Consider the following 57,671-nt stretch of genomic DNA (forward strand, 5'->3'; position numbering starts at 1 on the left):
GGTAACTATCCGTAAGCTTTTTTTCGCGAGCGGCGAGCAAGCGCTGCTCTTCCTGTATCAGCTCGTCGATCGCTTTGCGCAGAACCTGATTGATTTGCAAGCCGTGCCCCTCGGCCATGCGCGCTTCCGCTTTCCCGGAATTTTGCGCATAGAGCTCGTAATGAAGCCGGCTCTCCCGAAGGCGCCGCTCCAGAACGGGCTTCAGCTCGGCCAGCTTCTTTTGCTGAGCCGGATTATCGGCGGTCAATTGCAGAAGGCGGTCGTGCTGGGGCCACAGCGTATCGAGCATTGTCTGAAAAGGCGGCAGATAATCGGCCTTTCCCGAAAGAAGATAGCCCCTCATGCCGTTGGAGCCGTCGATGGCCGTCTGCAGGAGTTTATTCAATCCGTCCTGCACGGAAAAAGTATGTTCCACCCAATACTGGTTTTCCAAAAGATGCTTATGCTGATTCTGTAGCGCGAAAAACAGGGCCGACACCGACAATAAAGCGACCATCGCGAATCCGCCGACTTTGTACGAAAATTTTCTGCGTTGCCTGTTTCCTATCCGCATGGGGTGTTCGACAAAAAGAGTTCTATGAAGATCATACTAAAACCTTGGATCAGTTGCTGTTATTCAAACAGCTTTTAAAACATTGTCAATATTTAAAATCCGAATAATGCTGTCTACTGTCCATGTTCCGGCGCCGATGCTTGAGTATTCCGGCAGCCGGTCGACATGAGTTGCATAGACCGCGGGGATTACAGTCGCCGCATTCCGTTTGGCGTTCTATTAAAAAGACCTGTGAGGTTTTTGTTCTTTCGTTTCAATGCGCCTGCCTATCAGCAAGTAATCCGGATGAAACGCCGTGGAATTCGGGATAATCGAAGCCCGTTTGCCCCGGATTCCGCAAAGCTCCATCCGGGCTACTTACTTAGCAATAAGGGCCTTATGATGCAGTAAGGCACATGAACCGCACCCGTTCGCGATGGATGCGCTTCGTACCTCAGCGGCATCCTACGCACAACGCCTTATTCACCATCTCGGTTTCGAAGAGCAAGCCAAACGTTTCCCTTTATGGCTACTTGCCGGTAAAATCTTCGTTTTTTGTTTTCAAGGGAGCAGCAGCCCGATGGGTAGAGCTTATCAGAACCGCAAGGTTTCCATGGCCAAAACGGCCGCAGCCAAGACCAAGGTCTACAGTAAATACGGCCGTGAAATTTATGTGTGCGCCAAAGCCGGGGGCATCGACCCGGCCGCAAATCTGACATTACGAGGATTAATCGAAAGGGCAAAGAAAGATCAGGTCCCAAGCCACGTGATCGACAAAGCGCTCGACAAGGCCAAAGGCGGCGGCGGCGAGGATTTCGCGCCGGCGCGCTACGAAGGCTTCGGCCCCGGCGGCTGCATGGTGATCGTCGACTGCCTGACCGACAACCCCACCCGTACGTTTAACGACGTGCGCCTGTGTTTCACCAAAACCAAATCCAAAATCGGCACACCCGGCACGGTCAGCCACATGTTCGACCATTTGGCGATTCTGGCGTTCAAGCACAACGACGAGGACGCCGTTCTCGAAGCCTTGCTGGGGGCCGACGTCGACGTCGGCGACATCGAAAACGAGGACGGAAAAATCACCGTGTTCACGCCTCAAGGCGACTATTTCAAGGCCAAGCAAGCGTTACTGGATTCCCTGGGCGAGATCGATTTCGAAGCCGATGAAATCCAGTTCGTGCCGAAAGGCAGCACGCCGATCGGCGGAGACGACATTGCGATGCTCGAAAAGTTTCTGGATCTGTTGAATGATCTGGACGACGTGCAAAACGTTTATCACGATGCCGAGTTTTAGAGCATTTTGGGTTCGGGTGTACGGCCCATCGGGTAGGAGCCGCCCGGTCCGGAATCACCGTCCGGACCTCGGCAAGACCCGCTTTAATTGAGGACGAAACTGTTTTCGATCAACCGTCCGTTGAGCTTCCCAGGTCTGGAAAGCGGGTCTTGCCGAAAACCGCCCCGGCCTGCAAACCGGCGCCCGCCCGCTCCGTTTTGTAAGTTATTTGTAACTTATCTTCATTCTCCCCTGTCTTACGTAATATCCATTAAGTTTCTTAATCATTAATCGAAACCCTACGTTAATGGAGATACAAGCGACCAGCCCGGCTGGACGGACTGCAAGCTTGCAGACTGCGCGACAGGTGCGCTAAAAAGGAGAGAAATCATGGCTAAGACTAAAAGTTTTTTGTTCGTGTTTATGATCGTGGCGATCACTTTCATAAACATGGTTATGATGCCGAAAACAGCCTCGGCAAGCCCATTATCTACCGGAGAGTCTCTGGACGTGATCATGGGACGCGCTTCCGCTTCGGCATTTTACCCGGAACTAGCCCGCTTGCGTCGTGACATATCGGCGGCCGATACGCTCGCCGAGGCTCGCAGCCTGGCCCTGGCACCTACCGACGAAGCCCTCGACGCGCTGCGCAACGCCCGCGCAATGCTGCCTTTTAACGAAGACCTGCGGCTGGCCGAATCCCGGCTCGGCGATGCCCGCTCGCGCATGGAGCAGGCCGGAACGCCGGACCAGGTGGCCGACGAATTGTCCGGACTCATGGTCGCCTGGCTCGACGACGACAAAGCCGCGGAAGTGAACGTGGGAGATGCCGGATGCAATTATTCCACCGGAGAAATCATCGCCATCGTCATCGGCCTGATTCTGGGCATTATCCCCGGATTGATCCTGCTCGTCGTGCTCTGTTGACGGGCTGCCGCCCACCGAAAGGAATATCAATCCAGCCGATCCTTTAACCGCTCGTACTGCTCCAGCGCTTCGGGATTGGCCAGAGCGTGCCGGTTTTTTACCGGGTGCCCATGCAGAATGCAGCGCACCGCCAGCTCGGCGATTTTGCCGTTCCGGGTCCTGGGAATGTCGGTCACCTGAAGGATTTTTGCCGGCACGTGATGAGGCGAAGCATTCTGCCGGATCCGTTGCCTGATCTTCATCGCCAACGATTCGGTCAACTCCGCTCCGGGACGCAGGATCACGAATAAGATGATCCGGCAGTCGCCGTCGATTTCCCGTCCGACCACCAGGCTTTCCAGAACCTCGTCGATCTGCTCCACCTGCCGGTAGATCTCGGCGGTGCCGATGCGTATGCCGCCGGGGTTCAGCACCGCATCGGAGCGGCCGTAGATGATCATGCCGCCGCTTTCGGTCAACTCGACATAATCGCCGTGCCGCCAGACACCCGGATAGTTGTCGAAATAGGCCGCGCGGTACAGCTTCTGATCGGGATCGTTCCAGAAACCGACCGGCATCGACGGAAACGGCGACTTGCAGACCAGCTCGCCTTTCTCTCCACGCAAGCACCGGCCGTTCTCGTCGTAAACATCAACGTCCATGCCGAGCCCGCGGCACTGGATTTCTCCCCGCCGCACCGGCAGGATCGGGCAGCCGAGCACGAAACAGGAAATGATGTCGGTGCCTCCGGAAATCGACGACAGGCAGACGTCGTCTTTGATCGAGCCGTAGACGAAATCGAACGATTCCGGAGCCAAAGGGGATCCCGTGGATAAAATCGTCTTGAGCGACGACAGATCGTGGGTTTGTTTGGGATGAATCCCGGATTTTTTGACCGCGTCGAGGTATTTGGCGGATACGCCGAAGACGCCGATCCCGAACTCGTCGATCAGATCGAACAGCGCGCCGGCTTCGGGATAAAGCGGCGAGCCGTCGTACAGCACCAGTTCCGCGCCGGACGCAAGTCCCGAAGCGAGCCAGTTCCACATCATCCAGCCGCAGGTGGTGTAATAAAACAGGCGGTCGCCGGGCTGTACGTCGACGTGTAGCAAATGCTCTTTCAGGTGCTGGATCAGCGTGCCGCCGACGCCGTGGACGATGCCTTTCGGCGGCCCCGTGGTGCCGGAAGAATACAGGATGAACAAGGGATCGTCGAACGCCCTCGGCACGAACTCGATCGGCCGGTCCGCCGGAAAACCGGCCAGATAGTCCTGCCAAAGCACGGCGGGCCGCTCTATTCTGCCCGGCTCGCGGTTAAGATAAGGAACCCATACGGTTTTTTGCACCGACGGCAGCGCGTCCAGCAGCGGTTCAATCCGGTCGGTTCGATCGAAAGTCTTGCCGTTGAAAAAATAGCCGTCGGAGACGAACAAGATTTTGGGTCCGATCTGGCCGAAACGGTCAATAATACTCGGCACCCCGAAATCCGGCGAACAACCGCTCCACACCGCGCCGAGGCTGGCGGCCGCCAGCATCGCGATCAGGGTTTCGGGCAGATTGGGCAGGACGCCGGTCACGCGGTCGCCGGGCCTGACGCCGTCTTTTTGCAGCGCCTGAGCGAGCCGGGCAACCTCGCGGTAAAGTTCATTGTCGTCAAACCGGCGGGTTTCGCCGTTTTCGCCGCGAAAAACGAGGGAAAACCGGCGCCGGCTGCAGGGAATCAGCAGATTTTCCGCGTAATTGAGCCGGGCTTCCGGAAACCATCGGGCGCCGGGCATTCGCTTTGGATGCTCCAGGACGACCGATCCTTTCACTGAAGATCGGATGCCGGCAAAGTCCCACAGCAAATCCCAAAAATCGGCAGAATGTTCGATGGACCAGCGGTAAAGCTCGGGATAGCCGTTGACGTTGACCCCGTACCTGTCCCGCACCGAAGTCATGAAACGGGTGATGTTGGCGTTGTCCCGCCGCCCGGCCGAAGGCCGCCAAAGAACCGGATTCACGTTGTTCCCCAGAAGCTGAACACATGGCTGAGAGTAAAAGGGACGGGTTAAGTTCAGGCCGGCTTTATTCGTATTGGCTCAAACTTGATCGTACAATTTTCAAAATCGATCGCAACCAAGCCGTACAATTCGCTGAACAGCCGGCTTCGGCCAATTGCAGCCGTTCAGGTACGTTGTGCCGGGTGGCCGGTAATTGGCCAAACCGCGCCGCGCATCAGTGTTATTTTTGACGGCATCAAATAATAATCCATTCTGGTGTGGTCAACCTTAGGATTTGAATTAACGGCCACATTTCTCATCGTAATTCATTAAAGAAAGTGTCTAGTTGACCTTGCGACTTCTCGAGTGCATCTCCAATTTCTGACATCGGTTTGATCAGTTTGAATCGCCGTTTTACACCTTGTCCTCGCCACGGCTCCTCTTCCAAAACTTTCTCCGAGAGCAATAAAGGCAGAAGTTCATCGAAAAACAATGTTGAATATCTATTTCCGAGTCTGAGGCGAATGAAGTCTTCATCAACATAGGTATGCCGAAGAAATACTCGAAGAAAACGCTCTAGTAGTCAGTCAATTTAAATCAAAAGGATATATTGGGCTTGTAAGTCACTCTATAGTGGCATTGATGGTTACTGATTGAGGTCAAGCAATGCCAGCTCTTAAATACAAAGTCAATCTGACTGAAGACGAAAAGCGTGGCTTGGAAGCCATGATCAACAAAGGAAAAGCCGCGGCACGCCATCTGACACGCGCGCGAATTTTATTAAAAGCGGCAGCGGGTATTCAGGATAAAGACATTATCCAAGCTTTGGGTGTCTCGGAATCAATGGTGTTGACGACGCGCCAACGGTGTGTGGAAGAAGGCCCGGAAGCCGCCCTGAAAGAACGCCCCCGTCCAGGACGTGCCCCAAAACTGACGGAGAAGCAGGCCGCCCATATTATCGCCTTGGCTTGTAGTGAGGCGCCGACAGGGCATGATCACTGGACCTTGCGGTTGTTGGCGGACAAAGTGGTGGAATTAGCGTATGCCGACCGTTGCAGCTATGAAACCATCCGTCAGCTTTTAAAAAAACACTCTCAAACCCTGGCAGAAGCAAGAGTGGTGCATTCCCGAGGTGAGTGCTGAATTTGTCGCGGCGATGGAAGACGTGCTGGACCTTTATGAAGAACCCTACGATCCGTTGCGCCCGGTTGTGTGTTTCGACGAAAGTCCGAAGCAACTCATTGCGGAAGTCCGCCAACCTCTCCCGCCTGAGCCCGGTCAACCGGCCCGCTATGACACCGGCTATGAACGGAAAGGCGTCTGCGATTTGATGATGATCTGCGAACCTAAACGCGGTTTTCGGCAGGTGGACATCACCGCGCGGCGGACCAAAATCGAATTCGCGCACAGCATGAAGCATATCGCTGAACTTTATCCGGACGCGGCGGTGATCCGGGTGGTGCTGGACAATCTGAATACCCATAAAATGGCGTCTTTGTATGAAGCCTTTCCAGCAGAGCAAGCCCGTGAATTGGCGCGACGGCTGGAGTTCCACTACACGCCCAAGCATGGCAGTTGGCTAAACATCGCTGAGATCGAACTGGCCGTCTTGTCGAACATGTGTTTATCACAGCGGATACCGGACACAGAGAGCCTCCGGCGTGAGGTCGAAGCCAATATCCTACCGCGCAACACCAAGGCGACGCCCGTCAATTGGCGATTTACGACGCAACAGGCACGACGTAAACTGGCTCGCCTGTATCCTTGTGTTTCTTCGTGACTGACTACTAGTAACTTAACACGGTTATCCGGTGCCTCTAAAGGTTCAACTTTTTCGTCATTCTCACCAAGAGATGCGCCGACTTTTCGCAAGGTCTCTAAAATAAGTTTTGGATCGAATATTTGCTCTTCATCGGGTCTCGTTATTAGTGAATTAATCTTGCATTCAACGAAGGTACACCCTGTTAAAGACTCTGAAGTGTCTAGTTCAAGGCGCTCAAACTCACAATTCGTGAACTCAACCTTTAATTGGGTATTTCTTGATAGTAGCGTTGGCTGAAAATGGCAGCTATCAAAGTGAATGTGCCGAAGTGCACGTTCGGTAAGCGCCCCAACAGAAAATATCATTCCTTTAAGGTTTACTTCGTTTTCCTTTGTCTGTGTGCACTCTGCAAGACGAATTGCCAAAGAACCACAGTTCTCTTTACAAAACGAAAAGCTGATTTCCGACTGGTTGATACTTACTATCATTTGCAACGCTTCTTCTAAATTGGCATTATGCCTAACCATGTATTGAATCGACTGCTCAAGAGTTGCCGTCGGAACAAGATTTACGGAAAGGAAAGTATGAAGTTCTGTACGAGAACTACCACTCAGAATATGTCCGAGAGCTTCCCCTAGATAAAAACTCAGGAAATCTTCATGATCGAAGCCAACGCCTTGGCCACGAGATGTTTCGGTTGACAAAAGGGAATGCTGCTTGATTCTCTCTTTTATTTGTCGTGTTACAGACCCTCCCTTTTTCAGAGCTTCGCAATAGATATCGACGACAATATCCAGGACATCATAGCGTAATGAGTTCGTAGACGAATGCCACATTTCGAGTGCAATCTGGGACAAAAGTTGATGATGTTCACTTGGCTTAAGCAAGGGCTCCATCACGTCGCCGGATACTCTGGCAAGCCATTTTTCAGAAGCCTCACGTTTTACAATGGCATCTACGAAAGTGAAGAAATAGTCATGCGGATTCGTTCCCAGTAAGTCAACTAATTCTGCTCGGCCATTTCCCTCAACGACATCGAACAGACGCCGCACAAGCACCGCCCTCGTAAGTAAGGGATGATCAGGACTCAAGCGGGCCGAAACGATTTCATATATGGCATCGGGCGAGTCAACTTTCCGAAGCTTTCCATACTCACAAAACTGGTCTTCGCTCCATCGCGAAATTGCGAGGCGCGAGAAAGCGACGGAGCGATCACCTATAGCGTCGAAGAGCCTTGCCTGCGTGCGAAAGCTTAAGTACTCGAAAAATGCTTTACGTGCGGCAACGAAAACGGAACCAGAAGAGTCTAATTTCTGAAGAAGATTCCCGAGAGCCGAGATTGCTTCCCCCTTAGATCCTTCGACAAGCATCTCCTCGTATCCGTCGAAGGCGGGCACAACAGCCCCAATTCGCACGAGTTCGATGAAGGCGTCAAAATATAGGTAATTGAAACGTAATTTATTGACCAGTGCAGCAATCACGGAGTCATCAAAAGTTAGGAAGGACCTACCGCTTAAAGGAATCGGAACCAAAAGGGATTGTACTTTCTTCTCTTTGTACCGTTGAGCTTGTATCTGCGCCGCACGATTGATTACTGTCGTTTTTCCTTCCCCTGCATCTGATGTTAAGTAGTCGTCCCTGATTAATTCATAAGAAATTGATTAATATCATATAAATGGATATTTATGAGGTCAAAAATTGCAAGAAAATGTTAAAATGGGTTTTATTTTCTTGCAAATTTTCACCGAAAAATGAAGCCCAAACGTCCTCAGGAAGTTGTGCAAAATGACCTTTTCAAAACTCGCCTGGACGAGTTTTTGAACCCGAAACATGAACTTTATCGATTGGCCAGCAAAATAGACTGGGCTCGGCTGGACGAAGAATTCGGCCCGTTTTTTGAAGCAGAACAAGGCGCCCCGGCGTTGTCGACCCGTTTGATCGCCGGATTGCATTATCTGAAACATGCGGAAGGTTTATCGGATGAAGCGGTCGTTAAACGCTGGGTTGAAAACGGTTATTGGCAGTACTTTTGTGGCGAAACCTTTTTTCAGCATGAGGTTCCCTGTCATCCGACCTCGCTGACGAAATGGCGGCAACGGATCGGTGAAGCCGGCTGTGAGTGGCTGTTGTTATTGACGATCGAGGCGGGCGTCGCTACCCGGACCGTGAAGAAACGAGATTTTCAATCGGTCACCGTCGATACCACCGTTCAGGAAAAAGCGGTTGGCTTTCCGACGGACGGCAAGTTGTACGAAAAATGCCGTCGGGAGCTGGTCAAGCTGGCTGGACAACACGGGCTGCCCCTGCGACAGAACTACAATAAAAAGGCACCGCTGCTGTTAGTGCAATCGCATCGTTATTCATCATGCCAAGCAAATGAAGCGTAAGCAAAAAGCCCTGAAGCAACTGAAAACCCCTGGTCGGTCGTGTTTATCGGGATATCCTGCGGCAACCTGCCGCAACAGGAGCTGGCCGCGCAAAGGGGGCTTCAGGACCGCCCTGGCCAAAACCCAGCGGATTATGAATCAGAAACGCACCCGACAAAAACAAACTCTACAGCTTTCATGCACCGGAAGTGGAATGCATCAGTAAAGGGGAAAGCACACAAAAAATACGAGTTCGGCGTCAAAGTCGGCCATCACGGTGACCATAAAAGTAATTTCGTGCTGGGCGCCAGGAGCTTTCCCGGCAATCCTTATGACGGCGATACCTTGTACTCCTGCCTGGAACAAGCTGAAATCCTGAGCGGTACCCGAGCCAAAGAAGCTTTTGTGGATTTGGGCTATCGGGAGCGAGAAATACCCGGTGTCACCCTGTACAAGTCAAGGCAAAAACGGGGAGTCCATACCCGACGGTTGAAAACCGCGTTAAAACGGCGCAATGCCATCGAGCCGGTGATTGGACACATGAAGAACGATGGGCTTGCTGAGCAGAAATTACCTGAAAGGCCAACTCGGTGATGCCATGAATGCCGTTCTCTGCGCCGCTGGACACAACATGCGTTTAATCCTCAGGCGGTTGAGGATTTTTTGGCCGGAAATCGGGGAAGCCATCTGCCGGTTTTTACAAAATAAAACGGTTCAGGAATCTGTTTATGTTTCCTAATGAGCTGTTTTTTTCAAAAAAATGACTTTTTCAGGGACGACTAAGTACAGGACAGACGTTGCACCCGGAACAGCATTTGTTACTTGTTTTAGAAGCGTCTCAACTACATCGTTCACCTTTTCATCTGCTTCATCCCCTTCAGATAAATCAGGAGAAATCAATCCTGAGGGTGTAACAAAAGGCGACTTTGCAGCTACTTCGGTATTGGTAATAATTCGGTCCGCTAGTTGTGGAAGGCGCGCCACACGTTTAATGATCCAGGATCTGGCCGAGTATTCTTGACCATTTTCAACAATCGAAAGTTGCCTATCTTCTCCCATTGAATATCGGACGGTCGCATCGATTACATCGTCACGAATTTGAGCCACGACCCTTCCCGCTCTGATGTCGACGTCTGATGGTTCATCAGCAAACGCAGTTAAAATTCTTCTGAACTCGTTGATATCCATGTTATTACCTTAAACACTAACCTGTTGATAAAAGCGCTTACTGTCTGTACTAAGCGTACTCATGAGGTGCCGTTGAGTCTTCCAACCTGGTCTAGGATGCAGATGGATAATGTTGCACCTAGTAGTCAGTCACGAAGAAACACAAGGATACAGGCGAGCCAGTTTACGTCGTGCCTGTTGCGTCGTAAATCGCCAATTGACGGGCGTCGCCTTGGTGTTGCGCGGTAGGATATTGGCTTCGACCTCACGCCGGAGGCTCTCTGTGTCCGGTATCCGCTGTGATAAACACATGTTCGACAAGACGGCCAGTTCGATCTCAGCGATGTTTAGCGCAACTGCCATGCTTGGGCGGTGTAGTGAACTCCCAGCCGTCGCGCCAATTCACGGGCTTGCTCTGCCTGGAAAGGCTTCTACAAAGAAGGCGCCATTTTATGGGTATTTCAGATTGTCCAGCACCACCCGGATCACCGCGCGCGTCCGGATAAAGTTCAGCGATATGCTTCATGCTGTGCGCGAATTCGATTTTTGGTCCGCCGCGCGGTGATGTCCACCTGCCGAAAACCGCGTTTAGGTTCGCAGATCATCATCCAAATCGCAGACGCCTTTTCCGTTCATAGCCGGTGTCATAGCGCGGCCGGGTTGACCGGCTCCAGGCGGGAGAGGTTGGCGGACTCTCCGCAATGAGTTGCTTCGGACTTTCGTCGAAACACACAACCGGGCGCAACGGATCCGTAGGGTTCTTCATAAAGGTCCAGCACGTCTTCCATCGCCGCGACAAATTCAGCCACTCACCTCGGGAATGCACCACTCTTGCTTCTGCCAGGGTTTGAGAGTGTTTTTTTAAAAGCTGACGGATGGTTTCATAGCTGCAACGGTCGGCATACGCCTAATTCCACCACTTTGTCCGCCAACACAACCCGCAAGGTCCAGTGATCATGCCCTGTCGGCGCCTCACTACAAGCCAAGGCGATAATATGGGGCGGCCTGCTTCTCCGTCAGTTTTGGGGCACCGTCCTGGACGGGGGCGTTCTTTCAGGGCGGCTTCCGGGCCTTCTTCCACACACCGTTGGCGCGTCGTCAACACCATTGATTCCGAGACACCCAAAGCTTGGATAATGTCTTTATCCTGAATACCCGCTGCCGCTTTTAATAAAATTCGCGCGCGTGTCAGATGGCGTGCCGCGGCTTTTCCTTTGTTGATCATGGCTTCCAAGCCACGCTTTTCGTCTTCAGTCAGATTGACTTTGTATTTAAGAGCTGGCATTGGCTTGACCTCAATCAGTAACCATCAATGCCACTATAGAGTGACTTACAAGCCCAATATATCCTTTTGATTTAAATTGACTGACTACTACCACTATGTCAGACGCTCGTTGCACTAATGCTTGGTGAGCAATATCAGCCACGATCAGGGTATCCACCATCTTTTGTTCATCGCGAACTAGTATGTCGTCCACGCGACAAGAACAACCCATCGTGGAGCAACTGGTGACGTGCGACAACGAATAATATTGAGACAGACCGCAATTTGCACTGGGATCAACGCAGTTTGACCAGGGTAGTGAACGGGTCCGAAACTTACGTAGTCCCCGATCACGAACAAGAGTCTCTTGCAAGGGAGTAACGCAGCCCATTGGGCCGTCAGCCAATTCCACTTTCAGGCGTAAAGGATTATTCTGACCAGGGTTCGGATTACCGACCACCGTTGGTGAGCCTACTCTAATATCAGGAACTAGCCTTTGGGCGGATGTTGTCAGAGTGCCTTGATTACGCCAACCCCCATAAAGGCGAGCCTGAATCGAATTATGGCGATCTAGAACAGACGAGGGTATAACAGGTATTAGCGTTTTTGCTAAACCCACAGCACCTGCACTTTTAAGGTTAGGCTCTACATTATCAAAATCAATTAACATCACTAGCGTAGACACATATGCTCCTTTTTATCTATGCCTCCGAGAGTTAAGGCATAATTGTCAAGACCCACCTGATTATTTACAGTTCTGATAAAAATAGCAGGATGGGATGCCTTGTTTACTAATGATGGACCACTCTACTACATGCGAACTTCTTAAGAGGCGCTTAGTAAATTGAAGTTCCTTACAGAAAACAAGAATAGTTGCTACCGTCCGCTTTTGGCCGACAAGGAGACATTCTAACATATCTAGGCGACTGACTGATGTGGGTCGATGACGGCCTTTCGGAATATGAACTGATTGTGACTAAAAGTGCCAGGTCGAGTTTGAGCTATTACACTTCATTCGACCGCTTTCAGCCCAAAAGGCTCTTTCCGAAAAGCTTGTCCTTGTTATCGTTCGTAAGACCGATAATCGATCTCGTCAATAAACCGCTTTACCTTGGGTATCCGCCGCTTTTTCGCGCTCACGGCGACCAGGCGATCCCGCTTTGGATCGTAGCGAAGCGTTTCGGTCAGTTGGACGCCGGTCAGACAATTGCGGCTTTCGCGCCGCCCGGCTCCGGTTGCGCGGTCGAATGTCTCGATGTCCTCGCCGATCAGGACGATGCGGCCCGAGGCGGCGTCGTAGCGGAAGCGGAGCCGGGTCGTCACAGTTTCTCTCGATCCCCACGTTTCCTCGACGACGATCACGCCTTTGACCACTTTGATTTCGGCTCCGCCGCCTTCGGGTCCGGCCAGCGCGCCGAAGCAGGCGGTGCATCGGAGCAGTCGCCCGGCCAGGGCGATTCGCCGGTAGCCGCCCACCGGCGTTTGCAGCAATACGGCCAATGCGCGCGTCCGCTCCGGAGGCGTTTCTTCTTCGGTCCCGTGCGGCAACGTTTCGATCAGTTCCAGCACGGCGTCGGTTTTGCCGTCGCCGTTGAGATCCTGTTGAAGAGACTCCTCGATCGACCATCCGGCCGGCACAAAATCGGCCGGCCGCGCGCTCTCGATCGGAATCCAGGATTCGTCGATCGCAGGACCGGACGATGCCGCGGCGGCCGTATTGCCGTAAAGCAATACGGCCGACAGCAGGAATCCATAGAAGAAGTCGCGGTTCATAACGACAGGGACGGGGTTCGGGTAACCACCGGTGGCTCAGGGAGGCGTTCAAACCGCTTTGGATCCGATAATATTACGAGGCGCATAAGGATCGAGCTCTCTTGTAAAATTGGCGGCGCTCCTCGATGCCGGTCAGGCCGCCGTTAATCCGCCTTGTAATCCTTTCGAACTCCTGCCGGTCGGCCAGCTCATTCAGTCCGCGCGACTTCCAAAAAGCGCCGGCGATCCGAAAAGCCACCTCGGGATCCGCCGCCCGGTCGGGCTCGTTGACCAGGTCCAGGTTGAGCATTTGGCCGAATAATTGGTAATTTCCCCGCCCGGTAATCTGGATCGGCCCGCGCCCCTTGTACCGTTTGCCGTCTCCCGGCGCTACGTTACCCAGTTCACGGGCTTTCCGGGAGGGCGGTTCGTAATTTCTTTGCGCCGGGGTCGGACCCCAGATTTCTTCCAGGAACCGGAATTCGCCCGATTCGTGCGCGATTTGCGCCAGAAAGGCGGCTTCCCGCAAGGGATTAATGATTTCGAACTCCACCATGGCCTGCGCCAGAAACGGAAAATAATTCTCGCCTACCGATCTTTTCAAGTTGGGCATGATCTGCAGCAAAATATCGACAGTTACCACGAAGGCATCTCCTTGTACGTCCACGTAATGTCTTTTTGATCTATTTCGGACTCGCCGGTTCGGCCGTTCTTCTCAGCCCTTATCAAAGGTCAAGTTTAGCACCGGCTTGCCGATTGGAGAGCAAAAGAAAAAGCCAGCGAGGTTTTAGTAAGCCTCGCAGGCCTTTTCAAGAAGATGCCCAACGGAACGAGGTCATCCTCGCCGTCAATATCGATGACGTTGGCCTGCTATTGAGCCTTGATCGCCTTGAAGCCGATGTCGGTGCGGTAATAGACCTTGTCCCAGCGAATGGCATTCACCCGCCGGTAAGCTTGGGCCTGGGCCTCCCGAATATCGTTGCCGAGGGCGCACACACACAGGACGCGGCCGCCGGAGGTGACGATATCGCCGCTCGGAGAAAGCGAGGTGCCGGCGTGGAATACTTTGTTGTCAGTCGATTCTTCTGTAGATGTAGGCAAGCCGGTTATGACCGCGCCTTTCTCGTAGGCGTCGGGATAGCCGCCCGCGGCCATGACCACGCCCAGCGCCGGCCGCTCGTCCCACTCGCTGACCGCTTCGTCGAGCCGCCCGTCCAGGGCCGCTTCGCACAGTTCGACCAGATCGCTTTTCAGCCGCAACATGATCGGCTGGGTTTCAGGATCGCCGAAACGGCAGTTGTATTCGAGTACTTTGACCGAGTTGTCGCGGCCGATCATCAGGCCTGCGTACAGGAATCCGACGTAAGGCAGACCGTCTTCGGCCATGCCCTTCAGAGTCGGCTCGATAACTTCCCGCAGCACGCGCCGATGAATGTCCGGGGAGACCACCGGCGCCGGCGAATACGCGCCCATGCCGCCGGTATTGGGACCCCGGTCGCCGTCGTCGCGGGCCTTGTGGTCCTGGGACGTGGCCATCGCCAGCGCGTGCTTGCCGTCCGCCATGACGATGAAGCTGGCTTCTTCGCCGGCCAAGAATTCTTCGATGACGACCCGGCTGCCGGCCTCGCCGAAACGGTTGCCCGACAACATGTCCTCCACCGCGGCAATTGCTTCCTCAATGCTTTGCGCCACGATCACGCCTTTGCCGGCCGCCAGGCCGTCGGCTTTGACGACGATCGGAGCGCCTTGTTGCCGAATGTAGTCGATGGCCGGCTCCGTATCGGCAAAGGTCCGGTATTCGGCCGTCGGAATGCGGTGCCGCATCATGAAATCCTTGCAGAAGCTTTTCGAGCCTTCCAGTTGCGCGGCCTTGGCGACGGGGCCGAAGCAGCGCAATCCCGCCTGTTGAAAACGGTCGACGATGCCCAGCACCAGAGGCACTTCGGGACCGACGATGGTCAGACCGATGTTTTCCCGCTCGGCAAATTCCAGCAGCCCGGCAATATCGTCGGCCGCGATGGCGACGTTTTCGATTCCTTTTTCCAGTGCCGTGCCGGCATTGCCCGGCGCGACAAAGACTTTTTCGGCTCTGGGGGATTGTCTGACTTTCCAGGCCAGGGCATGCTCGCGGCCGCCGCTGCCAACGATAAGAATATTCATGATGAAATCTCGAATCAGGTTGAAGGCGCGAGGCGGGAGACAGCCATAGGATCGGCCGTCTTCCCGAACCGCGCGGAAAGATCAATGACGAAAATGCCGCATGCCGGTAAAGACCATGGCGATGTCATGCTCATCGGCGGCGGCAATCACTTCGTTGTCGCGCATCGAGCCGCCCGGCTGAATGATCGCCGAGATGCCGGCTTCCGCGGCGGCATCAACGCCGTCCCGGAACGGAAAGAAAGCATCGGAGGCCATCACCGATCCCGGCACGGCCAGACCTTCGTCGGCGGCCTTGATGCCGGCGATTTTAGCGGAATAAACCCGGCTCATCTGGCCGGCGCCGATGCCGACGGTCCGGCTGTTTTTACAATAAACGATCGCATTGGATTTGACGAATTTGGCGATTTTCCAGGCAAAGAACAAATCCACCAGCTCCTGCGGCGTCGGGGCTCGCCGGGTAACGACCTTGATGTCGTTGATGCCGACGTCCTCGCAGTCGCTGTCCTGAACCAGAAATCCGCCGGCGACGCGTTTGTAATCGAAAGCCCCTTCCTTGTCGTATTGCCAGGCGCCGCAAGCCAGCACGCGAATGTTCTGTTTGGCGGCCAGCGCGGCCTGCGCCCCGGCGCTGACGGCGGGGGCGATGATGACTTCCACGAATTGCCGCTGGATGATCGCCGCGGCTGTAGCTTCGTCCAGTTCGCGGTTAAAGGCGATGATGCCGCCGAAAGCCGACGTCGGATCGGTCGCGTATGCCTTGTCGTAGGCGTCGAGCAGGTTGTCGGACTCGGCCGCGCCGCAGGGGTTGGCGTGTTTGACGATGACGCAGGCGGGCTTGCCGCGAAGGGATTTGACGCATTCCAGTGCGGCATCGGCATCGACCAAGTTATTGTAAGACAACTCTTTGCCCTGCAACTGGGCGGCCGCCGCGATCGTGCCGGATTTCGGGTTCTTTTCCAGATAAAAAGCGGCGCTTTGATGGGGATTTTCGCCGTAACGCATGAGCTGTTTACGGTAGAATTGCAGATTGAGCGTCTCCGGAAACCGGTCTTGCCGCAGATTGGCCAGATACGTGGCGATGGCCGTATCGTAACGGGCGGTATGTTCGAAGCCGGTCAGGGCCAGTTTGAAGCGGGTTTCCCGGCTGAGCATGTTCTGGTTGTTTTTCAATTCGTCCAGAATGCCCGCGTAATCGCCGGCATTGACGACGACCGCCACGTCCTGGTAATTTTTCGCGGCGGCACGGATCATCGTGGGACCGCCGATATCGATGTTTTCAATGGCAGTGGCCAGGTCGCAATCGGCTTTGCCGACGGTCTGTTCGAACGGGTAAAGATTGACCACGACCATGTCGATCGGCTGGATGCCGTTGGCCGCCATGACTTCGTCGTCCACGCCGCGCCGGCCTAAAATGCCGCCATGAATTTTCGGATGCAGCGTTTTGACCCGCCCGTCCATCATCTCCGGAAAGCCGGTATAGTCGGCCACCTCGGTCACCGGAATGCCCTGTTGAATCAGCGTTACGGCGGTACCGCCGGTGGACAGGATAGCGATGCCGAGCCGATCGAGTTCGCGGCAAAAATCGACAATACCGGTTTTATCTGAAACGCTGACCAGAGCGCGAGCAACTTTTTTATTCATGTAATCTTGAGTGAATGAAAGAGGAACACAGGAAGAAACCGCGGCGGCATCGTCACCGCGCCTTAAGAGAGGCCGTACTGCTCCAGTTTTTTACGCAAGGTGCTGCGGCTTAGCCCGAGCGCCTTGGCGGCCTTGGTCTGGTTATGGCCGGAGTAAGTCAAGGTGGCCTCCAGCAAGGGTTTTTCCACCGCACTGATGACCATGGCATGAAGCCCCTCGGCTTCGCTGTCCTTCAACTGCGCAAAATAAAGATCGATCGCCTGCCGAACATAGGCCGATAACGGAACGGCTGTGGCACTTTTATGGTCCGGATCGGCATCCGCCAGCTCGGCCGATTCCATTTCCCTACGTTCCAGATTGATGATTACAGCGCTTTTATTAGATGTTTCCATATTAAATTCCAGCACTTTCATGTTAAAAGATCCAATGCCGAATGCACCAGCATTATTTGTTGGGATGGAATGGAAGCTTGATTGATGCGGTTTCGAATATCCTGGCCGATCGAGGCGTAAGGTCCGAAGTACCAGCCTATGTGTTTTCTGGCCATTTTAACACCAATTGCATTACCGTAAAAAATATATAGCTTTTCCAGATGATTCGCGATCGTATCGCGGAAAACCGCAAGAGACGGCTTTTCGGCTTTTATTCCATGGTTGAGAAAACGATCGATCTGGCCGAACAACCAGGGATTGCCGCAGGCGGCCCGCCCGATCATGACGGCGTCGGCTCCGGTTTCGGCCAGCACGTACCGGGCTTTTTCCGGGGAATCGATATCGCCGTTGGCGATCACCGGAATTCGGACCGACTCTTTCACTTTCTTAATGGTTTCATACTCGGCCTGGCCGTTGAATTTGCAGGCCCGGGTACGCCCATGAACGGTCAGCGCGGCAATGCCGGCGTTTTCGGCGATGTGCGCTATGGCCACCGCATTACGATTCTCTAGATTCCAGCCGGTGCGTATTTTCAGCGTGACCGGGACGTCGACGGCGGCGACCACCGCCTCCAGGATGTCGCCGACCAGTTTCTCGTTCCTTAACAGAGCCGAGCCGGCGGCCACCGAACAGACTTTTTTGGCCGGGCAGCCCATATTGATGTCGATCAGATGAGCCCCCCGCCCGGCATTAAACCGGGCGGCCTCGGCCATGTGTCGGGGATCGGTCCCGACGATCTGCACCGAGCGCAGGCCGACCTCGCCGCTATGATCGGCTTTCAGTAACGTTCTGCCGTGCCCCCGCAAAGCCGGGTTGGACGCCACCATTTCCGAAACGGCCAGCTCCGCGCCGAACTGTTTGCACAGTTCCCGGAACGGGCGGTCGGTGATTCCCGCCATCGGCGCCAGAATCAGATTGTTAGCCAATGTATAAGGGCCGATTTGCATGAACTTTATGCAAAAATTCCTGAAAACGTCGACTATCCGTTTGTTTTAGTCATCCCGAGGTTCACGGAAACGTCAGGATTCGGCCGGCTCGACCGCCTTGGCGGGCTCAACCGGCGCCACCGGCTCGGCCGGTTTAACCGAATCGTTCCAGATCGGATTGTTCAGATCTTCCGGAGCGAGCTTGACTCTGTCTTCCGGATAAATATGCCAGAAAGATTGATCGATGGGCGCATTGCTGTAGCCCGGTTTCTTCTCGTGAGCAAAAGGACACCACCAGTTTTCGATGATTTTGACCATGTACGCGTGCCACTCGAACACGGCCACGCTGACCGGGCAATACCAGGTGCAGTTCAATATCCAATACAATTTGGATTGGGACAGGCTCAACTTGAAAGAGCCGTCCATGGTGATCTGGTTTTTCAGATTGTAACGGTGGCTGGCACGGTCCGGAAGAAAATCGGACAGGGTCTTGATGTTTTTTCCGCCGATCAGCCGTAAATGATAATAGCTCAAATAGGCGCTGATGAAGACGAAAGGCAGCGTCAGGATCGGCAGATAAACGAAAACCAGACCGATCGCTCTCCGCCAGACCGGAACCTGTTTGTGATGTTTGCCGATTTCAGCCCGGACGGAACACGATTCGCATGCTTTCATTTTTTTCTTTCCTCCTCTTTTTGTGATGGGTGGTTGGTTGTTGGCGTGGTTTCGCTTTCGTACAGGAGCTGATAAATGCTCTGGCAACCGGCGCAGCAAAACTTCAGTTCGCCTTGTGGCCCTTGTAACGTAAATCCTTCAATCTCGACAAGTTGGCCGCAAAGAGCGCAAGGGGATTGGTATTCTACATTGGCCATCAAGATGCCTCAATGACTTTATAAACTCGATGAAACCGCACAAAAAAACGTCTTCAAATACTCGGTCTCCGGGATGGCCGGATCGACCGGATGGTCCCCCCCCTGGCCGCCGCTGGCAAAAAAGACCAGATGGCGGTCGATGTGCCGTCCCGAAGAACGCAGCAATTCGTGAAGGTGGTCCCGGCCCAGATGAAAGGAACACGATGCCGAGACCAGTACGCCGTTTTTCGCCAGCACCTGCAAAGCCAGATGGTTCAGCCGCCGATAGGCTTCGTAACCCTGTTTGAAATCTTTCTTGCGCTTGATCAGCGCGGGAGGGTCCAGTACGACAAGATCGAACAGTTGGTTTTCCCGGCGCGCCCGTTTCAGAAATTCAAACACGTCCTCATGAACGAAACGCATGCTCGGCCCAACGCCGTTGAGTCCGGCATTCTCCTCCGCCAGTCCGAGGGCCGCTTCCGACCCGTCGACGCAGGTGACTTCGAGCGCTCCCGCCATCGCCGCCGGAACGCCCCAGGCGCCGGTATACGAGAACAGGTCCAGCACGCGCCGCCCTTGCGCAAGCCGGGCCACCCGCTTGCGGCTGTCGCGATGGTCGTAAAACCAGCCGGTTTTCTGGCCGCCCAGGACGTCGATTTTGAAGCGGGCGCCGTTTTCTTCGATGATCAGAGGCTCGGGCAGTCTGCCGTAAACGATTTCGGATTCCATGCCCAAACCCTCCAGTTGCCGATGTCCGGTATCGTTTTTCAGCACGACGGCCTCGGGATCGAACAATTCGGTCAGGGCGGAGACCAGGACGTCCTTGCGTTGTTCGATGCCGGCGGTGGTAATCTGCACCGAAAACACCGTCCCGAACCGGTCGATGACCACGCCCGGCAAGCCGTCGCTTTCACCGAAAACCAGACGGTAAAACGGTCGATCGAAGAGCTTTTCCCGCAGCGTCAAGGCCGTAGCCAGCCGTTCCTTGAAGAAATGAGTGCCGACCTTGAGATTGGCTTTTCTTGACAGCAATCTCGCGCAGATCAGGGCGTTGGGGTTGACGTAGGCGGTGCCGAGCGCTTTGCCGTCATGCCCGGTCAATTGGACGAGTTCGCCCGCGCGGAAACGGTCGAGCGGGGAACGCTGCGTGTCGACTTCGTTGCTGAACACCCACAAATGCCCAAGGCGCAAACGCTTGTCTTCGTTCTTTTTTAAAAAAATTTCGGGATAGGACATGGGTCAATAGGTCAATTCGAAATCGTAACCGCCGACTTTCGTTTGCGGAGCGGCGATGTTGAGGCTGATTTCCGCCGTCTTGTTCGCCGCCATCCATTTTTCCTCCGACGAACCGGCCAGATAATCCGGCGGAAGAAACACCCGGCGAGCCACGGGGTTTCCGGCAAAATCGAGCAAGGTCAGCTTCAGATTCGGATAATTCTGCCGGAACGCCGCCTGATTGCTGAACACGATCTTGAAAATATAATGGCCGTCGGGCAACGACTCGAACGACCGGTGCAATATCTCGAAATCGTCCAGATTGCGGTAGACCGGCAGCTTGCAGCTCAAGTGCCCGCACAGGGTTTCGGCCCAACCGCGAACAGACGGTTTTTGCAGCAGCGACGCCCCTTCGAAATAAAAAAACTGCCCCGTCAGCAGCAGCATCCCGAAAATCGCTCCGATCGTCCAGTAGCGGGAAACGGGCCGTTTGCCGGTCTCCCAAGGCAACGGCTCGTTAGGAATGTGCAAGTCCGCGCCGGCGGCCTTCTCATCGCCTTCGCTGATGAACGGCAAGGCATCGAACAGGCAGGCGCACTGTTCGCAGCGCACCATGCCCCGATTATCGCGCAGTTGCGCTACGGTCACCGCGAGCGGTTGCCGGCATTCGGGGCAGCGCGTGATCATCGGGCTCGGCTTCGGGTGCCCGCCAGTAAGATCCAGTCTTCCTGCTGCACCGGCGCCTGGAAGCGCACGGCGTTCCGGTAGGCGTCAACGACCGACGCGGACTGCTCCTTGAGGATGCCGGACAGAATCAACTGCCCTCCCGGCGCGAGCAAGGCGCAAATCCTGTCGCTCAACTCGCACAACGGCTTGGCCAGAATATTGGCCAGGACGACGTCGGCCTGAAGCGCCGGCAATTGTTCCGGCAAAAAACAGTGGATCTTATCCTGCACGTTGTTCTTGACGGCATTGCTTTCGGTGGCGGTCAGGGCCTGGGGATCGATGTCCACCGCGTAAGCCGACCGGGCGCCCAGGAGGATGCCGGCGACCGCCAGAATGCCCGAACCGCAGCCGTAATCGATCAGGGTTTTACCGGTCAGGTCGTGGCCGGCCAGCCATTCGAGGCACAAAGCCGTGGTCGGATGGGTGCCGGTGCCGAAAGCAAGGCCGGGGTCGAGAGTCAGGCACACGGTGCCGGGCTCGGCCTGCTCCTGGCCGGTAGGGCAGACCCAGAGCCTTTCGGCAAATTTCATCGGATGGTAATGCTCCATCCAGGCCCGCTCCCATGGCTGATCCTCAATCCGCTCATGGCGCCATTCGCGCAGGAGCTCCGGCCGGTATTTCGCGCGTGCCGCGGCAGCGATCAGATCGGGCTCGGCATCGATTTCGAACAGCGCAATCACTTCCGTATGGCTCCAGATGACCGTTTCTCCGATGCCGGGCTCGTACACCGGCTCGTCCTCGGCATCCATGTAGGTAACCGACACCGCACCCAGATCGCTGAGCAGGTCGGCCAGCGCGGGCGCGGTGTCTTTATCGGTAATGACGGAAATTTGATGCCAGGTCATAAGATGAATTTTCAGAGGGTGCCAGTACAGGGTGAGGACGTCACCCTGTTTGCAAAAAGCCTCAGCTCAGGCCGAGTTTCTTTTCCAGGTAATGGATGTTCTGGCCTCCGGCCGCGAACGCGCTGTCGTTCATGATGTCATGCTGCAGCGGAATATTGGTTTTGATGCCGTCGATGATGATTTCGCTTAACGCCGTGTTCATTCGGGCAATCGCACTGGCGCGATTCTCGCCGTGCGCGATCAGCTTGCCGATCATCGAGTCGTAATAAGGCGGCACCTTGTACCCATTGTAAATATGCGTTTCGCAGCGGATGCCCGGCCCGCCCGGCATATGGAACTGCTCGATCGTGCCGGGACACGGCATGAACGTCTTCGGATCTTCGGCGTTCAGGCGGCATTCGATCGCATGGCCGCGCATGACGACCTGGTCCTGGGTGATCGACAAAGGCTCGCCGGCGGCAATCCTAAGTTGTTCCTTGACGATGTCGAAACCGGTGACCATCTCGGTGACCGGATGTTCGACCTGGACGCGGGTGTTCATTTCGATAAAGTAGAATTCCCCGTTTTCATAAAGAAATTCGAAGGTACCCGCGCCCAGATAGCCGATGTCGAGACAGGCTTTCGCGCAACGCTCGCCCATGAGCTTGCGCTGCTCTTCGGTGATACCCGGAGCCGGCGCTTCTTCCACCACTTTCTGATGGCGGCGCTGCATCGAGCAGTCGCGCTCGCCCAGATGGATGGCGTTGCCGTGCGCATCGGCCATCACCTGAAATTCGATATGGCGCGGATTTTCCAGAAACTTTTCCATATAGACCGTGGCGTTGCCGAAAGCGCTACCGGCTTCGGCCTTGGTCATCTCGATCGCGCTCAGCAAAGCCGCTTCGGTATGGACCGTGCGCATGCCCCGGCCGCCGCCGCCGCCAGCCGCCTTGATGATCACCGGATAACCGATTTCCGCGGCCAGCTTCAGGTTTTTTTCCGGATTGTCGCTCAATGGGTCGCCATTGCCCGGCACGCAGGGAATACCTGCCGCCTGCATGGCTTTTTTGGCGGAAATTTTATCGCCCATCATACGGATGGTGTCGGCATTCGGACCGATGAAAACGAAACCGCTCTGTTTCACTTTTTCGGAAAAATCGGCATTTTCCGACAAAAAGCCGTAGCCCGGATGGATGGCCTCGGCGTCGGTGACTTCCGCCGCGCTAATGATGGCAGGAATGTTCAGATAGCTGTCGGCCGACGGCGCCGGTCCGATGCAGACCGATTCATCGGCCAGGCGCACATGTTTCAGATTGCGGTCCGCCTCCGAATGCACGGCCACGACCTTGACGCCCAACTCGCGGCAGGCCCGTAAAATACGTAAAGCAATTTCGCCCCGATTGGCGATCACGATCTTGTCAAACATGAATCCCTCGCCCGGTTAGTTTATTCAATGATGAACAAGGGTTGGCCGTATTCGACCGGCTGGCCGTTTTCGACCATAATTTTGGTCACGATGCCGCTTTTGTCCGCCTCGATCTGATTGAGGATCTTCATCGCTTCGATGATGCACAAGGTATCGCCGACCTGAACTTTTTGACCGACGTCGGTGAACACTTTGGCGCCGGGTGAGGCGGACCGGTAAAACGTTCCCACCATCGGCGACTTGACCACGTGACCGCTAATCTTCTCCTCGGCCGGGGTCGCGGCAGACGGCGCGGCCATCGGCGCGGCCGACGGGGCGGGCGCCGGCGCCGAAGCATAGACGACGGGCGCCGCGGCGCTTGAATAACGGCTGATACGGATGGCTTCTTCTCCTTCCTTAATCTCCAACTCGGCAATGTCCGATTCTTCGATGATCTCTATGAGTTTTTTTATTTTTCTAATATCCATGGGTTATGGTCTCTCGGCTAATATCTGATGAGCGGCCTGTAAGGCCAGTTCGTATCCCGTTGCACCTAATCCGCAAATAACGCCTTTGGCGATATCCGAAAAATAGGAATGTTTTCTAAAAGGTTCGCGCGCATGCACGTTCGATAAATGAACCTCGATAAAAGGAATTTTTGTCGCCAGCAAGGCGTCGCGAACGGCGACGCTGGTATGGGTGAAAGCCGCCGGATTGATGATGATGAAGTCGGCCCGGTCGTGATAAGCCTGATGGATCAACTCGACGATTTCGTGCTCTGCGTTGTTTTGATGGAAATGAAGGCAGTGATTCAGCTCCCCGGCCATTTTTTCCAGGGATTGCCTGATGTCTGTCAGCGTCTTGTTACCGTAGTGGCCAGGTTCGCGGATACCCAATAAATTCAAATTCGGTCCATTCAATACGATAATCGTCGCCATTCGCTTTTTTAAAAACCCTTCTAATGATGCAATTTTAGGGCGGTAATTTTGCCTAAATTGAAAAGTATTGTCCAGATATTCTATTTTTCTTGCCAGATCGCGGAAGAAGTCCGGCGTTTAGGAGCAGTTTCTGCCCGATAGGCCGCCCGTGGGGAGTACCGAAGCTCCCCTTCCGCACGGCCGGGCGCGCGCGTTTTCTGCGCCGATCAAGACAATCCGGACAAAAAAGAAGCATCGATCCGGCAGCCGCCCACTTCGGGACGATCCAGAACGTCCTGCGCGAAATCCCGGTAAGTGGGAAGCTGGAAGGCAATACGGGTAATTTTGCCGCCGACAAACTCGAACTCCATCGCGCCGCCTTTGTCCCTGGGGCTCCCGGCTTGGGTGGTAAACAACAGAATGCCGACATTGCCGGCCGGGTTGTCGCTCGACTGTCTCGGGACGGGGCGGGCGCAACTCAGTTCGTCGATCATCAAGCCCGATAACGCCTGAGCCAACTGGCGCGCGTTTACGATCAGCCCTTCTCCCGGAATTTCGGTCACCGCCGCCGGGACTGCCGGGGGTTTGGCCGCTTCGGGCACGTCTTTGACCGCCTCAGAAACCGCCGTTTTTTCCTCGGAAGCGGCCCCGTTCGCAGCGCCTTCCTGTGCCGGAGCCGGAATTGGAGTCGGCGGATTCAACAGTTTTTCCAGGCCGAAGTTCCCCAGATGATTCTGCAGCAATACGGTGCCGTCGCCCTTTTGGGCCGTCGTCAGGAGAGGATACAACTGCCGCTCCATTTCGGTGACGTTGGTGTTTTTCAACACGGCCAGCCATTGCCTTTCAATCGACTTGAGCGGCGTCAGCCATTGTTCCCTTTTCTCGCTCGATTGGCCGAGCTGATCCCAATCCGCCGCCGTATTGATCGGCAAGGCCATCGCCTTCATCACGACATAATCGTCTTCCGTCAGGCAATTGCCGAAATCCCTGCTGCGAAAGGACTTGATGATTTTCTGGGAAAGCTCTTCGTTCAGGGCTTTCTGGCGGCCGATATTGAAGTTTTTCCAGTCGGGGCTCTTCGCAAGAAAATAATAAAGCAGCGCGTTGCGGTCGAACTTGTTGAAACCCAAATCCTTCATGACCCTCTTTAAGTTCCGGCACTGGCTTTCGACTTCGGCGTATTGGCTCCAGTCCGGTTTTAAATTGGGCCTCGACGTCTGCTTCGATTGCTCGATCAACTGTTGCAGGGAAATGTCGCCCGTTGCCGATTTGATCGGCGCATCGAGCAGCTCTTCCAGCGACAGATCGCGCGCGTCGGGCGTGCCGTCGCTCGACGTTTTCAGCAGCAGCGTGGCGGTCGTCTCCGGGTAAATCTTTAATTCGCCGATCTGTTGGGTCTCGGGACCTGAAATGCCGAGGCCTCCTTCGACGACTTCATACACGTTGAAGACGGCCTGTTTCAGTGTTCCGGCCGATCCGGCATAGGACGCCAGCGCCGACAGGGAATGGGACTCCGAACTGCGTCTGGCGGCCGGCGGCTCGGCCGGCACGGGCTGTGCCTTTTGGCTGCTTTCGACCCAATGGCCGGCCATCTGGCCCATCATCGCCACGCCCATGCCGGCGCCGGTCAGCGCCAGCAAACCGCCGGCGGCATTGACGTCACCCACCAGAGCCGAGACGTCCAGATCGCTGTGGGCATTGGTATAAAAACTGTAATCGACCTGGGTCTGTCTTCCCGTATCCAGACGAATCCACGGAGTCAGATACAGTTTTTTGGCATCGAAGGTGAAGTTGCATTTTCCTGCCGCGGCCTGATACAGAAAACCGGCCGCCTCCCCCTGGAACTTCAGGCTGTCGTTCCGGACGTTATAGATTAAGGCTGCCGAGGAGTCCTTTTTTTCATAGGAAGGCGCTCTTTCGTTACAGCCGCTTTTTAATATGTCGTCGCCCCGATAATCGAATTCGGAAATGAGACGGACATAATAATCATCGCCATCGATGCTTTTGAAGCCGGGCAGGGGTTGAAACGGCTGCGGCTTGTATTCGGGGTGATCGATGGCAAGCTGCCGGCTGCCCGCGCAACCGCTGAGCAAAAGGCCCGACAATAAAAAGAAAGGAAAAGCGGAAATAGAACGAAACAACATGATTAACCTGAAGGGTACTTGAAGCAAACGGCGCTAAAGCCGGAAAAACCGTCATCGAGCGCTGCCGAGAAATGTAATCCGCCTATTTTAACGGTTATTTGCCAAAGGGTGCGACTAAGTTTTGACAAGCTTTTTCTCACGGCGAGCAAAAATCGATCCGGCCGAGACCTCGCTAAAACAGCGCCAGGGCCTCCAGGCATTTTTGCCGGTGCCGCTCGCCGCAATCGGGCCCCAGATGCAGTCCGGGCAACGACAAGCCATAGGCGATACCGGCCTCGTCGGCATCGATGACCCAGCGGCACAACCGGCTCAAGCGCTGTTCGACGTCCTGCCCCGGCGCTTCTTCATATTTCAGCCAGATTTGCGCCGGGCTTTCGACGCCGTACTGTTTGCTCAGCAGCCCCTGACCTTTGGCGAATGCTTTCCAGTGAATGCGCCGTCCGGAATCCCCGGCCTGATATTCCCGGAAGCCGTAGAAATCTTCGTCGCCTTTTGGTCCCGCTCCTTGCTGATCAGGGCCGTCCGATGCCGCTTCGGGAAATGGCAGCCGCAGCGCCGAAGGCTTCGGATACACCAGCGCCTTCATGTCAAACCGGATATGCGCCCACGAGCGGAAAAGTCCCAGGGGGTACGTGCTGGAAATCGTGATCGTACCGGCTTCATGCCAGCCCCGGGTGTGCGTCGGCAAAGGAACGGCGACGCGCGTTTTACTGTTCGGTTGAATCATCAGCGGTTCGGGCCTCTGCTTGCCGACCACCAGATTCGGACGCTCCGTCGAGGCCGGGTTGGTGACATAGAGGCTAAAATTGAGCGGCTCTCCGGCGAAAACAGGCCGGGCGGAGCCTTTCTCCAGGATCAGGCCGGCCAGCGAATGGTAGCAATGCAAGATGCTGATAAAAAAAATACTGGCCAGCCAAAAGGTCAACAAATAGACCAGATTGTTGTTATAAACGAACGCCACCAAAAGCAGTATGAACAATAAAAACGCAAATCCCGCCCCCCGGACAGTCGGAAAAATAAAGATGACCCGGTGATCCAGCGTGACGGGGGCCTCGCCGGCAGGCTCGACCAGAAAAAACCGGCTCTTCCGGAAAAAGCTCTTGAACGAAGAAAGAGTCAAAGGACCGGCACTTTAGCGAGAATGGGAGCGACCGCCGCTTCGGCGTTGCCGCCGCCCGAACGGATCCGGTGGCCCGCGACGGCCGCCAGAACGGCTTGCAGGTCTTCCGGAATCACGGCATTGCGCCCGTCCATGAAGGCCCAGGCTCTGGCCGCCCTCAGCAGAGCCAGTCCGCCCCGCGGCGAAAGGCCGGCCGGGCAGTCGGGGGATTCGCGGGTATAACGGATGATCGCCTGGCAATAATCCAGCAAAGCCTCGGAAGCATGGACCTGGGTCACCGCTTCCTGCATCCGTCCCAGCAGCTCCGGCGCCAGCGCCACCGTCAGGGAATCGATCAAATGCTGCCGGTTTTGACCGGTCAGCAACCGCCTTTCCGCTTCGGGATCGGGATAGCCCAATTCGATCCGCATCAGGAAGCGGTCCAATTGCGATTCGGGCAAAGGAAACGTACCGATCTGATGTGACGGATTCTGGGTGGCGATCACGAAAAAAGGCCGCGGCAGCGGATAGGTCTTGCCTTCGATGGTCACCTGGCGCTCTTCCATCGCTTCCAGCAGCGCGCTTTGCGCTTTGGGCGTCGACCGGTTGATCTCGTCGGCCAGAATCATCTGATTAAAAATAGGCCCCGGATGGAAAGTAAATTGATGCTGCTTGGGGTCGAATACGGAAGAGCCCAGAATATCGGCCGGCAACAAATCGCTGGTAAACTGGATTCGTTGGTAATCCAGCCCCAGAAGCCGCGCCAGCGTGTGCGCCAGCGTGGTTTTGCCGACGCCCGGAATGTCTTCGATCAGCAGATGGCCCCGCGCCAGAAGACAGCACAAGGCAAGGCGGATTTGACGCTGTTTGCCGAGTATGACCCGGTTGGCCGAGTCCAATAGACGGTTTATTGCATTTTGCATAGGGAATGATAGGATGCCTAACTTACAGGGAGCACGATTAAGGGAATGTTCGCTCCAATTATAGAGCAAGCTTAGGGAACCGGTGCACCTCAAACCATGACCGGAGCAGGTACGATTGTGAAAGAATATGAAGAGATACGCGGCAACTTGATTGAAATGCTGGAAGACCTGAATGACCGCCTGGCCCGCATCACCGACGACGTGAAGCATGCCGACGAGCCGCTGGCGAAAGATTCCGAAGAAAAGGCGACGCAAACGGAAAACGACGAAGTTCTGGACTACTTAGGAAACGCCACCCGCACCGAAATCGAAAAGATCAAGCTGGCGATCGCCCGGATCGATCGCGGCGATTACGGAATCTGCCTGAGCTGCGGCGAACCGATCGCGAAAGAACGCCTGAAAGCCCTGCCCTACTCCAATCTGTGCATCAAATGCGCCACTCAATCCGGATGCTGACAGGCGGCGCATCCGGCCGCTGTTGCCTGAAGACAAGTCATCGGCGAGATGACCATCGGTAAAAACCTGGACTTTATCCGACGACTTCGAAAATTCGTTCGGGTAAATCCGGCATCGACAGGCCGTGTCGATCCTGACCGGATCGGCTGACAAGGGCGCCTGGGAAGCGTTACCCTATCCTTATTATCATGCATTCATGTAAGTCACCCAGCTTGGTCAATTCAGTTCTCTCTTACTTTGATTTTTCGCTTGCGGTCGAATCAAGTTAAGCGTATATAAAGCCCTGGATACTATTTGTTAGTTGTTTAGGCTGTCATTCTGGCAGCGGGATCCTTCACATCCTTGTGCAAGGTTTGATCAACCCACGGGAGGCAACTGAAAATGAAAACTAAAAATCCATTCACGCTCAATCTGTCGGTTTACGCAATCACTGTCATTATAAGTTTTTTTGTCATGATGAAGCCGTTGACCGCGAATGCCGAAAAGCTCGATTTTAACGGCGACGGCAAATCGGACGTATTCTGGCGAAATTCCTTGACCGGAGAGACCTCGGCGTGGCTAATCGATGGGAAGAACGTCCAATACACGCAGTACGGTACCGTGCCAGACTCATCCGGCTGGGAAATCTGGGGTGCTGGCGACTTCAACGGCGATGGCAACACAGACGTATTCTGGTATAACTACAATACCGGAGCGACTTCGGCGTGGCTAATCGATGGAGGACAGGTCATCCAATACACGCAATACGGTACCGTGCCAGACTCATCCGGCTGGTATATCGTAGGTTTCGGCGACTTCAACGGCGATGGCAACACAGACGTATTCTGGTATAATCTCTATACCGGAGCGACCTCGGCATGGCTAATCGATGGGGGACAAGTCATCCAATACACGGAGTACGAAGCTGTGTCCGATGACTGGTCGATCAAAGGTTTTGGCGACTTCAACGGCGATGGCAACACCGACGTATTCTGGTATAACTACAAAACCGGAGCGACTTCGGCGTGGCTAATCGATGGAGGACAGGTCATCCAATACACGCAATACGGTACCGTGCCAGACTCATCCTTCTGGGAAATCTGGGGTGTGGGCGACTTCAACGGCGATGGCAACACCGACGTATTCTGGTATAACTACAATACCGGAGCGACTTCGGCGTGGCTAATCGATGGAGGACAGGTCATCCAATATACGGAGTACGGTACCGTGCCAGACTCATCCGGCTGGCGTATCGCAGGTTTCGGCGATTTCAACGGCGATGGCAACACAGACGTATTCTGGTATAATCTCAATACCGGAAAGACCTCGGCGTGGCTGATCGATGGGGAGAATGTCCAATACAAGGAGTACGGCCCCACATCACAGGGATCCGACTGGCCTGACTGGATAATCGCAGATTTTGGCGACTTCAACGGCGATGGCACCACAGACGTATTCTGGTTTAATACCTATAATGGGCAGACCTTAGCGTGGCAATTCAGAAAGGGGCTGATCAGCCGATACTCCTTGGTAAAATACAGCACCGCGCTTCCCTCGTCTGGATGGTATCCTGTATCGTTCTTCGTTTATTATTATTTATTATGAAGAATAACGGGGGCTAGCCTGTCCATGCCAATAGGCCAAAAAATTCTCACCCGTCACCTATCAGGCTTAGAGGACGGGCTGACGGCGAAAGCCCATCGCATCGATAGGATGGGCTTCGCTCCTCGGCCCATCCTATCGTGTTGACATTCAGAGTTTTGCGTATTTAATCGCCCTGTCCGCCCATCGCTTCCGCCAGCCTCCGCACCTTGTTTTGGATGATACGGGTATTCTCCGGCCCCAGACGCAGCATCTGTTTATGCACCGGATTCAGGGCTTCGAGGGCTGGATCGGCAAATTTATACAGTACCGACGGCCGGACCACGGCGATGCGTTCGGTAATGATCGGTGCCGAGATCATCTCCGCTGCCGCTTTTCTGAAAAGATCCTCCAACTGGTAACCTTCGGGATAGCCGAATTCGGCATAAATCTCCAGCAACAGCGGCCGGACCTTTTTGTAAAGCGCCAGGGCGGCCTGCTCGTCCACGGCCGCGATCGCCGCCGCCAGCGCATCGTAGCGATGATAGCCGGCCGGCGCGATAAACAGGCCGTCCGCATCCTGGGCAACGGCGAACGGCTGGGCCGGTTTGAGAAAGCGCATGTGTTTTTCCAGCCGGGATCCCTGAGAAAAATCGTTGACAATCCGCAGGAATTTTCTCAGCATCTGCGGAGTATCAAACCAGGGAAGCAGCGAGGGGGACAATTTGAGCAGTTCCTCGCGAACGAAGCCGTCGCTGTCGTCGAGCGCCGGCAGGGCGGCTTCTTCCTGTTCCGAATCGGCCGGAACGTTTTCGGGAACGGGTTCCGGCCCTCCTTCGGCCATGTCCGGAACATCGGACTCAGGCGGCAGCGGCAGGCTTTGGGTTTCATGTTCCATCGGACGAACGGTCTGCTTTCCATTAAAATTCAGACTAAAATAAATCCATCCGGCGACCAGCAGGATCAAGAATACGATGATCATGAGCGCCGGCAGTCCGCGCGACTTCTTTTTTCCAACCGGATGATAGCGGCCGGAATTGAATTGAGTCTGACGATAACGCCTCATGTTTAAAGACCTTCTCCGGAGGTTGGGTTACAATAACCGAAATTGTTTTCGAGCCACCTGATTTTTAGCCTTGTACAATCAATATTTCCATTTTACAGAACTGCCGTTTTCCATAGCGCCCGATCCGCACTTCATGTACATGAGCGCCCGCCATCAGGAAGGACTGGCGCACCTGCTCTACGGGATCACGGTCGGCGGCGGCTTTGTCGCGTTAACGGGCGAAGTCGGTACCGGTAAGACCACCCTGTGCCACTGTTTGTTGCAGGAGTTGCCTCAAAATATCGATATCGCCTTGATATTGAATCCCAAGATGAACGCCATCGAATTGCTGGCGACCATTTGCGACGAACTGGCCATCGCTTACGACCAAAGCCGGACCTCGCTAAAAACGCTGGTCGACGCTCTGAACCAGCATCTTCTGGCCGCGCACGCCGGCGGCAGACGCACCGTTTTGCTGATCGACGAAGCGCAGAATTTGAGCATGGAAGTATTGGAACAGATTCGCTTGCTGACCAACCTCGAAACCACGAAAGCCAAATTGCTGCAAATCATCCTGGTGGGCCAGCCCGAACTGAAAACGCTGCTGAAACGCAAGGAATTGCGCCAGTTGAACCAGAGAATTACGGCCCGCTATCATTTGCTGCCGCTCACCCTGACGGAAACCCGGGCCTACATTCGCCATCGGCTTCAGGTTTGCAACGGCAGCCCCGATCTCTTCAAGGACAGCGCCATCCGCAAAATCTATCGGTTGTCTTCGGGCATTCCCAGAATCATCAACATTCTGTGCGATCGCGCCTTGCTCGGCGCTTACGCCAACGATACCCCGGTCATTACCCCCGGCATCGTGGAAGTGGCCGCTCGCGAAACCCTGCCGCAGGACAACCGTACCAGAACACGGACGGTTGCATTGCTCGCATCGTTATTGCTGGGCGGACTGGTCTTCGGAGTCTACCACTACAAAGACGCCCTGAAGCATCTGGCGACGTCGAAATCGAGCCTCGTCGCCATCGCAAAATCGCCGCAAAAAGCGATGCCATCGTCTCCGGCCGTGCCTGTGAAAGCGGCCGTCAAGGCGGTTCCCGTAGTTCCCAAACCTGCGCCGCCTCCGGTCAAATTCGACGCCTGGCTGACCAACCCGGAACTGACGCTGAATGCGGCCATGAAAAACGCGCTTAAACTGCTGGGGCAGACGTCTCCGGCGCCGGTTCCGCTCGATTGCGAATCGCTCGCGGCCATCGGTTTCAACTGCCTGATCGGCCGAGCCAACTGGAAGGACTTGCTGACGATCAACCGTCCCGTCATTCTGGAGTTTCCCATCGATGCCGAGACGAAGCGCCACGCCTTGCTCGCCGGCATTCGCGACGGCCAACCGGTCATCCATCACGACAAGGATCTGAATTTTCCGCTGGCGGATCTGCTCAGCTACTGGAACGGTTATTATCTGATCCTCTGGCAGTCGCCGATTCCGGACATGAAGATGATCTATCTGGGACAAACCTCCGACAACGTGCTCTGGCTTCGCCAGCAACTGGCCGCTTTCGACGGTCTCAACCCGCCGGTCAAACAACCCCGCTTTTTCGACAGGGGGTTGATCAGCCGGATAAGAAACTTTCAGCGCGCCCATCATTTGTACGAAGATGGCAAAGTGGGACTGCAAACCATCTTCTATCTGGATAACCAATCGGACTCCAAATCCATACCCCGTTTAATTACCAGCCATTAACGCCATGTCCTATATTCTTAACGCCTTACGCAAATCGGAGCAGGAACGCCAGGCCAGGCAGCCTGAAACGGCTACCGAACGGATCCTTCTGCCGCAGCGCAAGCCAAAGCGCAAAACCGCGCTCTGGATTGCCGCCATTCTGTTAAGTAATTTGCTGATAATCAGCGGTTTTGTCTGGCTTAGCTCCCGCAAAACCGCGTCCACGCCGGCCGCTCCCAAGGCACCGGCCACCGCTCGAGAGGAAACGACCGCCCGCACGCCGCCTCAGCCTTCGGCAGCTCATCCGGGCAAACCTTCCGCGCCGCCGGCCCCGGCGAAAGAGCCGGCCTCGGCTTCCATCGCGGAACAGGCGGCGGTCAATCTGCCGCCGAAGAATCCGTTGCCTTCGAAAGCGGGCAATGCCAGAAAAACCATTGCCGCCCGCTCGCCGGAAGCGGCTAAAGCCGGAAATAACGGCTTCATGACCCGGCCGGACCCGATCAAGCCGGCGGCAAAACAAACCCCTCCTCCAGCGAATCCCGGCGCGAACGAAGCAACCGCAGCGGCACCGGCCGAACCTCAACGAATTCCGTTCCTGGAGGAGCTGCCGTACGACGTCCGCCAGTCGATTCCGAAAATGACGGTGAACGTTTTCGTCTATTCTCCAAACGTTACCGAAAGCTTTGTCGTCATCAACATGGAGAAATATAAAACCGGCCAGTTCACCAGAGATTCGGTGGAACTCAAGGAAATCCGGGCCGACAGCCTGATCGCCCGTTACCATGACCAAATTTTCCGGCTCGGACGCCCCGGACCGCAGCGAAGCGAGTGATTGACGGATAAGGAAAAAACCGAAACCGAATCGGTACGGACTCGTCCGGCAACCGGTCCGGTGCCGCCTTCCCCATGATTGCCGTTTCTTGCCCGCCTCCGAGCCATCGCAAACTCGGCCTCAGGCCCTAAGTTTGACCGAAACGACAATATCCTCACTCTTTGTATCCATTTAACCCAAAATTATTTACACTACACCCATCATAAGCGGCTACTTCCGGCAATGCGGTAATGACTCTCAAACCTCTTCTATGCTTTTTCCTGGCGGGCTCGCTGATGCCCGCCATTCTGGCTGCCGAAGAGAAGACCGTGTACGACATGGAAATAGAGGACTTGATGAACGTCACCGTCACTTCGGCCGCTAAAAAAGCTCAGCCGTTGTCCGACGTCAGCGCCGCCATTTTCGTCATCAGCAACGAAGACATCAAGCGCTCGGGCGCCACCAATCTGCCCGACGCCTTGCGCATGGCGCCCGGCATCGACGTGGCGCGCATCGATTCCAATAAATGGGCGGTCAGCTCTCGGGGGTTCAACGGACGCTTCGCCAATAAATTATTGGTGCTGATCGACGGACGCAGCATTTATACCCAATCGTTTTCCGGCGTGTACTGGGAAAACCAGGACGTCCTGATGGAGGACGTCGACCGCATCGAAGTCATCCGAGGTCCCGGCGCCGCCCTCTGGGGCGCCAATGCGGTCAACGGCGTCATCAACATCATCACCAAACATTCCGCCGACACCCAGGGCCGGTTGGCGACGGCCGGCGGCGGTACCCAGGAGTTAGGCTTCGGCTCCTTCCGCTACGGCGCCCGGCTCGGCGACGACACGACCGGCAGGGCTTACGTGAAAGGTTTTAAACGGAACGAATTCCATCGTCCGTCCGGCACCGACGCCGGCGACGGCTGGGACAAGGTACAGGGAGGGTTCCGGGTCGACTCGCTGTGGACGGACCGGGACGAGGCCACTTTTCAAGGCGATCTCTACCAGGGAAACATCAATCAGGAACTGGAGCTGGCCTCCCTGCAAAGCCCCGATTTTATCGAACGCTTCGACGACACCAGCGAAACTTACGGCGGCAATGTTTTAGGCCGCGTTCATCATGCCTTTGCCGGCGGCTCCGACGCCACGGTACAACTCTACTACGACGTTTATCATCGGACCGAAGGATTCGACAAGGAAACGCGCTACACGATCGATTTCGATTTTTTGCATCACTTTTACCTGAACGACCGGCACGAGATCACTTGGGGGCTGGGTTACCGTTACACCCGTTCGCAGAATAACTTGATCCGTTCCGATATTTTCTACGTCGATCCGGTCAGTCGAGGCGATCCTCTTTACAGCGCCTTTCTACAAGACGAAATACCGTTGTTCAAGGATTCGGTGCGGTTCAATGCCGGCTCCAAATTCGAATTCAATAATTACACGGGCTTTGAAATTCAACCCACCGCCCGACTATTGTGGGCGCCTCATCGCCAACACCGCCTCTGGGCGGCCGTCTCCAGAGCCGTCAGAACGCCTTCCGCGATCGACAGCGACTTGCAGCTTTTTGCCGAGATTCTGCCGCCGGCTTCGGCCGGCAATCCTACGCCGTTGCCCGTTGCGGTCACCGTTTACGGCAACAAAAAAGGCAAAGCCGAAGTTCTGCTGGCATACGAGATGGGCTATCGATTCACCTTTTCGAATCTTTTTTCGATGGACGCAGCGCTCTTCTATAACGACTACGAGCGGCTTCGGTCGTTCGAAGCGGGCATGCCGGTACTGAACGGCTCCGTGCTGGAACAGCCGATCCTGGCCAATAATAAAAGCAAGGGCCAGACCTACGGCTTTGAAACCTCGGTCTCCTGGACCATGACCGATTGGTGGCGTTGGGATTTGAGCTACAGCTTCATTAAAACCCATCTGAAAACCAATGATTTGTTCACGGAAGCCGTTGCTCCCCAGCAAAAGGTTTCGCTCCGCAGCTCTCTTACGCCGTGGCAAACGGTCAACTTGGATTTGTGGCTGCGCTATTGCGACAGCAGCACGGCGTTCACCATTCGAGGCCCGGTCAATATCGACAGCTATGTAACGCTCGACCTTAGGCTCGGCTGGACTCCCGTCAAAAACATAGAGTTTTCGGTCACCGGACAGAATCTCCTGGAGCGCAGTCATCTGGAGTCGGTCGGCGAAACGTTCGTCGGCGCTACGGAAGTGCCGCGCGGAGTCTACGGAAAAATCGAATGGAAATTCTAACGTCATGCCGGCCCGGCGGTTCCGGCTCCATGCCATCCTGCCGTATGGAATGACGGCCGCCATGCTATGGACTCCAAGGTCAGGCAAAGACCGCGCTCCATCGGGCGGAAAAAGGCATTTCCTCGGCCCATTGCATTTTCTGCTGTTTCTTGTCTTTATTCTGATGATTTCCGCTGCTTCCGAATCCGTGGAAATCATGGAAGAATACGACGTCAAGACGGCTCTGACTTTAAATCTCGCCGTTTTGACCGAATGGCCGGAGGGAACTTTTGCCAGGTCCGACTCACCCGTCAACCTCTGCGTTATCGGCAATACGATCGTCCAGGAAGCCTTTAGTCGAATTTCCGACAAAAAGGTGGGAAGCCGGGGGCTTATCGTTTCGGACGTGACCCGCTCCAGAAATTTTGATCAGTGCCATATCCTGTTCCATGGCACTCAGGATAGAATCCGGTTATCTCAGGTCTATGACGCCACGGTGGGAAAGCCTATTTTGACGATCGACGACGTCGAGCATCTGTCGACCTTCAAAAGCATCGTCAATCTGCAAAAAGGCGACGACAAGATGGAACTGTACATCAACCTGAACCTGGCCGAACGGGCCGGATTAAAAATCAGCTCGCGCGTTTTAAAGTTGGCCCATATCGTTCCATAGACGCCCAAACGGATAGATATTTATGTTCAATCTCCGCAATATCTCGATCCGCACCAAGCTTGGCCTGATCCTGTCGATAACGGCCATCCTGGCGATGTTTCTGATCACCGCCGCAATGGTCGGCTTTCAATACTACAGCAGCCGGCACGCCGTCGAAGAAGAAATGTCTACCCTGGCCAGCGTGCTGGCCAGGGATGCCGCCGTGGCTCTGGCCTTCAACGACCGCAAGACGGCCGACGAATCCCTGGCCGTATTGGGTTCCCGATCCGACATCGTAGCCGCTCATATTTATACGAAAGACGCCAGGGTGTTTGCCGAATTCGTATCCGCTTCGGCACGCGACGTCCGTAATGAACAAAGCCTCCAGGGCTTTCCCGGAAATACCGGCGTATTACCGGCAAAACCCGGCTTTTCGAAATTTTTACGGACCGGCCGGTTAACCGACCTGTTTTCGAAAGAGCCTCGGGAAGCCGACCAGTCCGGCGGCTTTTTTCGATACGACGAGAAAGGCTTGCTGCATCTTAGCTATCCGGTCACGTTGAACAACCAGAATCTGGGCACGTTGCACCTGATCAACAACCTTTCGAAGCTGAGGGAAAACTTGAACAGTTATTACCTCATCGTCGCTTTCATCCTCGGCGCCACTCTTTCGGTGATTCTGCTGCTTTCGACGAAGCTTCAGAAAATATTCTCTTCGCCCTTGCTGAAGTTGATGCAGGTGATGAACGAGGTCACCGTCAAAAAAGACTACGCCAGCCGGGTACAGGATTCCGGAAAAGACGAGTTCGGACAACTGGCCCAAGTCTTCAACAGCATGATTTCCGAAATCGACCGGCGCGACAATCAACTGGCCGAACACAGGCTCCAACTGGAAAAACAGGTGATGGAGCGGACCGCCGAACTGCGGGATAAAAATCGCCAGCTCGAAAAAACCACGGCCGAAGCCTTGATCGCAAAAGAAGGCGCGGAAGCGGCCAATAAAGCCAAGAGTGAATTTCTTGCTACGATGAGCCATGAAATTCGCACGCCGATGAACGGAGTGCTGGGCATGATGGAACTGTTGCTGGACACTCGCCTCGACTCGCGCCAGCAAAAGCTGGCGGCCACGGCCTTTCGGTCCGCCGAGTCGTTGCTCGGGATCATCAACAATATTCTGGATTTTTCCAAGATCGAGGCGGGCAAGCTCGAATTGACCGACTACAGCTTCGATTTGCGCCAATTGCTCGAGGAAACGGTCGAAATGTTCTCCCTCAGAGCCCATCACAAGGGACTGGAATTAATCCTGGATCTACCCTATGAACTTCATCCGGTCAAAACCGACGGCGAACGGCTGCGTCAAGTCCTGGTCAATTTGCTGGACAATGCCGTTAAATTTACCGAGCAGGGGGAAATCAAGCTCAAAGTCACCCGGCTTGCTCCACCCGCCCCGGACGCCTCCGTGCCTCTTCTTTTCGAAGTCGTCGATACCGGCCCCGGCATCGCGCCCGCTCTGCAACATCGTATTTTTGAAAGTTTTACCCAGGCCGACGGCTCGATCACTCGTCACTACGGAGGCACCGGCCTGGGCCTGACCATTTCCCGGCAACTGGTCGAGCTCATGGGCGGCACGCTGGAATTGAAAAGCAGGCTCGGTCAGGGCTGTTGCTTTCATTTTACCTTGTGCCCGGAGCAGAATGCACAAGCTTCCCTTGCCCCGGCCGAGCTGACCGGCATGAAACATTTGTCGGCACTGATCGTAGACGATAGCGCCGGCAGCCGGGCGGTTTTGCACAAGCTGCTGACTCATTGGGGATTGACTTGCCGCGCCGCCGAAAACGGAGAAAAGGCGTTGGAAAGCCTGATCCAGGCCGCCCGTAAGCAACAGCCTTTCGATCTCGTGCTGGCCGACTGGCAAATGCCCGGAATGAGTGGAGTCGATCTGGCCCGTGCGATTGCCGACGATCCCAGGATACCGCCGTTGTCCACCGTTCTGTTGAGCCCGGACAATATCCTGATGGAAGCCAGGGAATATCAGGCGCATTTTCACTGCATCGATTATTTCCTGAGCAAACCGGTCTGCCAAAACAAGCTGTGGCACTGTTTGTCCGAACTGACCGGCGGTTCCGCCGTCGAACCCGAATCCCGGGAAAAAACGTTACCGGCGCCGTCCGCCAAAGGACTGACCGGCACCATTTTACTAGCGGAAGACAATCTCATTAACCAGGAAGTCGGCGCCGGCATTCTCAACGCACTGGGCTACCGGGCCGACGTGGTCAACAACGGCCAGGAAGCCATCGCTGCCTGCTCGTCGAAGCAGTACGATCTGATCTTGATGGATTGCCACATGCCGGGCATGGACGGCATGGAAGCGGCCCTCCGGATCCGTCAGACGGAACAGGCCGTTGCCGGAAAATCCCGGATACCGATCATCGCCTTGACCGCCGACGTCCAGAAAGGCATCGCCGAACAATGCCTCGCCGCCGGCATGGACGACTATCTCAGCAAACCGTTCAACAAACACCAACTCCATGACATGGTGACCAAATGGCTGTCGAAGTCGCGTCCTCAGCTCTCGGCTCAGCCCGGCAAAGCACCTCCGCCGGCCGAACCGTCCGACGGCATGGACACGCCCCTGTTAAACCAGGCCGCTCTCGACCAGTTGCATTCATTAACCAGCGCCACCGGCGAAAACCTGCTGAGCAAAACGATCGCTTTGTTCAAGCAATCGGCCCCCGATGAACTCGCCCGCCTGCGACATGCCGTCGCCACCGGAGACTCCGCCGCGCTGGCCGCGCTGGCTCATCATTTCAAGTCTTCCTGCGCCAATCTCGGCGCGCAATCTTTGGCCGCTCATGCCCATGCCCTCGAACTTCTCGGCAAACAAGGCCGGACGGACGGCGCCGACGCCTTCATCACGGCCATGGAATCGGTCTTGCCCGGATGCCTGGCGGCACTGGAATCAAGAATGGTCCAATCCGATACCGTGACGTTCAACGAACTTGCCGGCGCGGGTCTACTCAAAAGCCGCATCCTGCTGGTCGATGACGACGCCGACTTTCGTTATATCTCCGCGGACGTGATTCGCTCCGCCGGCTTTATTGTCGATGAAGCCGGCAACTGCCGCGAAGCTCTGGAAAAAATCCGGGAGCACAGCCCCGATCTGGTACTCCTGGACGCCGTGATGCCCGCTCCGGACGGCTTCGAAACCTGCCTGTTATTAAGGCGCAATCCGGCGATGGCCGACGTGCCCGTCATCATGATCACCGGACTCAGCGACGTCGATTCGATCAACAAAGCGTTCGAAGTCGGCGCCACCGATTTTATCGTCAAGCCGCTCAACTACCGCATTCTGATCCGCCGCCTCTCGTTTATCCTGAGGGCCGGGCAAAACACCGCCGAGTTAAGAAAAAGCAAGCTCAAACTGGCGGAAGCGCAACGGATCGCCCGGCTCGGCTATTGGGTATGGGATAAAAAGCTCCAGCGCTTTCAAATCTCGGAGCATCTGGCCGAGTTGTGCGGCATCACGCCCGAAGATTTCGACGGAACCCTCGACGGTTTCATGAAGTTGATTCATCCGGATGACCGGTATCTGGTCAAAAACGTCATCAATGCCGCCGGCCACAGCAAGACCGTACAGCACGCCGAATTTCGCCTGGCGCAACCCGAAGGACTGCTTGTTCATCAGGAAATCGAGGTGCCCGAAGACGATCAGGCCGCCATCATTACCGGCACGGTTCAGGATATCACCCATAAAGCCACGATCGAGAAACAGGTTCATCGCCTGGCCTACTACGACACGCTGACCGGCCTCGCCAGCCGGGCCTATTACGAAGAACGCATCGACGGCTTCATCAAAGCCGCTGCCCGGAGGCAGGAACAGTTCGCCTTCATGTTTCTGGATCTCGACGACTTCAAGACCGTCAACGACCGCTTCGGCCATCGTACCGGCGATCATTTTCTGGAAGCCGCCGCCCAGCGCCTGAAAGCCGTGGTGCGCGACATCGACTTCATCGCCAGACTGGGCGGAGACGAATTCTGCATCATCATGGACAATATTCTGGACCAGGATTCGGTTTCCGAAGTCGCGGAACGCTGTTTATCGAAAGTCAATCAGCCGCTGATGGTCGACGGCCATCCGTTGAGTCCGAAAGTCAGCATCGGGATCGCGATTTATCCGAAAGACGGCAATAATGAAGCCGATCTGATGAAAGCCGCCGATGCCGCAATGTATACGGCCAAACAAGCCGGCAAGCAACGCTATTGCTTTTACGACGCGGACATGGCCCGGCACGTCAATCAGCGTCTGGAAAAGGAGCGCCTGCTCCGCGAAGCGCTCGAAAAAGGCCAGTTCAGCCTTTGCTATCAGCCGCAAATAGAACTTGAACTCCATCGAATGATCGGGGTAGAGGCGTTGATCCGCTGGCATCATCCGGAAGCGGGTCTCGTGTATCCGGCCGATTTTATCGCTCTCGCCGAACAAATGGGACTGACGGTCGATTTGGGCCACTGGGTACTGGAAACCGCCTGCCGGCAATGGCTGCAATGGCGCCAAGCCGGCCTGCCCCCGGTCAAGATGGCGGTGAATATTTCGCCTTATCATTGCCTGAATGCCGCGCTGCCGGATCAGGTTCGGGAAATTCTGCAACAAACCGGCATGCCGCCCGGCTGTCTGGAGCTTGAAGTGGCCGAAAACACCATGCTCAGCCCGGCCAACATCGAAAACTTCAAAGCGCTTCGATCGCTCGGCGTGAAAATAACCATCGACGATTTCGGCACCGGTTATTCACAGTTGTCTTCATTGAAACATCTGCCCCTGGATGGCTTGAAAATCGATAAAGCCTTTGTCGACGAGCTGGTGCATGACCGGCAAACTTCGTTATTGCTCGGCACCGTCGTCGACCTGGCCAATGCTCTGGGCTACCAACTGACCGCGGGCGGCGTGGCAACCCGGGAGCAGGCATCGGCTTTGCATGGCTTGGGTTTTCGCCTCTTTCAGGGCCACTTCTTCAGTCGACCGGTACCGGCAAACGATGTTCCGGGCTTGGCGCACGTCGAATTCAGGATTTGAAAAAATCCGGTTTTTCCGTTCCGGAAGAGGCCGGAGTCCGGTGGCACCGTAACCTGTCGTACCGTAAAGCATTTCCTGCCATGCGCCCTTCAAAACAGCACAAACGGCCATGCTGCGTCTGCACCGATCCTGTGCAGTCTTTCTTACGCCCGTTATCGATGACTTTCAGCCATCGATAACGGGCGGGCCGTCAGTTGGTTATGTCTGCTCCAGAGGCTCCAGCTCGCGAACGCCGATCTTCTTGTAAAAAAACCAGTTTTTGACGTGCAGATGTTTTCGGATCGGTGTTTTGATGACCGACACGCAGAGCGCGATCGAAAACAGGCACCAGACCGCCGCGTATTCGTTGGGGTCCGAGGTGGTGATGTCGGAAATCCACGGTCCGATCAGGTAGTGAAAGCCGACAAAACGCCAGGAGCCGTATATCGCCGGCAGGTAAAAGGATACCAGGATATAGGTGAACGCATGAAGTCCCCAATCGAAGCCGAACAGCCAGCTCTGGGGGCCGGACATCAGGCCGTTCAGCGGCATCTGCCAGGCGATGTGCCAGTCGCCCGAAACCGAGCAAACGGTCGGGCCGCAGAAGCCTTCGACGCCGACGATGCAGGAGCCGGCCCAAGCGAAAGGGTACATCTTGACCAGCATGGTAATCGAGCCGATCGCGCAGATGGCGTAAACGGTCGTGCGGATTTTGAGTTTGACGCCTTCCGGAATAAAGTACATGGCGACCATATTGACGAAAAACGGCTGAAACGCAACGTGCAGATAACCGAATAAGGTCAGAATCTGATTTTTCGGATTACCGCACAAATCGATGTAGACATAGGTCGCAGCCTGCAATAATTCCATCAGCGCGAAATAAGTCAACGGAATCCACAGTTCTCTGGATTCCCCCTTGGCCGCGACGTAAGCCGCGGTGCTGAGCCCGGCAGCAGCTAGAACGCCGGACGCTTCTCCACTCCAACACATAATACTGAACCTTACTTTTTATAATAGTTATTAAATAAGCTGTATAGCCTCCTCAATTCGCTGACGCGCCGATGTGGTAAAAATCCTGCAATTTCATGCTCGCAAACACGTTAAGAAATGCAGGAATCCGGAAATTCCGGAGAATTTTTGCAAAAAATCAGCGCGGTCAACGAGGGAGTTATTTTATTACAGAGAATGAAGTAGAAAAAGCGGTGATGCGGCAACAGCCAGAGGTTCTTGCCGCGTGGGAAAAGAGAAGCGATTCAGGCGGGCCATGCGTCTCGGTCGATGTAAACATCAGCCGGATTGTTCGGCGCAATCGAAGCCACCGGCAACTCCAGACCCTGCCGCCACTGCCTTACCGCATCCTGTTTGCTTTTGCCGGTAATCAGAAAGATTAATTCATGGGTATCACTCAAGGCTCCGGCGCTGATCGAAACTCTTTCCGGCGGCGGTTTCGGCGAGTTGTATACGGCGTGCGCGAGTTCGTTCCGGGGATGGACATGCCCCGGAAATAAACTGGCGGTATGGCCGTCTTCGCCCATGCCGAGCAGAACCATGTCAAACGGCAGCGCTTCGGCAACGGTTTGCCGATAGCGTTCGGCCGCCGTTTCGGGACCCAGCTCGGCAGAAATGGTAAAAATTTGCGCAGCGGGTATGGCGACCTCGGCCAGAAAAGCCTGCGTCGCCATGACGCTGTTTCTGTCGGCGTGACCCTCCGGCAGACAGCGTTCGTCGCCGTAATAAATATGCCATTTCGACCAGTCCGTCTCGGCCTTCGCCAGCAAGCGGTAGACTTTTTCCGGCGTGCTGCCGCCGGCCAATACCAGCTTGAACCGCCCTCGCTCGGCCAGGGCCCGTGCGGCGGCGGCCAGTATCTGGCGACAGGCGGCTTCGGCCACCTGGTCGGCGGTTTCCATTAAATGCCAGCGGCTGTTGGGTTGCATCTATTGACACTCCGGAGTCAGGGTGCTGCGCCAGGATTGGCTTTCTTTATCGAATAAACGGCTGTCTTCCGGCCCCCAGGAGCCGGCGGAATAGGTGGCGATGTAATCGCGTTCGATGGCCCAGGTCTGCAAAATGGGATCGACGATGCGCCAGGCGTATTCCACTTCGTCAAAGCGGAGGAACAAGGACCGGTCGCCTTTGAGTACTTCCAGCAATAAATCTTCATAGGCGTCGATCGCTTTTTCGTCGCTATTCCGGAAACTGGCATCCAGGCTGGTGGTACGCGTGCTCATCTCCAGTCCGGGCTCTTTTACCGTCATTTCGACGCGGATGCATTCCTGCGGCTGAATGCCCAAGAGCACCCAGTTGGGGTTCATGCACTGGACATTGGTGTCCCGGAAAAATTGCAGCGGCGGATGCCGGAAACAGATGGAAATGCTCGACTGCGCTTTGGCCAGCCGTTTGCCGGTACGCAAATAAAACGGCACGCCGCGCCAGCGCCAGTTGTCGATGTACAATTTCATTGAGGCATAGGTTTCGGTGACGCTGTCCGGCGGAATGTGCTCTTCCTGGAGGTAGCCGTCGACTTTTTCGCCCTTGATCGTTCCTCTGGCGTATTGGCCACGGAAGGCATGCGCATGCACCGCTTCTTTGGGAATCGGCCGGATCGATTTCAAAACCTTCACTTTCTCGTCGCGCAAGGCTTCGGCGCCCATCGAAACCGGCGGCTCCATCGCGACCAGAGTCAACAATTGCAGCAGATGGCTTTGCAGCATGTCTCTCAGGGCGCCGGCGCTGTTGTAGTATTCGCCGCGGCTGTCGATACCGATGTCCTCGGAATGGGTAATCTGGATATGGTCGATGTAATTGCGGTTCCAGAGCGGTTCCAGCATCACGTTGGCGAAGCGGAACACCAGCACGTTCTGCACCATGCCTTTGCCCAGATAATGGTCGATGCGGTAGATCTGTTCCTCGTTCAGATAATGGCTGATGCGTTTTTGCAGCGCCTGAGCGCTGTCGAGATCGTAGCCGAACGGCTTTTCGATGATCACTCGGCGCCAGCCGTATTCTTCGTCGAACAGGTCGTGCTTGCTGAGCGATTCCATGACCGTACCGAAATCGGACGGGCTGATCGAAAGATAAAAAGCGATATTCTTCGAAAAATGGTTTTGTCCGGTCAGGACGTCGGCCAGTTCCCGGTAGCATTCCTCCTGTTCCAGATCGCCCCGGTGATAATACATGCGTTCGCAAAAACGCTGAAAAACGGTTTCGTCGACGGCTTCCCGAGTTTTCGCCTGGATCATTTCCTTGACCTGGGCCAGCCAGGTCGCCTGATCCCAGGGACGGCGGCCGATGGCTATGATGCGGGTGCCGTCGGGAAGATGCCGGGCGGCATCGAGATGGTACAGCGCCGGCATCAGTTTGGTCCGGGAAAGATTCCCGGTGGCGCCAAAGATCACATAGGCACAAGGTTCTGCTTTCATATCCGGGAATCGCTCAATAATTGGAAAGAGGGCTGGATCAGAGATTATAGGTGGAGGAAGCCGTTTTGCCGCCGTGGCCGGTCCAGTCGGTATGGAAGAATTCGCCTCGGGGACGGTCGATGCGTTCATAGGTATGGGCACCGAAATAATCCCGTTGCGCCTGCAGCAAGTTGGCCGGCAAACGCTCGCTGCGGTAGCCGTCGTAATAAGCCAGACCGGAAGCCATGGCCGGAGTCGGGATGCCCAGTTCAACCCCCAGCATCACGGCCTTGCGCCAGCCCGCCTCGGCCTTTTCCATCGCCTCGATAAAGAAATCGGCCAGCAAAAGGTTTTTCAGTTCGGGATTGGTATCGTAAGCCTGCTTGATGTCGTTCAAGAACCGGCTGCGAATGATGCAGCCTCCGCGCCACATCAGCGCAATCTCGCCGTAATTGAGGGAAAACCCGTATTCTTCCGAAGCCTCGCGCATCAGCCGGAAACCCTGGGCGTAAGAAATGATTTTCGCCGCATACAAGGCATCGCGTATGGCGTCGATCATGGCTTTCCTGTCGCCGTTAAACTGCCGCGGCGGTTTCGGCAACAGTCCGGCCGCCCTGACCCGTTCTTCCTTTTGTGCGGAAAGACAGCGGGCGAAGACCGCTTCCCCGATCAGCGTCAGGGGAATGCCCAGTTCCAGGGCATTGATGCCGGTCCATTTGCCGGTGCCCTTCTGGCCGGCCGTATCCAGAATTTTTTCCAGAAGTGGCTGCCCGTTTTCATCCCGATACGCCAGAATATTGGCGGTGATTTCGATCAGATAGGAACTCAACACGCCCAGGTTCCATTCGGCGAAGATGTCGTGCATTTCGTCGGCGGAAAGCTTCAGTCCTTCCGACAGCAAGTGATAGGCTTCCGAGATCAACTGCATGTCGCCGTATTCGATGCCGTTGTGCACCATTTTAACGTAATGTCCGGCGCCGTTGTCGCCGACCCACTCGCAACAGGGATGCCCGCCGACCTTGGCGCTGATTGCCTGCAATATCGGCTTGACGGTGGTCCAGGCCGCCTTGTCGCCTCCGGGCATGATGGACGGCCCGTGCCTGGCGCCCTCTTCGCCGCCAGAGACGCCCGCGCCGATGTAATGGATGCTTTTTTCTTGCAAGGATTGAGTACGGCGGGTCGTGTCGGTAAACAGCGAATTGCCGCCGTCGATGATAATATCCCCCGGCGATAACAGCGGCAGCAATTTGCCGATGTACTGGTCGACCACTTCTCCCGCCTTGACCATCAGCATGACGATGCGCGGCGACTCCAGACTGTCGACCAGTTCTTCCAGCGAATGCGTCCCCATGACTTGAGTGTTTTTCGCCGGCCCCGCCAGAAACTCGTCCACGGTGCTGAGAGTGCGGTTATAAACGGCCACCCGGAAACCGTGGTCGTTCATGTTGAGGACCAGGTTCTGCCCCATGACGGCCAGCCCTATCAGACCGATATTTGCTTTCATATTCGCCTCCGCGGTAAATGTGGCTATCGACTGCCGAAAATTCTAACATGTAGTCGGCGGGCCGCGCCGAAAAATGCGCGGCATGGCCTTTTTAGCCGGCAATGTTTCCACGCATTTGCAGCCGGGCCTGTATCATCGAAAAAATCACGACCGCCAGCAAAGCCGCGAGAGAAAGCTCCAGCATCAGAAATGCCGCGATCTTGAAATAAGCAAACAAGGGATGCGCGAACCGGACCAGCCAGCCTCCGGCCTCGTCCGCAATCGCGGAAACATAGGTAGCGGCGCTCAGCCAGATTTTCAGCCGAACCGAAAAATCGGTCATCAGCATCAGATGAGTCAGCGTGACGATCAGCATGCCCATCGAAAACAGGTGAAAATGGGATACTTCCAGCATGCCTTCGTAGCTGCGCGGCGGCACGAACTGCTCTTCCGAGCCCAGATAATACAGTTTTACCGAGTCGGCGGTCAGATCCATGCGGTGGAAGTACATGAGGCCGTTGCTGACCCACAGTAGCAGGATATAGCCCAAAAACATCAGCACCAGCGCATTTAACAACGATTTGCGGTGCTGCTCGCCGGTAACAAAATAACGCATGTTTATTCGCTCTTGCCTTTGACCATAATCTGATACATTGCCATGACCTTGCGGACACTGCTGAGACCCGCGCGCGTGCTTAACGTTGCACCGCTGATGCCGTCCACGCCTTTATTGAAATCCATGTCCTGGAGCGGGCGCTTGTAAAGTTGTTCGAACCAGCGCTCCGGCGGCATGTATTCGGGCGGTTCATGAAAAGCCAGCGTATGGACACTGCGAAGCTCGCCTTCAGGTGTCAGCACGATCATCAAGGTTTCCGGCTTAGTCCGGACCGTAATCGATTCGATCGCCGCGTAACCGAGAATCCTGCCCTGGTCTTTGCCCACATAAAACGTAAACATCGCCGAGTCCAGCTTGACCTTGGCCAGTTCCTGGATTTTTGCGATTTGCTGATCGTCGGGAAACAAAGACAGCAATTCAACCTGCTTGCCCTGACCGAAGGCCAGCTCCAGAGCCTCGCTCTTGCTGTAAAAAATTTTGGCCTGGCTTGGCGCCGTACCGGCCAGAAATAATACGGTAAAAAGAAAAAAGCCGCATGGCCGGATGATTTTCAAAATGCTCTCCATAAGATGATAAGGCCCGAACGTGGTGTCTTGAAATAGGCGGCTTTCGCCTCCGGCAGAATCCCGTGCACGGCGAGAAATCCGGTGGAAAAAATCGGGCGGCGGCTTCTACCCGGTTTCCGTCGCCCGCGCTATATGACCGCTCGGCTATATCATACTATAGATGACCGCATCCTCAGGCTAGAAAATAAAGCCCAGGCCCAGGTTGAAATCGTCCGGCAGATCGCCCGCTTTCGACGTAAAGTTGCGATAATCGGCCTTGATGACGACGTTCGGGATCGGCTTATACTGCAAGCCGAACTGATATATCCACCGCTCCATCGAGCTATCGTCGGACCATCCCGTAGGAGCGGTCGCGATTGTGTCAAATTGTTCATAGCGGAAGAACGGCGCAAGATATTGGGCCGTATCCTCGAACATCAAAGGCAGAACGTCGTAACCGACTTCGGTATACCAGCCATAGTTGCTGCTGCCGATCGTCTCTTGCTTGGCTTCGCTCAACACACCGGCATCGCCTATATGACCCCATGAACCCAGCGCCCTGAATTCCAGCCCTCGGTATTTCCATTGCACATGTCCCTCGTAGAGCTGAGTAAACACGTCAACCTGCTGCCCGGCATACAACTGATTCTGACCGGAATTACCGAGATAGGCCGAACCGCCGAACGAAAGTCCCGGCACCCAGTCAGGGGCATAGTCCATACGACCGACGAACGCCAAATCTTCGGCCTTCGCTTGGCTTCCGCCTTGCCGGCCTTCGCGGATACCACTGGATTCAAAACCTTCCGCATTGAGACCGTTGACCACGTAAGTGGTATAAGTCAGGTTAGGCGCCAACTCGCCAAACATGCCGACGCCGATTTCTCTCCAGGTGCTTGGAATGATTTGGCGCTCGACTTCGGGGCGATTATTGCCGAAAAAGAACGGTGGTTCATGAATCTGGTTGATGAAGCCCATCGGCAGCAGCACCATACCCGCGCGGACGTTGGCCATCCTGTGAATGAAGAAATCCAGCGCCGCAAACTCGACCGAAACCTCGCCTTTTTCCTCACTGCCTTCGCCCGTAGTGCCATGCTCGTACTCGATTTCACTGTTAAAGAGAATGTGGTCGTTAAATTTATAGCCCAGATACATGACCATACGCTCAAGATCGGCATTATCCTTCTTGCCATTTTTTTCGTTATCGATGGACATAGGCTGTTCATTGCCGACGATCGCCTGATAATTGGCCTCGCCGTAGCCGCCGATCGACAATCCCTTGCCGACCTGATAGACCTTGGAGGCCGCAGGACCCAAGCCATAAGCGCTTTTGTATTTGGGTTCCTCGGGAATGACCAGATTGGTGCGCAGTTTTTCCACTTCCTGGCTCAATACGTCGGTCTTGCGCTCCAGCGTTTTGACATTGCTTTGAGGAGCCGCCGCTTGCTGACTTTGCGCCGCGGTCATGGCCGCCTTCATCTCATCGATCTGCTTTTGCTGCGCTTCGATAATTTTCCACATCTCTTCCATCGTCTGCGGTTTTTCCAACGCACCGGCCGAGCTCGCCACGGCCATCAGCGCCGGCAGGATGCTGCTTTTCAGCAGCTTTTTATTGCTGTTCATTTGCTTAAGTCCCCCATTTATTAAGAATAATTTATTTTTATTATAGTCTTAATATTTTTATTGTTGCAAATGATTCTTGTTTAGATAGAGATTACTATCTAGTCGTCCCTGATTAATTCATAAGAAATTGATTAATATCATATAAATGGATATTTATGAGGTCAAAAATTGCAAGAAAATGTTAAAATGGGTTTTATTTTCTTGCAAATTTTCACCGAAAAATGAAGCCCAAACGTCCTCAGGAAGTTGTGCAAAATGACCTTTTCAAAACTCGCCTGGACGAGTTTTTGAACCCGAAACATGAACTTTATCGATTGGCCAGCAAAATAGACTGGGCTCGGCTGGACGAAGAATTCGGCCCGTTTTTTGAAGCAGAACAAGGCGCCCCGGCGTTGTCGACCCGTTTGATCGCCGGATTGCATTATCTGAAACATGCGGAAGGTTTATCGGATGAAGCGGTCGTTAAACGCTGGGTTGAAAACGGTTATTGGCAGTACTTTTGTGGCGAAACCTTTTTTCAGCATGAGGTTCCCTGTCATCCGACCTCGCTGACGAAATGGCGGCAACGGATCGGTGAAGCCGGCTGTGAGTGGCTGTTGTTATTGACGATCGAGGCGGGCGTCGCTACCCGGACCGTGAAGAAACGAGATTTTCAATCGGTCACCGTCGATACTACCGTTCAGGAAAAAGCGGTTGGCTTTCCGACGGACGGCAAGTTGTACGAAAAATGCCGTCGGGAGCTGGTCAAGCTGGCTGGACAACACGGGCTGCCCCTGCGACAGAACTACAATAAAAAGGCACCGCTGCTGTTAGTGCAATCGCATCGTTATCATCATGCCAAGCAAATGAAGCGTAAGCAAAAAGCCCTGAAGCAACTGAAAACCCTGGTCGGTCGTGTTTATCGGGATATCCTGCGGCAACTGCCGCAACAGGAGCTGGCCGCGCAAAGGGGGCTTCAGGACGCCCTGGCCAAAACCCAGCGGATACTGAATCAGAAACACACCGACAAAAACAAACTCTACAGCTTTCATGCACCGGAAGTGGAATGCATCAGTAAAGGGAAAGCACACAAAAAATACGAGTTCGGCGTCAAAGTCGGCATCACGGTGACCAATAAAAGTAATTTCGTGCTGGGCGCCAGGAGCTTTCCCGGCAATCCTTATGACGGCGATACCTTGTACTCCTGCCTGGAACAAGCTGAAATCCTGAGCGGTACCCGAGCCAAAGAAGCTTTTGTGGATTTGGGCTATCGGGGGCGAGAAATACCCGGTGTCACCCTGTACAAGTCAAGGCAAAAACGGGGAGTCCATACCCGACGGTTGAAAACCGCGTTAAAACGGCGCAATGCCATCGAGCCGGTGATTGGACACATGAAGAACGATGGCTTGCTGAGCAGAAATTACCTGAAAGGCCAACTCGGTGATGCCATGAATGCCGTTCTCTGCGCCGCTGGACACAACATGCGTTTAATCCTCAGGCGGTTGAGGATTTTTTGGCCGGAAATCGGGGAAGCCATCTGCCGGTTTTTACAAAATAAAACGGTTCAGGAATCTGTTTATGTTTCCTAATGAGCTGTTTTTTTCAAAAAAATGACTTTTTCAGGGACGACTATCTATCTGTGAGACATCCGTTCCGACTTTTCTCTTTCTAGAGCATTTTCAGTTTATATGTCCGGATTACCGCGGTAGAGACGAACTCATTCCCCCTTATACGCGATATGAAAATATTTTAACCTTCCGATGCAGCGAAAATCGGCGATCAGCCGAATCGAACCCACCGCTCTCTGCGGCAGACGATCCGGTGACGTGTTTTAATTCAAGTACCGGCTTAATTTTCTTTGGGAGACGACAGGCGATGTCCGCTTGCCTTGCGGGCCGGGCGAAAACCGCCTGAAGATTTTGGCGCGGAACGTCGCCCGGTGCATTCGGCAACGGCCTCATGCGAAAGGAAAATGTCGGAAATATCGGTTCAGCGGGGTAAATGCAGGGTTTTTTTCTTGAGCGCCAGCGCGGCCTCATAGAGACTTTCGGAGAGCGTGGGATGGGCATGAATGGTTCGGGCCAAGTCCTCGCTGCTGGCGGAAAATTCCATCGCCAACACGGCTTCGGCAATCAGTTCGGAAGCGCGTTCGCCAATGATATGCACGCCCAGTATCTTGTCCGAGTCCCGGTGCGCGATAATTTTGACCAGCCCCTCACTCTTACCCATGGCCAAGGCTCTGGAAGAGGCATGAAACGGAAAAACTCCGACTTTGATCGGCTCGCCCAGCGCTCTTAACGTTTGCTCGGTTTGGCCGACCCAGGCGATTTCCGGATCGGTATAAACGACGCTGGGCAGCAGGTCGTAATTGATCGGCGAGTGAATCCCGGCAATTTGTTCGGCAACGAACACGCCTTCTTCGATGCCTTTATGAGCCAGCATCGGTCCGAGCAAAGTCAAATCGCCGATGGCATAAACGCCGGGCAGATTGGTTCGACAGTTTTCGTCGACGTGCACATAACCCGATTCATCGAGCAGCAAATTGGCCTCGGGCGCCGCCAGATTTTCGGAGTTGGGTTTCCTGCCGGTGGCGACGATCAGCTTGTCCACGCGCAACACGTGCGTACCTTCGTGATCCTGGTATTCTATGACAACCTTTTTATTGCTTTTCTTCGCCGAAATGACCCGCGCGCCAAGCCGCAGCTCCAGACCTTGCTCGGTAAATAACCGATAGGCTTCCCGCGAAATCTGCTGGTCCGGCAACGATAAAAACGTTTCCTGCGCTTCGAGCAATACCGTTTCAGAGCCCAATCGATTCCATATGCCGGCGATTTCAAGGCCTTTGATGCCGGCCCCGATGATCGCCAGACGCCTGGGCACTTCTTCGAGATTCAAAGCGGCGCCGGTATCGATGATAGAGTCGTTGTCGATGGCGGCGCAAGGCAGCTCAATGGGAGAAGATCCCGCCGCCAGAATGATGAACTCGGCTTTCAGCAGATAAGGCTCGGCCTGGTCCACCGGAAAAACCGCTACCTGCTTTGCCGCCTGTAGTTTGGCCCGCGCATGAATCGTGTCGATCTTGTGATGTTTGAACAGATTGACAATTTTGCTGTTGATGTCATCGATGATGGCGTCTTTCCGGCGAATCATCTGGCCGACGTCCAGATCCACGGTATCGGCGACGATGCCGTGCTCGGCGCCGTTATGGATAAACGCATGATAAAGCTTCGCCGATTCGAGCAAGGCCATTGAAGCCACGCAGCCGGCGTTGAGATAAGAACCGCCCAGATTGAGCCGGCCCTGTTTATTTCTCCAGTTATCGATGCAGGCCGTTTTCAACCCAAGCTGGGCGGAACGGATGGCGCTGATGTAACCGGCGGGACCCGCTCCAATTACGATGACGTCGTAATGTTTCTGTTTTTTCGGCATGAGTTAGATGTTAAGAAGTAGGTGAGCAGGCGCTTCCAGGCATTCTTTAATGGTCACTAAAAACTGCACGGCTTCCCGTCCATCGACCAGCCGATGATCGTAGGACAAGGCCAGATACATGATCGGCCGGATCACGATCTGGCCGTTTTCCACCACGGGCCGTTCCTTGATCGCATGCATTCCCAAAATGGCGCACTGCGGCGGATTCAGTATCGGGGTCGACAGCATCGATCCGAATACGCCGCCGTTGGTAATGGTAAACGTTCCGCCCTGGAGATCTTCGTAGCTCAAGGTTCCGGAACGGGCTTTCTCGCCGAAATCGGAGATGCTTTTTTCAATGCCGGCAAAATCCAGTTGATCCGCGTCGTGCAATACCGGCACGATCAGCCCGCGCGGCGTACTGACGGCGATGCCTATGTCGTAGTAACCGTGATAGATGATGTCGTTGCCGTCGATGGAGGCATTGATCGCCGGGAAACGCTTCAATGCTTCGATCGAGGCTTTGACAAAAAAGGACATGAAACCCAACTTCACGTTATGTTTCTGTTCGAACCGGTTTTTATACTGATTGCGCAAATCGATGACGCTTTGCATGTTGACTTCGTTGAAAGTGGTCAGCATGGCCGCGTTCTGCTGGGCCTGGAGCAGGCGTTCTGCGACTTTCGCCCGAAGTCTCGTCATCGCCACGCGCTGCTCGGGCCGAAGGTTTGACGGGTGTCCTGCGGGCTCGCCCGGAGCGGACGGCGGCTGCCGGGCTTCAGCCTCCTGAGCCTTGTTTTCGTCGGGAGGAGCAGCCTGTTTCTTGAGATGGTCCAACACGTCGGTCTTGGTAATGCGTCCGCTTTTTCCGGTGCCGGTGATCAACGACGGATCGATGGTTTTTTCGTGAACGAGACGCCGTACCGAGGGACTCAAAGGCCGGTCCGATTCCTTGCTCTCGGACGCTTGGGCTTCGGCCGGTTTACTGCCTTCTTTGGACGGCTCTGCCGTGGCCTGAGTATCTATTAAAGCCAGTAATTCGCCCCCGGTAACGATCGAGCCGTTCTCCTTCCGGATCTCGGTGAGCACGCCCGATTCCGGAGCGGGCACCTCGAGCACCACCTTATCGGTTTCAAGATCGACCAGATTCTCGTTTTTAGTCACCCTGTCGCCTGCCTTCTTATGCCAGGCAACGAGAGTGGCGTCAGCAACGGATTCGGGGAGAGTGGGGACTAAGACTTCAGTGTTCATGTTATTTTCCTGAAAATTTGCCGTATAAAGCCGATTCAACAACCGCTTTTTGTTGTTCGAGGTGGACGTGGAAGTTGCCTACCGCAGGCGCCGCGGAAGCCTCGCGCCCGCTGTAGTTCACTTTGATGTTATGAGGCGCCAGATTGTCGATGAAATGATGATTGGACTGATACCAGGCGCCTTGATTCTTAGGCTCCTCCTGGCACCAGACGAACTCTTCCAGTTTCGGATAGCGCGCTATTTCCGCCCTGAACAATTCCGTCGGGAACGGGTAGAGCTGTTCAATGCGGGCGATCGCGACATGCCGAAGATTGTCCTGGCGGCGCGCCTCCAGAAGATCGTAGTAGACTTTGCCGGCACAGAAAACCAATCGGGTCACTTCCGCAGGATTGATCTCGTCCTGCTCCCCGATGACGGGCTGGAACTGGCCGGCCGTCAGATCTTCCAGGGTCGAAACCGCCAGCTTGTGACGCAGCAAGCTTTTGGGGCTCATCACAATCAGAGGTTTTCGGTAGGGTCTGAGCAACTGGCGGCGCAGCAAATGGAAAATCTGGGCCGGCGTCGTCGGGCAGCATACCTGCATGTTATGTTCCGCGCACAGTTGCAGATAGCGCTCCAGGCGGGCGGAGGAATGTTCGGGACCCTGCCCTTCGAAACCGTGCGGCAGCAGCATGACCAAGCCGCATAGCCGCCCCCATTTGGTCTCTCCGGAGCTGATGAACTGGTCGATCACCACCTGAGCGCCGTTGGCGAAATCGCCGAACTGCGCTTCCCAGATCACCAGGGTATTGGGCATTGTGGTGCTGTAGCCGTATTCGAAACCCAGCACGCCCGCTTCCGACAGCAGAGAGTCGTAAATCTGCATGCGTCCCTGGTCTTTATCCAGATGGGTGAGCGGTATATACGTTCTGTTGTCGATCTGGTTGTGCAGAATGCCATGGCGGTGCACGAAAGTGCCGCGCCCTACGTCCTGCCCGGTCAGCCGGACTTGGTATTGCTCCATCAGCAAGGTGGCATAAGCCATGTTTTCGGCAAATCCCCAATCCAAGGGCAAAGCCCCCGCCGCCATTTTCCGGCGATTGTCCATGACCTTGGCCACTCTCGGATGCAGCTCGAAACCGGGCGGCAAGCGCTGCATGCGGTCGTTGCAAAAACGGATCCGGTCCAGGGATACGGCGGTCTTGCAGGAAATATCCCAGGATCTGCCGTGAAATTGGTTCCATTGATGAGTATAGGAATAATGGGCGTCGGTCGCCATCGGCCTGGAGACGACTTCCCCGGCCTCCAACAATTTCTGGTAGTCTTGCTCCATGGCGGCCGCTTCTTCGGCGGTAACGACGCCTTCTTCGATCAGCTTTTCCGCATATAATTTCCGCGTCGTCTTGAGCTTGCGGATTTTTTTATACATGATAGGCTGGGTGGCGGCCGGCTCGTCCGCTTCATTATGGCCGAGCCGGCGGTAGCAGATCAGATCGATAACCACGTCCTTGTTGAAATTCATCCGGTAGTCGAGCGCCAGCTTGGTGACGAAGATGACCGCTTCCGGATCGTCGCCGTTGACGTGAAAGACGGGCGCTTGAATCATGCTGGCGATGTCGGTGCAATACAGCGTGGAACGCGCGTCCAGAGGATTGCTGGTGGTAAAGCCGATCTGGTTGTTGATGACGATGTGGATCGTGCCGCCGGTAGTGAACGCACGAGTTTGCGACATGTTCAACGTTTCCATGACGACGCCTTGTCCGGAAAAAGCGGCGTCGCCGTGGATTAATACCGGGATGACCGTATTGATGCCGTTCTTTCCGGCCCGGTCCTGACGCGCTTTTACCGAGCCTTCCACTACCGGATTGATGATTTCCAGATGGGAAGGATTGAACGCCAGGGTAAGATGAACCGGCCCTCCCGGCGTAGCCACGTCGGAAGAGAAGCCCATGTGATATTTCACGTCGCCGGAGCTGACGCCGGGCGACAGCAGCGAAGTGCCGGCAAACTCGTCGAACAGTGTCGCCGGGCTTTTGCCCAATATGTTGACCAGCACGTTCAGGCGGCCCCGATGCGCCATGCCGATGACGATTTCATTGACTCCCTTGTCTCCTCCGCCGAGAACGATCTCGTCCAGGATGGGAATCAGGGAATCTCCGCCTTCCAGGGAAAAGCGTTTTTGTCCGACAAACCGGTTGTGCAAGTGCACTTCGATGCCTTCCGCAGCGGTCAGCAGTTTTAATAGGCTGCGTTTTTTTTCGGGATCCAGATTGAGTTGAGCCCGGTTGTTTTCCATGCGATTGATCAGCCAGCGCCGGATGTGCGTATCGACGATGTGCATGTATTCGGAACCGATACTGCCGCAATAGATTTCTTTTAACCGGGCAATAATGTCGCGTAAAGGCAGCCGGTCTTCGCCAAAGAGCATGCCGGTGTCGAACAACGTATCCATATCCGGTTCCGACAATCCGTAAAAGGCCGGATCCATGTCGGGCTGGGCGGGAATGGTGCTGCCCAGCGGATTGTTATGGGCAATTTGATGACCCCGGACACGGTACTGATTGATGAGCCTGGCGACCGCTGCCTGTTTTTTTACGCTTTCTTCGGTAAATCCCTGCAATTGGGCGAGCCTGCCTTGGGATTTAACCGCGAGCTGCGCGAATCGTTCCACGATGGGACTGTGGGGAGTTTCGTAAGTGGCGCCGTTATGAATTTCCAGGAATTTTTTTTGCCAACTGGGCTCGACGGATTCGGGATCCTGCAGAAACCGTTCGTACAGGTTTTCGACGAACCAGGCATTGCTGCCGTATAAAGAGGAAGAGTCTTGAAAAAGCTTAAGCAGGTCACTCATAATCGACGTCCCAAAAAATCTGCAAGTATTTTGGCTTTATATTACTTTCTAAGTGATATATTACCAAGCTATAACGCATTATCTCCCAATGGAATCGCCGGCCGGCCCGGCGGGTTCTTTCATTTCAGTGGGGCACTGCCGTAATCTGTTATTATAAGGTATTGATTTTTGCTTAATCTCGGCAAGCCGGATTTACCGACAGGAGATCGTTGACTCACCAGGATAAGTGAGTACGGCGTTTTCCTTAGAACAAGAAGTATTCCGACAGCAAACGCGGTCACAACGTTTCACCTAAGAATAGGATTTATTACAAAATGGCGAACAAAAAACAAATTGTAATCAAAGTAAAATACCCCTCGTCCGAAGGCCAGACTCAAGATACCCCTTCCTCTCCCGAAATAATAACAGAATGGAATGTCAAGCGGATAGTATCGGCCTTTGCCGTCATTGTCCTTCTTCTTTCGCTGGTTCTTTACTTTACGGTTTCGGACGATGACAGTGTGGACATGCCTTCATCGCTCTCCGAAAATCAACCCGACCCGGAAATCAAGCAAGAGGCCGCTCCCGAACAGGCAAAAGCGGCCGGGACCGAGGAAAGATCCTTGAGCGATTCCGTTCCTAATGATAGGCCATCAAGTCCGCCATTACCAATCAATCCACCCGAAGCAGGCAAAAAATCTACCCCGGCGGAAACGGCAGCAGTCGGGGAAAAAGCCGTTCAGAAAACGGCGGCAACCGCCT

At 54.9% G+C, this 57,671-nt stretch carries 46 protein-coding genes and 1 pseudogene (2 of these 47 only partly in view); 13 read left to right on the forward strand and 34 right to left on the reverse strand.

Annotation, left to right across the window (positions count from 1 at the left end; all coding sequences use genetic code 11):
* Nucleotides 1-496, reverse strand: the 5' portion of a protein-coding gene (locus A3OW_RS26520; protein WP_198291323.1) for a sensor histidine kinase. The gene continues 884 nt to the left of window position 1, outside the view; 496 of the gene's 1,380 nt are visible here — the first part of the coding sequence; its start codon is at nt 494-496; its stop codon lies off the left edge, out of view.
* A 616-nt stretch (nt 497-1,112) separates the two neighbouring features.
* On the opposite strand from A3OW_RS26520, the gene A3OW_RS0114595 reads away from it, so the two are divergent.
* On the forward strand, nt 1,113-1,829 hold the full coding sequence (locus A3OW_RS0114595; protein ID WP_026223621.1) for a YebC/PmpR family DNA-binding transcriptional regulator: 717 nt from the start codon (nt 1,113-1,115) through the stop codon (nt 1,827-1,829).
* Nucleotides 1,830-2,198: 369 nt separating this feature from the next.
* A complete protein-coding gene (locus A3OW_RS0114605) occupies nt 2,199-2,735 on the forward strand; it encodes a hypothetical protein (RefSeq protein ID WP_157385905.1) in 537 nt (178 codons plus the stop codon).
* A gap of 26 nt (nt 2,736-2,761) precedes the next feature.
* Here the strand turns inward: A3OW_RS0114605 and A3OW_RS0114610 are convergent, their stop codons facing one another.
* Nucleotides 2,762-4,717 (reverse strand): acetoacetate--CoA ligase, encoded by a 1,956-nt coding sequence (locus A3OW_RS0114610; RefSeq protein ID WP_020564193.1) that lies wholly within the window; start codon nt 4,715-4,717, stop codon nt 2,762-2,764.
* A 645-nt stretch (nt 4,718-5,362) separates the two neighbouring features.
* Here A3OW_RS0114610 and A3OW_RS27200 point away from each other — a divergent pair.
* Both A3OW_RS27200 and A3OW_RS26025 read left to right on the forward strand, forming a co-directional pair.
* Nucleotides 5,363-6,476 (forward strand): IS630 family transposase gene (locus tag A3OW_RS27200; protein ID WP_085984322.1). Its coding sequence is split into 2 segments (ribosomal slippage): nt 5,363-5,790 and nt 5,789-6,476, totalling 1,116 coding nucleotides; the frame shifts between segments, so codons are not numbered across the junction.
* 1,733 nt (nt 6,477-8,209) lie between these two features.
* Nucleotides 8,210-9,563, forward strand: a pseudogene (locus A3OW_RS26025) (IS5 family transposase).
* Here A3OW_RS26025 and A3OW_RS0114640 read toward each other — a convergent pair.
* The 21 genes from A3OW_RS0114640 to A3OW_RS0114730 form a co-directional block, all read right to left on the reverse strand.
* Nucleotides 9,560-10,012: a hypothetical protein gene (locus A3OW_RS0114640; protein ID WP_020564197.1), complete on the reverse strand. Its 453-nt coding sequence runs from the start codon at nt 10,010-10,012 to the stop codon at nt 9,560-9,562. The pseudogene A3OW_RS26025 and the gene A3OW_RS0114640 sit on opposite strands and share 4 nt — an antisense overlap.
* A 129-nt stretch (nt 10,013-10,141) precedes the next feature.
* Nucleotides 10,142-10,354 (reverse strand): hypothetical protein, encoded by a 213-nt coding sequence (locus tag A3OW_RS27910; protein WP_157385906.1) that lies wholly within the window; start codon nt 10,352-10,354, stop codon nt 10,142-10,144.
* 281 nt (nt 10,355-10,635) lie between these two features.
* On the reverse strand, nt 10,636-10,800 hold the full coding sequence (locus A3OW_RS27915; protein ID WP_157385907.1) for a hypothetical protein: 165 nt from the start codon (nt 10,798-10,800) through the stop codon (nt 10,636-10,638).
* Nucleotides 10,801-10,898: 98 nt separating this feature from the next.
* Nucleotides 10,899-11,276, reverse strand: a complete 378-nt coding sequence (locus tag A3OW_RS26030; protein ID WP_157385908.1) for a helix-turn-helix domain-containing protein — start codon at nt 11,274-11,276, stop codon at nt 10,899-10,901.
* 1,041 nt (nt 11,277-12,317) lie between these two features.
* A complete protein-coding gene (locus tag A3OW_RS0114655; RefSeq protein ID WP_020564199.1) occupies nt 12,318-13,028 on the reverse strand; it encodes a hypothetical protein in 711 nt (236 codons plus the stop codon).
* A gap of 73 nt (nt 13,029-13,101) precedes the next feature.
* Nucleotides 13,102-13,650 (reverse strand): glycoside hydrolase family 19 protein, encoded by a 549-nt coding sequence (locus tag A3OW_RS0114660; protein ID WP_198291324.1) that lies wholly within the window; start codon nt 13,648-13,650, stop codon nt 13,102-13,104.
* 227 nt (nt 13,651-13,877) lie between these two features.
* Nucleotides 13,878-15,167 carry a phosphoribosylamine--glycine ligase gene (gene purD / locus A3OW_RS0114665; RefSeq protein WP_020564201.1) on the reverse strand — a complete coding sequence of 430 codons (1,290 nt, stop codon included), beginning with the start codon at nt 15,165-15,167 and terminating at the stop codon, nt 13,878-13,880.
* A gap of 81 nt (nt 15,168-15,248) precedes the next feature.
* Complete coding sequence (gene purH / locus A3OW_RS0114670) at nt 15,249-16,808, reverse strand: bifunctional phosphoribosylaminoimidazolecarboxamide formyltransferase/IMP cyclohydrolase (RefSeq protein ID WP_020564202.1); 1,560 nt, start codon at nt 16,806-16,808, stop codon at nt 15,249-15,251.
* 62 nt (nt 16,809-16,870) lie between these two features.
* A complete protein-coding gene (locus tag A3OW_RS0114675; RefSeq protein ID WP_026223622.1) occupies nt 16,871-17,200 on the reverse strand; it encodes a helix-turn-helix domain-containing protein in 330 nt (109 codons plus the stop codon).
* Between the two features lie 17 nt (nt 17,201-17,217).
* Complete coding sequence (dusB, locus tag A3OW_RS0114680; protein WP_020564204.1) at nt 17,218-18,186, reverse strand: tRNA dihydrouridine synthase DusB; 969 nt, start codon at nt 18,184-18,186, stop codon at nt 17,218-17,220.
* Nucleotides 18,187-18,258: 72 nt separating this feature from the next.
* Entirely contained in the window at nt 18,259-18,840 is a 582-nt protein-coding gene (locus A3OW_RS0114685; RefSeq protein ID WP_020564205.1) for a hypothetical protein, read from the reverse strand.
* A complete protein-coding gene (locus A3OW_RS27205) occupies nt 18,837-19,037 on the reverse strand; it encodes a heavy metal translocating P-type ATPase metal-binding domain-containing protein (protein WP_083918218.1) in 201 nt (66 codons plus the stop codon). Before A3OW_RS27205 ends, A3OW_RS0114685 begins: the two co-directional genes overlap by 4 nt.
* Before the next feature lie 18 nt (nt 19,038-19,055).
* The gene (locus A3OW_RS0114690) at nt 19,056-20,252 is read right to left on the reverse strand and encodes a class I SAM-dependent rRNA methyltransferase (RefSeq protein ID WP_020564206.1); all 1,197 of its coding nucleotides are present in this window, start codon (nt 20,250-20,252) and stop codon (nt 19,056-19,058) included.
* Between the two features lie 3 nt (nt 20,253-20,255).
* Nucleotides 20,256-20,918 (reverse strand): zinc-ribbon and DUF3426 domain-containing protein, encoded by a 663-nt coding sequence (locus A3OW_RS0114695; protein WP_020564207.1) that lies wholly within the window; start codon nt 20,916-20,918, stop codon nt 20,256-20,258.
* Nucleotides 20,915-21,802 (reverse strand): 50S ribosomal protein L11 methyltransferase, encoded by an 888-nt coding sequence (gene prmA / locus A3OW_RS0114700; RefSeq protein ID WP_020564208.1) that lies wholly within the window; start codon nt 21,800-21,802, stop codon nt 20,915-20,917. Before prmA ends, A3OW_RS0114695 begins: the two co-directional genes overlap by 4 nt.
* Before the next feature lie 61 nt (nt 21,803-21,863).
* Nucleotides 21,864-23,207, reverse strand: a complete 1,344-nt coding sequence (gene accC / locus A3OW_RS0114705) for an acetyl-CoA carboxylase biotin carboxylase subunit (protein WP_020564209.1) — start codon at nt 23,205-23,207, stop codon at nt 21,864-21,866.
* Nucleotides 23,208-23,227: 20 nt separating this feature from the next.
* Nucleotides 23,228-23,674 (reverse strand): acetyl-CoA carboxylase biotin carboxyl carrier protein, encoded by a 447-nt coding sequence (gene accB / locus A3OW_RS0114710; RefSeq protein ID WP_020564210.1) that lies wholly within the window; start codon nt 23,672-23,674, stop codon nt 23,228-23,230.
* A 3-nt stretch (nt 23,675-23,677) separates the two neighbouring features.
* Entirely contained in the window at nt 23,678-24,124 is a 447-nt protein-coding gene (aroQ, locus tag A3OW_RS0114715; RefSeq protein WP_020564211.1) for a type II 3-dehydroquinate dehydratase, read from the reverse strand.
* A gap of 206 nt (nt 24,125-24,330) precedes the next feature.
* Nucleotides 24,331-26,247, reverse strand: a complete 1,917-nt coding sequence (locus A3OW_RS0114720) for a hypothetical protein (protein WP_020564212.1) — start codon at nt 26,245-26,247, stop codon at nt 24,331-24,333.
* Nucleotides 26,248-26,419: 172 nt separating this feature from the next.
* A complete protein-coding gene (locus tag A3OW_RS0114725) occupies nt 26,420-27,367 on the reverse strand; it encodes a DUF58 domain-containing protein (RefSeq protein ID WP_020564213.1) in 948 nt (315 codons plus the stop codon).
* Nucleotides 27,364-28,269 carry an AAA family ATPase gene (locus A3OW_RS0114730; protein ID WP_020564214.1) on the reverse strand — a complete coding sequence of 302 codons (906 nt, stop codon included), beginning with the start codon at nt 28,267-28,269 and terminating at the stop codon, nt 27,364-27,366. Before A3OW_RS0114730 ends, A3OW_RS0114725 begins: the two co-directional genes overlap by 4 nt.
* 117 nt (nt 28,270-28,386) lie before the next feature.
* On the opposite strand from A3OW_RS0114730, the gene A3OW_RS0114735 reads away from it, so the two are divergent.
* A complete protein-coding gene (locus A3OW_RS0114735; protein ID WP_026223624.1) occupies nt 28,387-28,725 on the forward strand; it encodes a TraR/DksA family transcriptional regulator in 339 nt (112 codons plus the stop codon).
* 381 nt (nt 28,726-29,106) lie between these two features.
* Entirely contained in the window at nt 29,107-30,309 is a 1,203-nt protein-coding gene (locus A3OW_RS25120; RefSeq protein WP_020564216.1) for an FG-GAP repeat domain-containing protein, read from the forward strand.
* 163 nt (nt 30,310-30,472) lie between these two features.
* Here the strand turns inward: A3OW_RS25120 and A3OW_RS0114745 are convergent, their stop codons facing one another.
* A complete protein-coding gene (locus A3OW_RS0114745) occupies nt 30,473-31,351 on the reverse strand; it encodes a DUF3014 domain-containing protein (protein WP_020564217.1) in 879 nt (292 codons plus the stop codon).
* 70 nt (nt 31,352-31,421) lie between these two features.
* On the opposite strand from A3OW_RS0114745, the gene A3OW_RS0114750 reads away from it, so the two are divergent.
* From A3OW_RS0114750 to A3OW_RS0114770, 5 genes are all read left to right on the forward strand, one after another.
* Entirely contained in the window at nt 31,422-33,074 is a 1,653-nt protein-coding gene (locus A3OW_RS0114750) for an ExeA family protein (protein ID WP_020564218.1), read from the forward strand.
* Between the two features lie 4 nt (nt 33,075-33,078).
* Nucleotides 33,079-33,885, forward strand: coding sequence for a general secretion pathway protein GspB (locus A3OW_RS0114755; protein WP_020564219.1), 807 nt, complete (start codon nt 33,079-33,081; stop codon nt 33,883-33,885).
* Between the two features lie 230 nt (nt 33,886-34,115).
* Complete coding sequence (locus A3OW_RS0114760) at nt 34,116-36,119, forward strand: TonB-dependent receptor plug domain-containing protein (protein WP_020564220.1); 2,004 nt, start codon at nt 34,116-34,118, stop codon at nt 36,117-36,119.
* Between the two features lie 130 nt (nt 36,120-36,249).
* Entirely contained in the window at nt 36,250-36,771 is a 522-nt protein-coding gene (locus A3OW_RS0114765) for a YfiR family protein (RefSeq protein WP_157385909.1), read from the forward strand.
* Nucleotides 36,772-36,793: 22 nt separating this feature from the next.
* Entirely contained in the window at nt 36,794-41,818 is a 5,025-nt protein-coding gene (locus A3OW_RS0114770; RefSeq protein WP_020564222.1) for a response regulator, read from the forward strand.
* A 198-nt stretch (nt 41,819-42,016) separates the two neighbouring features.
* On the opposite strand, the gene A3OW_RS0114775 is transcribed toward A3OW_RS0114770, so the two are convergent.
* The 7 genes from A3OW_RS0114775 to A3OW_RS0114810 all read right to left on the reverse strand — a co-directional run bounded on the left by A3OW_RS0114775 (nt 42,017) and on the right by A3OW_RS0114810 (nt 49,462).
* Nucleotides 42,017-42,787: a DUF5765 domain-containing protein gene (locus A3OW_RS0114775; RefSeq protein WP_020564223.1), complete on the reverse strand. Its 771-nt coding sequence runs from the start codon at nt 42,785-42,787 to the stop codon at nt 42,017-42,019.
* A gap of 263 nt (nt 42,788-43,050) precedes the next feature.
* Entirely contained in the window at nt 43,051-43,734 is a 684-nt protein-coding gene (gene pgl, locus A3OW_RS0114785) for a 6-phosphogluconolactonase (RefSeq protein WP_020564224.1), read from the reverse strand.
* Entirely contained in the window at nt 43,735-45,219 is a 1,485-nt protein-coding gene (zwf, locus tag A3OW_RS0114790; RefSeq protein ID WP_020564225.1) for a glucose-6-phosphate dehydrogenase, read from the reverse strand.
* Between the two features lie 37 nt (nt 45,220-45,256).
* A complete protein-coding gene (gene gnd, locus A3OW_RS0114795; protein ID WP_020564226.1) occupies nt 45,257-46,702 on the reverse strand; it encodes a decarboxylating NADP(+)-dependent phosphogluconate dehydrogenase in 1,446 nt (481 codons plus the stop codon).
* 91 nt (nt 46,703-46,793) lie between these two features.
* A complete protein-coding gene (locus tag A3OW_RS0114800) occupies nt 46,794-47,297 on the reverse strand; it encodes a hypothetical protein (protein ID WP_020564227.1) in 504 nt (167 codons plus the stop codon).
* A 2-nt stretch (nt 47,298-47,299) separates the two neighbouring features.
* Nucleotides 47,300-47,851, reverse strand: a complete 552-nt coding sequence (locus A3OW_RS0114805; protein ID WP_232422390.1) for an FMN-binding protein — start codon at nt 47,849-47,851, stop codon at nt 47,300-47,302.
* Between the two features lie 189 nt (nt 47,852-48,040).
* Entirely contained in the window at nt 48,041-49,462 is a 1,422-nt protein-coding gene (locus A3OW_RS0114810; RefSeq protein WP_020564229.1) for a hypothetical protein, read from the reverse strand.
* A gap of 221 nt (nt 49,463-49,683) precedes the next feature.
* Here A3OW_RS0114810 and A3OW_RS0114815 point away from each other — a divergent pair, with 221 nt between their 5' ends.
* Nucleotides 49,684-51,030: an IS5 family transposase gene (locus A3OW_RS0114815; protein ID WP_020562940.1), complete on the forward strand. Its 1,347-nt coding sequence runs from the start codon at nt 49,684-49,686 to the stop codon at nt 51,028-51,030.
* A gap of 400 nt (nt 51,031-51,430) precedes the next feature.
* Here the strand turns inward: A3OW_RS0114815 and lpdA are convergent, their stop codons facing one another.
* The 3 genes from lpdA to A3OW_RS0114830 are packed head-to-tail and all read right to left on the reverse strand — an operon-like array spanning nt 51,431 to nt 56,930.
* Complete coding sequence (gene lpdA, locus A3OW_RS0114820; RefSeq protein WP_020564230.1) at nt 51,431-52,870, reverse strand: dihydrolipoyl dehydrogenase; 1,440 nt, start codon at nt 52,868-52,870, stop codon at nt 51,431-51,433.
* A 3-nt stretch (nt 52,871-52,873) separates the two neighbouring features.
* On the reverse strand, nt 52,874-54,100 hold the full coding sequence (gene odhB / locus A3OW_RS0114825; protein WP_020564231.1) for a 2-oxoglutarate dehydrogenase complex dihydrolipoyllysine-residue succinyltransferase: 1,227 nt from the start codon (nt 54,098-54,100) through the stop codon (nt 52,874-52,876).
* 1 nt (nt 54,101) lies between these two features.
* Entirely contained in the window at nt 54,102-56,930 is a 2,829-nt protein-coding gene (locus tag A3OW_RS0114830) for a 2-oxoglutarate dehydrogenase E1 component (RefSeq protein ID WP_020564232.1), read from the reverse strand.
* Between the two features lie 602 nt (nt 56,931-57,532).
* Between A3OW_RS0114830 and A3OW_RS27920 the strand changes: the two genes are divergently transcribed.
* On the forward strand, nt 57,533-57,671 hold the 5' portion of the coding sequence (locus A3OW_RS27920; RefSeq protein WP_157385910.1) for a DUF2914 domain-containing protein. 386 nt of this gene lie beyond the right edge of the window; 139 of the gene's 525 nt are visible here — the first part of the coding sequence; the start codon lies at nt 57,533-57,535; the stop codon falls past the right edge of the window.

Source organism: Methylosarcina fibrata AML-C10 (genome assembly GCF_000372865.1).
GTDB lineage: Bacteria > Pseudomonadota > Gammaproteobacteria > Methylococcales > Methylomonadaceae > Methylosarcina > Methylosarcina fibrata.

What these genes read in the sequence shown, in the direction of transcription:
- prmA (WP_020564208.1), bottom strand. Translation starts at nt 21,802, where the DNA reads ATGACCTGGCATCAAATTTCCGTCATTACCGATAAAGACACCGCGCCC.
- A3OW_RS0114745 (WP_020564217.1), bottom strand. Translation starts at nt 31,351, where the DNA reads ATGAGGCGTTATCGTCAGACTCAATTCAATTCCGGCCGCTATCATCCG.
- A3OW_RS0114830 (WP_020564232.1), bottom strand. Translation starts at nt 56,930, where the DNA reads ATGAGTGACCTGCTTAAGCTTTTTCAAGACTCTTCCTCTTTATACGGC.
- A3OW_RS0114695 (WP_020564207.1), bottom strand. Translation starts at nt 20,918, where the DNA reads ATGATCACGCGCTGCCCCGAATGCCGGCAACCGCTCGCGGTGACCGTA.
- A3OW_RS0114800 (WP_020564227.1), bottom strand. Translation starts at nt 47,297, where the DNA reads ATGCGTTATTTTGTTACCGGCGAGCAGCACCGCAAATCGTTGTTAAAT.
- A3OW_RS0114730 (WP_020564214.1), bottom strand. Translation starts at nt 28,269, where the DNA reads ATGCAAAATGCAATAAACCGTCTATTGGACTCGGCCAACCGGGTCATA.
- A3OW_RS0114720 (WP_020564212.1), bottom strand. Translation starts at nt 26,247, where the DNA reads ATGTTGTTTCGTTCTATTTCCGCTTTTCCTTTCTTTTTATTGTCGGGC.
- A3OW_RS25120 (WP_020564216.1), top strand. Translation starts at nt 29,107, where the DNA reads ATGAAAACTAAAAATCCATTCACGCTCAATCTGTCGGTTTACGCAATC.
- odhB (WP_020564231.1), bottom strand. Translation starts at nt 54,100, where the DNA reads ATGAACACTGAAGTCTTAGTCCCCACTCTCCCCGAATCCGTTGCTGAC.
- A3OW_RS0114605 (WP_157385905.1), top strand. Translation starts at nt 2,199, where the DNA reads ATGGCTAAGACTAAAAGTTTTTTGTTCGTGTTTATGATCGTGGCGATC.
- A3OW_RS0114675 (WP_026223622.1), bottom strand. Translation starts at nt 17,200, where the DNA reads ATGGAAACATCTAATAAAAGCGCTGTAATCATCAATCTGGAACGTAGG.
- gnd (WP_020564226.1), bottom strand. Translation starts at nt 46,702, where the DNA reads ATGAAAGCAAATATCGGTCTGATAGGGCTGGCCGTCATGGGGCAGAAC.
- zwf (WP_020564225.1), bottom strand. Translation starts at nt 45,219, where the DNA reads ATGAAAGCAGAACCTTGTGCCTATGTGATCTTTGGCGCCACCGGGAAT.
- A3OW_RS0114810 (WP_020564229.1), bottom strand. Translation starts at nt 49,462, where the DNA reads ATGAACAGCAATAAAAAGCTGCTGAAAAGCAGCATCCTGCCGGCGCTG.
- A3OW_RS0114770 (WP_020564222.1), top strand. Translation starts at nt 36,794, where the DNA reads ATGTTCAATCTCCGCAATATCTCGATCCGCACCAAGCTTGGCCTGATC.
- accB (WP_020564210.1), bottom strand. Translation starts at nt 23,674, where the DNA reads ATGGATATTAGAAAAATAAAAAAACTCATAGAGATCATCGAAGAATCG.
- lpdA (WP_020564230.1), bottom strand. Translation starts at nt 52,870, where the DNA reads ATGCCGAAAAAACAGAAACATTACGACGTCATCGTAATTGGAGCGGGT.
- aroQ (WP_020564211.1), bottom strand. Translation starts at nt 24,124, where the DNA reads ATGGCGACGATTATCGTATTGAATGGACCGAATTTGAATTTATTGGGT.
- A3OW_RS0114760 (WP_020564220.1), top strand. Translation starts at nt 34,116, where the DNA reads ATGACTCTCAAACCTCTTCTATGCTTTTTCCTGGCGGGCTCGCTGATG.
- pgl (WP_020564224.1), bottom strand. Translation starts at nt 43,734, where the DNA reads ATGCAACCCAACAGCCGCTGGCATTTAATGGAAACCGCCGACCAGGTG.
- A3OW_RS0114690 (WP_020564206.1), bottom strand. Translation starts at nt 20,252, where the DNA reads ATGTCCTATCCCGAAATTTTTTTAAAAAAGAACGAAGACAAGCGTTTG.
- A3OW_RS0114685 (WP_020564205.1), bottom strand. Translation starts at nt 18,840, where the DNA reads ATGAAAGCATGCGAATCGTGTTCCGTCCGGGCTGAAATCGGCAAACAT.
- accC (WP_020564209.1), bottom strand. Translation starts at nt 23,207, where the DNA reads ATGTTTGACAAGATCGTGATCGCCAATCGGGGCGAAATTGCTTTACGT.
- purH (WP_020564202.1), bottom strand. Translation starts at nt 16,808, where the DNA reads ATGAATAAAAAAGTTGCTCGCGCTCTGGTCAGCGTTTCAGATAAAACC.
- A3OW_RS0114595 (WP_026223621.1), top strand. Translation starts at nt 1,113, where the DNA reads ATGGGTAGAGCTTATCAGAACCGCAAGGTTTCCATGGCCAAAACGGCC.
- A3OW_RS27910 (WP_157385906.1), bottom strand. Translation starts at nt 10,354, where the DNA reads ATGGCAGTTGCGCTAAACATCGCTGAGATCGAACTGGCCGTCTTGTCG.
- A3OW_RS0114655 (WP_020564199.1), bottom strand. Translation starts at nt 13,028, where the DNA reads ATGAACCGCGACTTCTTCTATGGATTCCTGCTGTCGGCCGTATTGCTT.
- A3OW_RS0114640 (WP_020564197.1), bottom strand. Translation starts at nt 10,012, where the DNA reads ATGGATATCAACGAGTTCAGAAGAATTTTAACTGCGTTTGCTGATGAA.
- A3OW_RS0114755 (WP_020564219.1), top strand. Translation starts at nt 33,079, where the DNA reads ATGTCCTATATTCTTAACGCCTTACGCAAATCGGAGCAGGAACGCCAG.
- A3OW_RS0114815 (WP_020562940.1), top strand. Translation starts at nt 49,684, where the DNA reads ATGAAGCCCAAACGTCCTCAGGAAGTTGTGCAAAATGACCTTTTCAAA.
- dusB (WP_020564204.1), bottom strand. Translation starts at nt 18,186, where the DNA reads ATGCAAATCGGCCCTTATACATTGGCTAACAATCTGATTCTGGCGCCG.
- purD (WP_020564201.1), bottom strand. Translation starts at nt 15,167, where the DNA reads ATGAATATTCTTATCGTTGGCAGCGGCGGCCGCGAGCATGCCCTGGCC.
- A3OW_RS0114775 (WP_020564223.1), bottom strand. Translation starts at nt 42,787, where the DNA reads ATGTGTTGGAGTGGAGAAGCGTCCGGCGTTCTAGCTGCTGCCGGGCTC.
- A3OW_RS27205 (WP_083918218.1), bottom strand. Translation starts at nt 19,037, where the DNA reads ATGGCCAATGTAGAATACCAATCCCCTTGCGCTCTTTGCGGCCAACTT.
- A3OW_RS26030 (WP_157385908.1), bottom strand. Translation starts at nt 11,276, where the DNA reads ATGCCAGCTCTTAAATACAAAGTCAATCTGACTGAAGACGAAAAGCGT.